Source organism: Cellulomonas fimi (assembly GCF_028527925.1).
Classification (GTDB): domain Bacteria; phylum Actinomycetota; class Actinomycetes; order Actinomycetales; family Cellulomonadaceae; genus Cellulomonas; species Cellulomonas fimi_C.
Genome location: NZ_JAPESW010000006.1, coordinates 57,672 through 114,021 on the forward strand (window position 1 = coordinate 57,672; position 56,350 = coordinate 114,021).

General features: G+C 73.6%; 55 protein-coding genes, 4 tRNA genes and 1 pseudogene (1 of these 60 running past the window's edge). 25 read left to right on the plus strand and 35 right to left on the minus strand.

Annotated elements, in window-relative coordinates:
• The 18 genes from secF to OMK64_RS04725 all read right to left on the minus strand — a co-directional run.
• Window positions 1-85 carry the 5' end (the start) of a protein translocase subunit SecF gene (secF, locus tag OMK64_RS04640; RefSeq protein WP_272726877.1) on the minus strand. Its footprint begins 1,016 nt before the window's first position, so 85 of the gene's 1,101 nt are visible here — the first part of the coding sequence; the start codon lies at window positions 83-85; its stop codon lies off the left edge, out of view.
• A complete protein-coding gene (gene secD / locus OMK64_RS04645) occupies window positions 85-2,019 on the minus strand; it encodes a protein translocase subunit SecD (protein ID WP_272726878.1) in 1,935 nt (644 codons plus the stop codon). Before secD ends, secF begins: the two co-directional genes overlap by 1 nt.
• Window positions 2,020-2,101: 82 nt before the next feature.
• Window positions 2,102-2,530: a preprotein translocase subunit YajC gene (gene yajC, locus OMK64_RS04650; protein ID WP_272726879.1), complete on the minus strand. Its 429-nt coding sequence runs from the start codon at window positions 2,528-2,530 to the stop codon at window positions 2,102-2,104.
• A gap of 99 nt (window positions 2,531-2,629) precedes the next feature.
• Window positions 2,630-3,685: a Holliday junction branch migration DNA helicase RuvB gene (ruvB, locus tag OMK64_RS04655; RefSeq protein WP_272726880.1), complete on the minus strand. Its 1,056-nt coding sequence runs from the start codon at window positions 3,683-3,685 to the stop codon at window positions 2,630-2,632.
• Window positions 3,678-4,295, minus strand: coding sequence for a Holliday junction branch migration protein RuvA (gene ruvA / locus OMK64_RS04660; RefSeq protein ID WP_272726882.1), 618 nt, complete (start codon window positions 4,293-4,295; stop codon window positions 3,678-3,680). The genes ruvB and ruvA overlap by 8 nt, the downstream gene beginning before the upstream one ends.
• A gap of 76 nt (window positions 4,296-4,371) precedes the next feature.
• On the minus strand, window positions 4,372-4,938 hold the full coding sequence (gene ruvC / locus OMK64_RS04665; RefSeq protein WP_272726884.1) for a crossover junction endodeoxyribonuclease RuvC: 567 nt from the start codon (window positions 4,936-4,938) through the stop codon (window positions 4,372-4,374).
• Window positions 4,939-4,992: 54 nt separating this feature from the next.
• Window positions 4,993-5,748 carry a YebC/PmpR family DNA-binding transcriptional regulator gene (locus OMK64_RS04670; RefSeq protein WP_162352087.1) on the minus strand — a complete coding sequence of 252 codons (756 nt, stop codon included), beginning with the start codon at window positions 5,746-5,748 and terminating at the stop codon, window positions 4,993-4,995.
• A gap of 9 nt (window positions 5,749-5,757) precedes the next feature.
• Window positions 5,758-6,363: a pyridoxal 5'-phosphate synthase glutaminase subunit PdxT gene (gene pdxT / locus OMK64_RS04675; protein ID WP_272726887.1), complete on the minus strand. Its 606-nt coding sequence runs from the start codon at window positions 6,361-6,363 to the stop codon at window positions 5,758-5,760.
• A gap of 11 nt (window positions 6,364-6,374) precedes the next feature.
• The gene (locus tag OMK64_RS04680; protein ID WP_272726889.1) at window positions 6,375-7,619 is read right to left on the minus strand and encodes a pyridoxal phosphate-dependent aminotransferase; all 1,245 of its coding nucleotides are present in this window, start codon (window positions 7,617-7,619) and stop codon (window positions 6,375-6,377) included.
• Between the two features lie 108 nt (window positions 7,620-7,727).
• The gene (locus OMK64_RS04685) at window positions 7,728-8,417 is read right to left on the minus strand and encodes an NUDIX hydrolase (protein ID WP_272726890.1); all 690 of its coding nucleotides are present in this window, start codon (window positions 8,415-8,417) and stop codon (window positions 7,728-7,730) included.
• Window positions 8,414-9,337, minus strand: a complete 924-nt coding sequence (pdxS, locus tag OMK64_RS04690; RefSeq protein ID WP_272726892.1) for a pyridoxal 5'-phosphate synthase lyase subunit PdxS — start codon at window positions 9,335-9,337, stop codon at window positions 8,414-8,416. Before pdxS ends, OMK64_RS04685 begins: the two co-directional genes overlap by 4 nt.
• 123 nt (window positions 9,338-9,460) lie before the next feature.
• Window positions 9,461-10,156 carry a hypothetical protein gene (locus OMK64_RS04695; protein WP_272726894.1) on the minus strand — a complete coding sequence of 232 codons (696 nt, stop codon included), beginning with the start codon at window positions 10,154-10,156 and terminating at the stop codon, window positions 9,461-9,463.
• Window positions 10,153-11,346 (minus strand): glycosyltransferase family 4 protein, encoded by a 1,194-nt coding sequence (locus OMK64_RS04700; RefSeq protein WP_272726986.1) that lies wholly within the window; start codon window positions 11,344-11,346, stop codon window positions 10,153-10,155. The genes OMK64_RS04695 and OMK64_RS04700 overlap by 4 nt, the downstream gene beginning before the upstream one ends.
• 32 nt (window positions 11,347-11,378) lie before the next feature.
• Window positions 11,379-12,341, minus strand: coding sequence for a phosphatidylinositol mannoside acyltransferase (locus OMK64_RS04705; protein ID WP_272726895.1), 963 nt, complete (start codon window positions 12,339-12,341; stop codon window positions 11,379-11,381).
• Window positions 12,338-12,949, minus strand: a complete 612-nt coding sequence (gene pgsA, locus OMK64_RS04710; protein WP_272726897.1) for a phosphatidylinositol phosphate synthase — start codon at window positions 12,947-12,949, stop codon at window positions 12,338-12,340. Before pgsA ends, OMK64_RS04705 begins: the two co-directional genes overlap by 4 nt.
• Before the next feature lie 7 nt (window positions 12,950-12,956).
• Window positions 12,957-13,604, minus strand: coding sequence for an HIT family protein (locus OMK64_RS04715; RefSeq protein ID WP_272726899.1), 648 nt, complete (start codon window positions 13,602-13,604; stop codon window positions 12,957-12,959).
• A 3-nt stretch (window positions 13,605-13,607) separates the two neighbouring features.
• Complete coding sequence (thrS, locus tag OMK64_RS04720) at window positions 13,608-15,620, minus strand: threonine--tRNA ligase (RefSeq protein ID WP_272726902.1); 2,013 nt, start codon at window positions 15,618-15,620, stop codon at window positions 13,608-13,610.
• Between the two features lie 264 nt (window positions 15,621-15,884).
• Window positions 15,885-15,959: transfer RNA gene (locus OMK64_RS04725), tRNA-Val, on the minus strand.
• 250 nt (window positions 15,960-16,209) lie between these two features.
• Here OMK64_RS04725 and OMK64_RS04730 point away from each other — a divergent pair.
• Complete coding sequence (locus OMK64_RS04730) at window positions 16,210-16,638, plus strand: SsgA family sporulation/cell division regulator (RefSeq protein ID WP_124344144.1); 429 nt, start codon at window positions 16,210-16,212, stop codon at window positions 16,636-16,638.
• A gap of 150 nt (window positions 16,639-16,788) precedes the next feature.
• On the opposite strand, the gene OMK64_RS04735 is transcribed toward OMK64_RS04730, so the two are convergent.
• On the minus strand, window positions 16,789-17,649 hold the full coding sequence (locus OMK64_RS04735; protein WP_272726905.1) for an aminotransferase class IV: 861 nt from the start codon (window positions 17,647-17,649) through the stop codon (window positions 16,789-16,791).
• A gap of 25 nt (window positions 17,650-17,674) precedes the next feature.
• Window positions 17,675-18,808, minus strand: coding sequence for a chorismate-binding protein (locus OMK64_RS04740; protein ID WP_272726987.1), 1,134 nt, complete (start codon window positions 18,806-18,808; stop codon window positions 17,675-17,677).
• Between the two features lie 100 nt (window positions 18,809-18,908).
• On the opposite strand from OMK64_RS04740, the gene OMK64_RS04745 reads away from it, so the two are divergent.
• From OMK64_RS04745 to OMK64_RS04760, 4 genes are all read left to right on the plus strand, one after another.
• Window positions 18,909-18,980 (plus strand) — tRNA-Gly (locus OMK64_RS04745).
• 56 nt (window positions 18,981-19,036) lie between these two features.
• Window positions 19,037-19,107, plus strand: a tRNA-Cys gene (locus OMK64_RS04750).
• 17 nt (window positions 19,108-19,124) lie between these two features.
• Window positions 19,125-19,199 (plus strand) — tRNA-Val (locus tag OMK64_RS04755).
• A gap of 267 nt (window positions 19,200-19,466) precedes the next feature.
• Window positions 19,467-19,763 (plus strand): IS3 family transposase, encoded by a 297-nt coding sequence (locus OMK64_RS04760; protein ID WP_272726908.1) that lies wholly within the window; start codon window positions 19,467-19,469, stop codon window positions 19,761-19,763.
• Here OMK64_RS04760 and OMK64_RS04765 read toward each other — a convergent pair.
• The 7 genes from OMK64_RS04765 to OMK64_RS04795 form a co-directional block, all read right to left on the minus strand.
• Window positions 19,743-19,907, minus strand: coding sequence for a hypothetical protein (locus tag OMK64_RS04765; protein WP_272726910.1), 165 nt, complete (start codon window positions 19,905-19,907; stop codon window positions 19,743-19,745). The genes OMK64_RS04760 and OMK64_RS04765 overlap by 21 nt on opposite strands.
• A 125-nt stretch (window positions 19,908-20,032) precedes the next feature.
• Window positions 20,033-21,301 (minus strand): alpha/beta hydrolase, encoded by a 1,269-nt coding sequence (locus OMK64_RS04770; protein WP_272726913.1) that lies wholly within the window; start codon window positions 21,299-21,301, stop codon window positions 20,033-20,035.
• 68 nt (window positions 21,302-21,369) lie between these two features.
• Complete coding sequence (locus OMK64_RS04775; RefSeq protein ID WP_272726915.1) at window positions 21,370-22,815, minus strand: MFS transporter; 1,446 nt, start codon at window positions 22,813-22,815, stop codon at window positions 21,370-21,372.
• Window positions 22,812-23,375, minus strand: coding sequence for a GNAT family N-acetyltransferase (locus OMK64_RS04780; RefSeq protein WP_272726917.1), 564 nt, complete (start codon window positions 23,373-23,375; stop codon window positions 22,812-22,814). Before OMK64_RS04780 ends, OMK64_RS04775 begins: the two co-directional genes overlap by 4 nt.
• Before the next feature lie 113 nt (window positions 23,376-23,488).
• Entirely contained in the window at window positions 23,489-26,026 is a 2,538-nt protein-coding gene (locus OMK64_RS04785) for an FtsX-like permease family protein (protein WP_272726919.1), read from the minus strand.
• A 5-nt stretch (window positions 26,027-26,031) separates the two neighbouring features.
• Entirely contained in the window at window positions 26,032-26,832 is an 801-nt protein-coding gene (locus tag OMK64_RS04790) for an ABC transporter ATP-binding protein (protein ID WP_272726921.1), read from the minus strand.
• A gap of 17 nt (window positions 26,833-26,849) precedes the next feature.
• The gene (locus OMK64_RS04795) at window positions 26,850-27,029 is read right to left on the minus strand and encodes a hypothetical protein (RefSeq protein WP_272726923.1); all 180 of its coding nucleotides are present in this window, start codon (window positions 27,027-27,029) and stop codon (window positions 26,850-26,852) included.
• Window positions 27,030-27,166: 137 nt separating this feature from the next.
• Between OMK64_RS04795 and OMK64_RS21015 the strand changes: the two genes are divergently transcribed.
• The 6 genes and pseudogenes from OMK64_RS21015 to OMK64_RS04825 all read left to right on the plus strand — a co-directional run bounded on the left by OMK64_RS21015 (window position 27,167) and on the right by OMK64_RS04825 (window position 35,037).
• Entirely contained in the window at window positions 27,167-29,875 is a 2,709-nt protein-coding gene (locus tag OMK64_RS21015) for an ATP-binding protein (protein WP_272726925.1), read from the plus strand.
• Between the two features lie 811 nt (window positions 29,876-30,686).
• Complete coding sequence (locus OMK64_RS04805) at window positions 30,687-31,049, plus strand: hypothetical protein (RefSeq protein WP_272726927.1); 363 nt, start codon at window positions 30,687-30,689, stop codon at window positions 31,047-31,049.
• 400 nt (window positions 31,050-31,449) lie between these two features.
• On the plus strand, window positions 31,450-31,956 hold the full coding sequence (locus tag OMK64_RS04810) for a DUF421 domain-containing protein (protein WP_272726930.1): 507 nt from the start codon (window positions 31,450-31,452) through the stop codon (window positions 31,954-31,956).
• A gap of 25 nt (window positions 31,957-31,981) precedes the next feature.
• Window positions 31,982-32,224 (plus strand): annotated as a pseudogene (locus tag OMK64_RS04815) (Gmad2 immunoglobulin-like domain-containing protein); the annotation flags it as partial.
• A 38-nt stretch (window positions 32,225-32,262) separates the two neighbouring features.
• Window positions 32,263-33,519, plus strand: a complete 1,257-nt coding sequence (locus tag OMK64_RS04820; protein ID WP_272726934.1) for an arginine deiminase — start codon at window positions 32,263-32,265, stop codon at window positions 33,517-33,519.
• A gap of 108 nt (window positions 33,520-33,627) precedes the next feature.
• Complete coding sequence (locus OMK64_RS04825) at window positions 33,628-35,037, plus strand: basic amino acid/polyamine antiporter (protein ID WP_272726936.1); 1,410 nt, start codon at window positions 33,628-33,630, stop codon at window positions 35,035-35,037.
• Window positions 35,038-35,042: 5 nt separating this feature from the next.
• Here OMK64_RS04825 and OMK64_RS04830 read toward each other — a convergent pair whose 3' ends face one another.
• The 4 genes from OMK64_RS04830 to OMK64_RS04845 all read right to left on the minus strand — a co-directional run bounded on the left by OMK64_RS04830 (window position 35,043) and on the right by OMK64_RS04845 (window position 38,098).
• Window positions 35,043-35,270 (minus strand): hypothetical protein, encoded by a 228-nt coding sequence (locus OMK64_RS04830; RefSeq protein ID WP_272726938.1) that lies wholly within the window; start codon window positions 35,268-35,270, stop codon window positions 35,043-35,045.
• A gap of 300 nt (window positions 35,271-35,570) precedes the next feature.
• Window positions 35,571-36,767 (minus strand): hypothetical protein, encoded by a 1,197-nt coding sequence (locus tag OMK64_RS04835; RefSeq protein WP_272726940.1) that lies wholly within the window; start codon window positions 36,765-36,767, stop codon window positions 35,571-35,573.
• Window positions 36,764-37,312, minus strand: a complete 549-nt coding sequence (locus OMK64_RS04840; protein WP_272726942.1) for a sigma-70 family RNA polymerase sigma factor — start codon at window positions 37,310-37,312, stop codon at window positions 36,764-36,766. The genes OMK64_RS04835 and OMK64_RS04840 overlap by 4 nt, the downstream gene beginning before the upstream one ends.
• 201 nt (window positions 37,313-37,513) lie before the next feature.
• Window positions 37,514-38,098: a M15 family metallopeptidase gene (locus tag OMK64_RS04845; protein WP_272726944.1), complete on the minus strand. Its 585-nt coding sequence runs from the start codon at window positions 38,096-38,098 to the stop codon at window positions 37,514-37,516.
• A gap of 194 nt (window positions 38,099-38,292) precedes the next feature.
• Here OMK64_RS04845 and OMK64_RS04850 point away from each other — a divergent pair, with 194 nt between their 5' ends.
• A complete protein-coding gene (locus OMK64_RS04850; RefSeq protein ID WP_272726947.1) occupies window positions 38,293-39,771 on the plus strand; it encodes a M23 family metallopeptidase in 1,479 nt (492 codons plus the stop codon).
• A gap of 268 nt (window positions 39,772-40,039) precedes the next feature.
• Here the strand turns inward: OMK64_RS04850 and OMK64_RS04855 are convergent, their stop codons facing one another.
• Window positions 40,040-41,245: an AI-2E family transporter gene (locus tag OMK64_RS04855; RefSeq protein WP_272726949.1), complete on the minus strand. Its 1,206-nt coding sequence runs from the start codon at window positions 41,243-41,245 to the stop codon at window positions 40,040-40,042.
• Between the two features lie 207 nt (window positions 41,246-41,452).
• Here OMK64_RS04855 and OMK64_RS04860 point away from each other — a divergent pair, with 207 nt between their 5' ends.
• From OMK64_RS04860 to OMK64_RS04870, 3 genes are all read left to right on the plus strand, one after another.
• On the plus strand, window positions 41,453-43,297 hold the full coding sequence (locus OMK64_RS04860; protein WP_272726951.1) for a bifunctional metallophosphatase/5'-nucleotidase: 1,845 nt from the start codon (window positions 41,453-41,455) through the stop codon (window positions 43,295-43,297).
• 148 nt (window positions 43,298-43,445) lie between these two features.
• Window positions 43,446-44,564: a hypothetical protein gene (locus tag OMK64_RS04865; RefSeq protein ID WP_272726952.1), complete on the plus strand. Its 1,119-nt coding sequence runs from the start codon at window positions 43,446-43,448 to the stop codon at window positions 44,562-44,564.
• A gap of 389 nt (window positions 44,565-44,953) precedes the next feature.
• Entirely contained in the window at window positions 44,954-45,220 is a 267-nt protein-coding gene (locus tag OMK64_RS04870) for a nuclease (protein ID WP_272726955.1), read from the plus strand.
• Between the two features lie 29 nt (window positions 45,221-45,249).
• On the opposite strand, the gene OMK64_RS04875 is transcribed toward OMK64_RS04870, so the two are convergent.
• Complete coding sequence (locus OMK64_RS04875) at window positions 45,250-45,648, minus strand: four-helix bundle copper-binding protein (RefSeq protein ID WP_272726957.1); 399 nt, start codon at window positions 45,646-45,648, stop codon at window positions 45,250-45,252.
• A gap of 177 nt (window positions 45,649-45,825) precedes the next feature.
• Between OMK64_RS04875 and OMK64_RS04880 the strand changes: the two genes are divergently transcribed.
• Complete coding sequence (locus OMK64_RS04880) at window positions 45,826-47,214, plus strand: PP2C family protein-serine/threonine phosphatase (RefSeq protein WP_272726958.1); 1,389 nt, start codon at window positions 45,826-45,828, stop codon at window positions 47,212-47,214.
• On the opposite strand, the gene OMK64_RS04885 is transcribed toward OMK64_RS04880, so the two are convergent.
• Window positions 47,204-47,425, minus strand: a complete 222-nt coding sequence (locus OMK64_RS04885; RefSeq protein ID WP_272726959.1) for a DUF2188 domain-containing protein — start codon at window positions 47,423-47,425, stop codon at window positions 47,204-47,206. The genes OMK64_RS04880 and OMK64_RS04885 overlap by 11 nt on opposite strands.
• Before the next feature lie 180 nt (window positions 47,426-47,605).
• On the opposite strand from OMK64_RS04885, the gene OMK64_RS04890 reads away from it, so the two are divergent.
• The 6 genes from OMK64_RS04890 to OMK64_RS04915 all read left to right on the plus strand — a co-directional run bounded on the left by OMK64_RS04890 (window position 47,606) and on the right by OMK64_RS04915 (window position 51,757).
• Window positions 47,606-47,953 carry a hypothetical protein gene (locus OMK64_RS04890; RefSeq protein ID WP_272726960.1) on the plus strand — a complete coding sequence of 116 codons (348 nt, stop codon included), beginning with the start codon at window positions 47,606-47,608 and terminating at the stop codon, window positions 47,951-47,953.
• A 157-nt stretch (window positions 47,954-48,110) separates the two neighbouring features.
• Window positions 48,111-48,566, plus strand: a complete 456-nt coding sequence (locus OMK64_RS04895) for a DUF6098 family protein (protein ID WP_272726961.1) — start codon at window positions 48,111-48,113, stop codon at window positions 48,564-48,566.
• The gene (locus OMK64_RS04900; protein ID WP_272726962.1) at window positions 48,556-49,539 is read left to right on the plus strand and encodes a glycosyltransferase family 2 protein; all 984 of its coding nucleotides are present in this window, start codon (window positions 48,556-48,558) and stop codon (window positions 49,537-49,539) included. The genes OMK64_RS04895 and OMK64_RS04900 overlap by 11 nt, the downstream gene beginning before the upstream one ends.
• Window positions 49,540-49,848: 309 nt before the next feature.
• Window positions 49,849-50,679 (plus strand): hypothetical protein, encoded by an 831-nt coding sequence (locus OMK64_RS04905; RefSeq protein WP_272726963.1) that lies wholly within the window; start codon window positions 49,849-49,851, stop codon window positions 50,677-50,679.
• Entirely contained in the window at window positions 50,676-51,083 is a 408-nt protein-coding gene (locus OMK64_RS04910; RefSeq protein ID WP_272726964.1) for a phage holin family protein, read from the plus strand. Before OMK64_RS04905 ends, OMK64_RS04910 begins: the two co-directional genes overlap by 4 nt.
• Window positions 51,080-51,757, plus strand: a complete 678-nt coding sequence (locus OMK64_RS04915) for a DUF3618 domain-containing protein (protein ID WP_272726965.1) — start codon at window positions 51,080-51,082, stop codon at window positions 51,755-51,757. The genes OMK64_RS04910 and OMK64_RS04915 overlap by 4 nt, the downstream gene beginning before the upstream one ends.
• 118 nt (window positions 51,758-51,875) lie before the next feature.
• Here the strand turns inward: OMK64_RS04915 and OMK64_RS04920 are convergent, their stop codons facing one another.
• Entirely contained in the window at window positions 51,876-54,668 is a 2,793-nt protein-coding gene (locus OMK64_RS04920) for a cation-translocating P-type ATPase (protein WP_272726966.1), read from the minus strand.
• Window positions 54,669-54,822: 154 nt separating this feature from the next.
• On the opposite strand from OMK64_RS04920, the gene OMK64_RS04925 reads away from it, so the two are divergent.
• From OMK64_RS04925 to OMK64_RS04935, 3 genes are all read left to right on the plus strand, one after another.
• Entirely contained in the window at window positions 54,823-55,344 is a 522-nt protein-coding gene (locus OMK64_RS04925) for a hypothetical protein (RefSeq protein ID WP_272726967.1), read from the plus strand.
• Between the two features lie 135 nt (window positions 55,345-55,479).
• Entirely contained in the window at window positions 55,480-55,926 is a 447-nt protein-coding gene (locus tag OMK64_RS04930; RefSeq protein ID WP_272726968.1) for a DUF6325 family protein, read from the plus strand.
• Window positions 55,927-55,960: 34 nt separating this feature from the next.
• Entirely contained in the window at window positions 55,961-56,293 is a 333-nt protein-coding gene (locus OMK64_RS04935; protein ID WP_272726969.1) for an SHOCT domain-containing protein, read from the plus strand.
• The last annotated feature ends 57 nt before the right edge of the window (window positions 56,294-56,350 follow it).

A 56,350-nucleotide genomic window follows, 5' to 3' on the forward strand; every position in this document is an offset into this window, starting at 1 on the left:
ACCAGAGGCGACGGCGGCCGACGATGTCGTACGACCGGCGCCCCGTGTAGAGGTCGTTGCCCCACTGGGCGAATCCCTGGGCCATCAGTGCTCGCTCCCCTCGGTGCGCCCGGTCCGGGGCTCGTCCTGCGCGGCTGCGTCAGGTGTCGGTTCGGTTGCTCCGGGAGGCGCCGTCGCGGCGTCGCCGGCGGCGGCGCGCGCGGCCGCGCGGCGCTCTGCGATCGTCGGGCCGGAGGACGTGGTGGCGCCGCCGCCCGTCCCGACCCCGACCGGCACGCGGTCGCCGTCCTTCTTGGCGGCCTTGCCCGAGGTCGTCGGCGTGACGACCCGGCCGCGACCGGCGTACCGCGCGGTGTCGACGCCGAGACGACGCGGGTCGAGACCGGACAGCGGGTGCCCGTCGCCGAAGAACCTCGTCCGCGCGATGAGCGTCATCATCGGGTGCGTGAACAGGAACACGACGATGACGTCGATGATCGTCGTGAGGCCGAGCGTGAAGGCGAAGCCCCGGACACCGCCGACGGTCAGCGCGTACAGAACGAGCGCCGCGATGAGGTTGACCGCGTCGGACGCCAGGATGGTCCGGCGGGCCCGCTCCCAGCCGCGCTCGACGGCCGCCTGCAGCGTGCGGCCCTCGCGCAGCTCGTCGCGGATGCGCTCGAAGTACACGATGAACGAGTCCGCCGTGATGCCGATCGCGACGATCAGACCCGCGACGCCGGGCAGCGACAGGCGGTAGCCCTGCGTCCACGACAGCAGCGTGATGACGCCGTAGGTGAGGACCGCGGCCACGATCAGCGACGCGACCGTCAGGAGGCCCAGCGCGCGGTACTGGAACAGCGAGTAGATCACCACGAGGATCAAGCCGATGAGGCCTGCGATGAGGCCCTTCTGCAGCTGCTCCGACCCGAGCGTCGCCGAGATCTGCTCCTCGCTCTGCACGGTGAACGAGAGCGGCAGCGAACCGAAGTTCAGCTGGTTCGCGAGCGTGGCCGCCGACTCACGCGTGAACCCGCCGGAGATCTCGGCCTTGCCGTCCGAGATGATCGTGCCGGGGCTCAGGCTCGGCCAGGAGATGACGAGGCCGTCGAGCACGACCGCGAACTGGTTCTGCGGCGAGGACAGGCCCTGCAGACGCGTAGTCACCTCGGTGAACTGGGTGGTGCCCTGGGAGTTGAACTCGAGGTTCACGACCCACTCGCCGGTCGTCGCGCCGGTCGAGGTCGTCCGCAGGCCGGAGCTCGCGCTGTCGATGTTCTTGCCCGGGATCTCGACCGGACCCAGTATGAACTTCGACGTGCCGTCGGGGTCGCACGTCACGTAGGCGACGTCCGGGGCGCCGGGAGCGCCGCCCGTGAGGTTGGCCGGGTCCGTGCAGTCGAGCGCGTCGAAGCGCTCCTGGACGGCGGGCGTCACGTAGTACGCCACGTCGCTCGGGTTGTCCGGCGCCGCCTTGGACGGCGTGTCGGACGCGGGGGTCGACGCGCTCGGCGTCGGCGTCGGCGTGGCCGCGGCCTCCGCCGCACCCTCGTCCGCCGCGGCTTCCTCGCCGTCCGTCGCCTGCGCCTCGGCGGACGCCGACGGGGTGGGCTCCGGAGCGGCAGCGTCGTCGGCCGTCGTCGGGGTGGGCGCCCCGACCGCGAGCACCGGCCGGAACTCCATCTGCGCCGACGTCCGGACGAGGTCGAGGGTCTCCTCGCTCGGCGTGCCTGGCAGCGCGACCACGATGTTGCGGCCCTGGCTCGTGATCTCCGCCTCGGCGACACCCGAGGAGTCGACGCGCTGGCGGATCACCTCGATCGCCTGCGAGATCGTCTCGTCGGTGATCGCGCCGGGGTCCTCCGACACCGGCTTGAGGATGATCTGCGTGCCACCCTCGAGGTCGAGCGCGAGGTTGGGCGTCCACGTGGCGTCGGACGTCTTGGTGCCGGCGAAGATCGTGCCGAAGATGGCGACGATCAGCAGCCCGAGCCACAGGAGCGTGCGGACCGGCCGGTGACGGCGGGTAGGAGGGGCCAACGGAGTCTTCTCTCGTGCGCGCACCGGTCACGCAGGTGACCGGTGGGGTCCAGGCCCGGGCGTCGTCACCCGGGCCGTGCGGTTACTTGGTGTCCGGCTCGTCGTCCTTCTTGCGCAGGACGGGCGGCAGCGTCGACAGGTCGTCCGGGACGTCGATGACCTCGTCGTTCGCGCGCGCGATGCGGTCGGCATCGGTCACGGCCTCGTCGTCGACCGTCTCGTCGTCGTCCTCGTCCACGAGCTCGTCCTCGACGGGCGGGTCGACCTTCTTGGCGATCGCGGCGCGGATCCAGCGCGTGCGGTTGCCGGGCGTCGACTCGACGGTGATGACGTCGCCGTCGACCTCCACCACGGTGCCGAACAGGCCGGAGCCGGTCATGATCTCGTCCCCGGGGGCGAGGTTGTTCCGGAACTCCTGCGCCGTGCGCTGCTGCTTGCGGCTGCGGCTCGTCATGAGCCAGAGCAGGCCGAAGGCGACGGCGACGAAGAGGAGGAAGCTGAGGTCCGGCACGAGTACGGCTCCGATCGAGTGGTGTGACTGCGGCAGTCTAGGCGCAGCGGCCCGCCGCTCCAACGTCCGGGCGTGCCGCCCGGTTCCCTCGACCGGCGGTCAGCCGAACAGGGTGCCCGGGCCGGGGGCCGGCTCGAGCCCGAGGTGCTCCCAGGCGCCGGGGAGCGCGACTCGTCCGCGCGGCGTCCGGCCGATCAGCCCCTCGCGCACGAGGAACGGCTCGGCGACCGTCTCGACCGTCTCCGGCTCCTCGCCGACCGCCACCGCGAGCGTCGTCAGGCCGACCGGTCCCCCGCCGAACCGCGTGCACAGCGCCGACAGCACCGCGCGGTCCAGGCGGTCGAGACCGCGCTCGTCGACCTCGTACACCTCGAGCGCGGCGCGCGCGGCGCCGAGGTCGAGCGAACCGTCACCGCGCACCTCCGCCCAGTCGCGCACGCGCCGCAGCAGACGGTTGGCGATGCGCGGTGTGCCGCGCGAGCGCGACGCGATCTCGGCGGCCGCGTCGGCGTCGAGCGGTGCCCCGAGCAGGCCGGCGGACCGCAGCAGCACGCGCTCGAGCTCGTGCGTCTCGTAGAAGTCGAGGTGCCCGGTGAACCCGAACCGGTCGCGCAGCGGCGCGGGCAGCAGTCCCGCGCGCGTCGTCGCGCCGACGACGGTGAACGGCGGCAGCGCGAGCGGGATCGCGCTGGCCCCCGCCCCCTTGCCGACGACGACGTCGACGCGGAAGTCCTCCATCGCGACGTACAGCAGCTCCTCGGCGGGGCGCGCGAGGCGGTGGATCTCGTCGAGGAACAGCACCTCGCCCTCCTCCAGGGAGGACAGGACGGCCGCGAGGTCGCCCGCGTGCTGGATCGCGGGACCGCTCGTGACGCGCAGCGACGTGCCGAGCTCGGCGGCGATGATCATCGCGAGCGTCGTCTTGCCCAGGCCGGGCGGTCCGGACAGGAGCACGTGGTCGGGGGCGCGGCCGCGGCGTCGCGCGGCCTGCAGGACGAGCGAGAGCTGGTCGCGCACGACGCGCTGGCCGACGAACTCGTCGAGCGAGCGGGGGCGCAGCGCTGCCTCGGCGGCGCGCTCGAGGTCGTCCGCGCCCGACCGGACCAGCGACTCGGCGGGCAGCCGCTCGGTCGCGAGCTCCTCGTCGTCAGCCATGCCCGCCGCCGAGCGTCCGCAGCGCGGCACGCAGGACGCCCGCGACCTCGTCGGCGGCGACCGGCCCGGGAGCGTCCGCGAGCACGCGCTCGACGGCGTCGCCCGCCGTCCGCGCGTTCCAGCCGAGCCCGACGAGCGCCTCGACCACCTGGTCGCGCCGGTCGTCGGACGCCGACGCGGCCGCAGGAGCCCCTCCGCCGGCTGGGACCGGGGCGCCGAGGCGGTCGCCGAGCTCCAGGACGATCCGCTGGGCGCCCTTGCGCCCGATGCCCGGGACGCGCATGAGCGCCGCGAGATCCTCCCCCGCGACCGCGCGGCGGAGGCCGTCGGGCGTGTGCACGGCCAGCATCGCGAGCGCGAGCCGCGGGCCGACGCCCGACACGGTCTGGAGCACCTCGAAGACCTCGCGCTCGTCGGCGTCGGCGAACCCGAAGAGCGTGAGCGAGTCCTCGCGGACGACGAGCGACGTGGACAGCGTGGCCTGCGCGCCGACCCGGAGACCCGCGAGCGTCGCGGGCGTGGCCTGCACGAGCATCCCGACGCCGCCGACCTCGACCACCGCCGCGTCCAGCCGCACCGCCAGGACCGTCCCCCGCACCGACGCGATCACCGCGGCGTCCTCTCCGTCGTCGTCACGGCGCTACTCTCGCACACCGACCGAACACCTGTACGACAGGACACGCGCGTCACGCGCGCCGCTTGGCCGCCTGCTCCGCCGCCGCCCACGCGCGCTGCGCCGCCGTCATGGACCCCGGAGCCCGCTGCGGAGCGCCGAGTGCGCCGGCCGGCCGCCACAGGTGGCAGATCGCGAGCGCGAGCGCGTCCGCCGCGTCGGCGGGCTTGGGGATCTCGTCGAGGCTGAGCAGCCGCGCGACCATCGTCTGGACCTGCGGCTTGTCGGCGCGGCCGTTGCCCGTGACCGCGGCCTTGACCTCGCTGGGCGTGTGCAGCGCGACGGGGATGCGCCGACGGGCGGCGGCGACCATGGCGATGCCCGCGACCTGAGCCGTGCCCATGACGGTGCGCACGTTGTGCTGCGCGAAGACGCGCTCCACCGCGACCGCGTCGGGCGCGTGCTCCTCGAGCCACTCCTCGATCTGCGCCTCTATCGTCAGCAGCCGCTGGTCGACCTCGTCGTCCACCGCCGAGCGCGCGACCCCGACCGCGACGAGCCGCGTGCGGCGTCCGGGCAGGCCGTCGACCACGCCGAGACCGCAGCGGGTGAGGCCGGGGTCGACTCCGAGGACGCGCACGCTCGTATGGTCGCAGCCTCCCGGGTCGATCCCCGGGAGGCCGCGCGCCTGTCGTCAGTCGTCCTCGAGCTCCGCCATGACCTCGTCGGAGGCGTCGAAGTTGGCGTAGACGTTCTGCACGTCGTCGGAGTCCTCGAGCGCGTCGATGAGGCGCAGGATCTTGCGGGCGCCCTCGGCGTCGACCTCGATCTGCGTCGACGGCCAGAACACGACGTCGGCGGAGTCGTACTCGATCCCGGCGTCCTGCAGCGACGTGCGGACGGGCACCAGGTCGGTCGCCTCGCTCAGCACCTCGAACGACTCGCCGAGGTCGTTGACCTCCTCGCCGCCCGCGTCGAGGACCGCCTCCATGACGGCGTCCTCGTCGGTGCCCTCCTTGGGGACGATGACGACGCCCTTGCGGCTGAAGATGTACGACACCGAGCCCGGGTCGGCCATCTGCCCGCCGTTGCGGGTGAACGCGACGCGCACGTCGGACGCGGCACGGTTGCGGTTGTCGGTGAGGCACTCGACCAGCACCGCGATGCCGCCGGGGCCGTAGCCCTCGTACATGATCGTCTGGTAGTCCGCGCCGCCGGCCTCCTGGCCGGACCCGCGCTTGAGGGCGCGGTCGATGTTGTCGTTCGGGACCGACGACTTCTTCGCCTTCTGGATGGCGTCGAAGAGCGTCGGGTTGCCCGCAGGGTCACCACCGCCCGTGCGGGCGGCCACCTCGATGTTCTTGACCAGCTTCGCGAAGAGCTTGCCGCGCTTCGCGTCGACGACGGCCTTCTTGTGCTTGGTGGTGGCCCACTTGGAATGACCCGACATCGGCTCTGCCTACCCCTGGCTCTCGCGGACGATCTCGACGAACAGACGGTGCACCCGGGTGTCGCCCGTGACCTCCGGGTGGAAGGAGGTGACGAGGACCGGCCCCTGGCGGACCGCGACGATCCTACCGGCGGCCGGGCCCGACTCGACGCGCCCGACGACCTCGGCGGCCGGACCGACCTCCTCGACCCAGGGCGCGCGGATGAAGACGGCGTGCAGCGGCCCGTCCTCGACACCCTCGATCGTGAGGTCCGTCTCGAACGAGTCGACCTGGCGGCCGAACGCGTTGCGCCGCACCGTGACGTCGACGCCGCCGAGGGTCTGCTGCCCCTCGATCCCGCCGAGCACCCGGTCGGCGAGCAGGATCATGCCCGCGCAGGACCCGTACGCGGGCATCCCGCCACGCAGGCGGCGCTGCACGGGCTCGAACAGGTCGAACGCGCGCAGCAGCTTGTCGATGGTCGTGGACTCGCCGCCCGGGATCACCAGCGCGTCCACCGCGTCGAGCTCACGCTCGCGCCGGACGGGCACCGCGTCGGCTCCCTCGGTCGTGAGGGCGGCGACGTGCTCACGCACGTCGCCCTGCAGGGCGAGCACTCCGACGGTCACGGTCACGACGGGCGATCCTAGTTCGCGGCGGCGAGCCGCCCGGACCCCGCCCGGCTGTCGGTCGGCCCCTCGACCACGACCGGTTGCGGGCCGCCCGACGACCCGGCGGGCGTGCCCTCGGCCACGGCGGCGACGAGGCGCGCGAGACCCTCGTGCAGGACGTCGGGCGCGGCGGCGAGGCTCACGCGGACCTGCCCGTGCGCGGACGGCCCGAACGTGGACCCGGGCGCGACGGCGACGTGCCGCTCGGCGAGCAGGCGCAGCGCGAACGCGTCGGTGTCGGCGACGCCGACGTCCACCATGAGGTAGAACGCGCCGTCGGGACGCACGTAGCGCAGCCCCGCGGCGTCCAGCACGGCGACGGCGGCGTCGCGGCGGACCCGGTACTGCGCCACGGCGTCCGTCACGACGTCCTGCGGTCCGGTCAGCGCGGCGAGCGCGGCGTGCTGACCCGGTGCCGAGGGGCACGCGATCGTCGCCTCGGCGACGTGGCCGATGATCTCGACCAGGTCGTGCCGCGGCGTCGCGAGGAAGCCCGTGCGCCAGCCGGTCATGGCGTACGTCTTCGACAGGCTGTGCTGGACCACGACGCGGCCGTCGGTGTCGAAGGCGGCGGGGCTTACGTGCGGCGTGCCGAACGTCACGGCCTCGTAGCACTCGTCGGAGAGCACCCAGAGGTCGTGGCGGCGGGCGACACCCACGAGGCCGGCGACGACGTCGGCGGGATACACCGCTCCCGTCGGGTTGTTCGGGGAGCAGACCACGATCGCGCGCGTGCGCGGCCCGACCGCCGCCTCGACGTCGGCGAGGTCGGGCACGAAGCCGCGCTCGGCCGACGTCGGGTAGGTGCGCACGACGGCGCCCACGGAGATCGCGGCCATCGCCCAGTTCGGGAACATCGGGTCGGGCAGCAGGATCTCGTCGCCCGGTCCGAGCAGCGCGGCCATCGTCATGGTGAGCCCGTGCATCGCGCCGTGCGTGACGACCACGTCGTCGGCGTGCGTCGTCCGGCCGCTCATACGCGTGACCCGCTCGGCCGCGACCTCGCGCAGCTCCCCGAGTCCCGTGCTCGCGGTGTACCCGGCGCGCCCGTCGTGCGCGGCGCGCGCGGCCGCCTCGACGGCGTGCGCGGGCGGCGCCGCGTCGGGCTCCCCGATCTCGAGGTGGAGCGCCTCCGGGTCGCGGTGCGCGAGCTCCATCAGGGTGCGGATGCCGCTGCGGGGGATGTGCAGCGTCGGGGACGTCGGGGCCAGGGTGGGCATGCTCTCGACCGTACACAGTCGACGTTACTGGTCAGTACCCCCCTGGCGGCTGACGGTGACCGCCCGACCCGCGACGGCGACCCCGGTACCGCCCGCCCTCAGCCGCGCTCAGTGCTCGTGCGCGAGGCCGAGGTGCCGCACCGTGCCGTCCCACCCCGCGGCGAGATCCCGCACGAGCTCGGCGAGGCCGACCGGGAACACCTCGATGTCGACGGCCGCGAGCTCGTCCAGGGGCCACCACCGCAGCTCGTCGAGCACGCCCGCCTCCAGCTCGGTCCACCCGGCACGGCTGAGCTCGCCGACCTCCGACGAGCGCACGCGCGCCAGGTAGAGGTCCTCGTCCTGGCGGCAGTGCTGCGCGAAGAAGTCGAAGATCGCGGACCGCGTCAGGACGGGGCCCTCGAGCGCCGCGGGGTCGAGCACGATCCCCGTCTCCTCGAACAGCTCGCGCAGGGCCGCGGTGCGGGAGTCCTCGCCGTCGTCGATGCCGCCGCCGACCGTGAACCACCAGCTGCGCTCGGGCTGGTCCACGTCGTGCCCGCGCATGAGCAGGACGCGGTCGTGCTCGTCGAGCAGGATCACGCGCGCCGCCCGGCGGAACAGCAGGCCGTCGGGTCCGGGCCGCCACTCCGGTCCGAGCCCGTGGACCGGTCCCCCGCCGTCGGCGTGCCCGCGCGCCGCCACCGGCACGGCGTTCTCGCCGGGCGCGACCACGGCCGCGTCGCCGCCGGGCAGGCCGAGGGCCGCGGACGACGTGACGCCGTCCGCGGCCCCGGGACCGTGCGGGTCGGAGGTCACCAGCCCCGCTCGGCGAGACGGTGCGGCACCGGCACGTCGTCGACGTTGATGCCGACCATGGCCTCGCCGAGGCCGCGGGAGACCTTCGCGACGACGTCCGGGTCGTCGTAGAACGTCGTCGCCTTGACGATCGCGGCGGCGCGCTCGGCGGGGTTGCCGGACTTGAAGATGCCCGAGCCGACGAAGACGCCCTCGGCACCGAGCTGCATCATCATCGCGGCGTCCGCCGGCGTGGCGATGCCACCTGCGGTGAACAGGACGACGGGCAGCTTGCCGGCGGTCGCGACCTCCTTGACGAGGTCGTACGGCGCCTGGAGCTCCTTCGCGGCCAGGTACAGCTCGTCCTCGGGGAGCGACGTCAGGCGGCGGATCTCGTCGCGCAGCGTGCGCATGTGGGTCGTCGCGTTGGACACGTCGCCCGTGCCCGCCTCGCCCTTGGAGCGGATCATGGCGGCGCCCTCGGTGATGCGGCGCAGCGCCTCGCCCAGGTTGGTCGCCCCGCAGACGAACGGGACGGTGAACGCCCACTTGTCGATGTGGTGCGCGTAGTCGGCGGGGGTCAGCACCTCGGACTCGTCGACGTAGTCGACACCGAGCGACTGGAGCACCTGCGCCTCGACGAAGTGGCCGATGCGGGCCTTCGCCATGACGGGGATGGAGACGGCCTCGATGATCCCGTCGATGAGGTCCGGGTCGCTCATGCGCGCGACACCACCCTGCGCACGGATGTCGGCCGGCACGCGCTCGAGCGCCATGACGGCGACGGCGCCCGCGTCCTCGGCGATCTTCGCCTGCTCCGCGGTGACGACGTCCATGATCACGCCGCCCTTGAGCATCTCCGCCATGCCGCGCTTGACACGCGCGGTGCCGACGGTCGGCTCCTGCGTCGTGGTGGTCGGCTGGGTGTTCTCGCTGGTCACGTCGAGCCTCACATGATGTGGTGCGGGTGGAGGGCCGGGCGTCCGCCCGTCCGGCCATCGTAGTCGCTCGCCGCGGCCTCCCCCGGCGCCGTCCACGCCCCGGGCCCGGGTGTGGTGCGGCTCTCAGACCGCGCGGGACGACCCCTCGGCACCCGGACCGGCCGCTCCGCCGACGTGCCCCTCCGACGCGCGTGCACCCGGTCGCCCGAGGGCCGCGGGCCACTCGTCGTCGAGCTCGAGCGTGCGCGGCGCGGGCGCGTGCCCGGCGAGCCGGAAGAGGCGCACGAGCGGGCCGCGCCGCGCGCGCAGCGTCTGGGCGACCGCCTCGTTGTGGAACCGCCGGGCGAGCTGCACGCGGTACCAGGCGGAGCCGAGGCTGCCCAGCAGCTCGTCGCCGTCCGGGTCGGCGCGCAGCGCGGCGACGTCGTCCGGGTCGCCGAGCGCCTCCCGCAGCGTCGCGGACAGCTCGCTCTCGACGCGGCCGCGCACGTCCGGGTCGTCCGACGACCGCGCCGGCTCCTCGGACAGCAGGTCGCGCACGCCCGGCGGCAGCGCACCGACGTCCGCGGTCGACGTCCCGGTGGACAGCGACGCCCACGCGGCCTCCGCGACGAGCACCGAGCTCACCGGGTCGAGCTGCCCCGAGGTCGCGAGCCCGGCGGCCACGGTGGCGCGCCGCAGCAGCTGGGCCTCGACGACCGCACGCGACGCCGCCACCTTGCGGTGCAGCCGGTCGAGCCGCGATGCGGCGACCCACGCCCACCAGAGCCCGAGCGCGAGCACCAGGACGACGACGACCGTGACCTCGGACCAGCTCACCGCTCACCCCACGACCGGCGCAGCTCGAGCAGCCGCGCACCCCGCACCGACGACGGGTCCTCGCCGACCGGCGCGTCCCGTCCCGCGACGACCATCTCGTACACCGCGTGCACCTGGTCGGTGACGACCGACCAGTCGTAGCGCCGCACCGACGCGCGCGCGGCCTCGACGACCCGGGCGCGCAGGTCCGCGTCCCGCAGCACCCGCACGAGCGTCCGCGCGAGGTCGTCGCTGTCGCCCGTGCGGAACAGGACGCCCGCGGCGCCGTCGTCGAGGACGCGCGAGAACGCACCGAGATCGCTCGCGACGACGGCCGTGCCGGCGCTCATCGCCTCGACCAGCACGATCCCGAAGCTCTCCCCGCCCGTCTGCGGCGCGCAGTAGACGTCGACCGACGCCAGCAGCCGTGCCTTGTCCTCGTCGGACACGCCGCCGAGGAACTCGACCGCGCCCGCGCGGTCGCCCAGGATCTCGCGCGCCTGGTCGGGCCCGGAGTCACCCCGGCCGGCGACCAGGAAGCGCGCGCCCGGCAGCTCGTCGAGGACACGGCCCACCGCACCGAGCAGCACGGGCAGACCCTTGCGGGACTCGTCGAGCCGGCCCAGGAACGCGACCGTCGGCGCCGACGGGGTGCCCGTCCAGCGCGCGTCCGCTCGCGCCTGTGCGAACGCGTCGACGTAGACCCCGTTCGGGATGACGACCGCGTCGCCGCCGAGGTGCTCGACGAGCGTGCGGCGCGCGTCCTCGGACACCGCGATGCGCGCCGAGATCTTCTCGAGCGACTGCCGCACCAGCGGGTACGCGACCTGCATCGAGCGGGACCGCACCTGCGAGGTGTGGAAGGTCGCGACGACCGGGCCGTCCGCGATCCACAGCGCGAGCATGCTGAGGCTGGGCGTCACGGGCTCGTGCAGGTGCAGCACGTCGAACTGCCCGGCGGCGAGCCACTTGCGCACGCGCGCGGCGGTCATGGGCCCGAACGTCAGGCGCGCGACGGAGCCGTTGTAGCGGACCGGGACCGCGCGGCCGGCGGCCGTCAGGTAGGGCGGGACCGGTGTCTCGTCGTCGGCGGGCGCGAGCACCGAGACCTCGTGACCGCGCGCCAGCAGCGCCTCGGCGAGGTCGCGCACGTGGAACTGCACGCCGCCGGGCACGTCGAACGAGTACGGGCAGACGATCCCGACGCGCAGCCGGCGTCCGTCGCCGCGGCCGCGCCCGAGCCTCATGACGTGCCCTTGCCCGCCGCGACCGTCGCCGCGTACCGGGCGGGGTCGAGGTCGTCGACGAAGACGCGCTGCAGCATGTGCCAGTCCTCGGGGTGCCGACGGATCCCGTCGGCCAGGGCGTCGACCCACGCCTGCGTCATGACGCGGATCTGCTCCGCCCGGGGCAGCCCCTCCGGCACCGGCACCACCGGGCTGAACTCGATCGTGACGCCCCACGGCGAGCCGGCGGCCCGGCGGCGGGCGCCGCGCAGCCGCTCGTAGCGGACGAGCACGGGGAACAGCGGCGCGCCGGTCGACACCGCGAGCGCCGCGGGTCCCGCCGCGACGCGCGCGCGGTGCCCGAACAGGTCGACCTCCACGCCCTTCGCCGTGAGGTCGCGGTCCGCGAGCAGCGGGATCACGCCGGCGCCTCCGCGTGCGGCACGGATGAGGTCGCGGAACACGTCGCCGCCTCCCGACAGCGGGATGATCCGCAGCCCGATGCTCTCGCGGAACGCGACGAACTCCTGGAACAGCTCCTCGGGCTCGAGGCGCTCCGCCACCGTCGTCACGGGGGCGAGGTGCCGGGTGGCCCAGGCACCCGCGAGGTCCCAGTTCCCGACGTGGCCCAGCGCCATGAGGATCGGGCCGTCGGCGTCGAGGTACGGCTGCGCCAGCTCGCGGTGCACCGCGCGCACCCGGTGGTCGACCTGCTCCTGCGACACGCCGACCAGCGCGAACGCCTCGGTGAAGTACCGCATGTAGGAGCGCATGCCGGCGCGGCTCAGCCGCCGCAGCGCACGCGCGTCGAGGTCGGGCCGGGCGCGACCGAGGTTCTTCTCGAGGCGCCGGACCCCGCCGCCGCGGCGCAGCCAGGTCACGTCGGCGGCGAGCCTCGCGGCGCCTCGCAGGACGGGGCCGGGCACCTTGCCGGCGTACCGCCAGGCGAGCCGGTAGAGACGGGCGACGTCGAGGTTCACTCGGTCACCCCGACGGCCTGGCGGTGGACCTTGGCCATCCGCTGCACGACGGTCACCGCCGACGCGACGGCGAGGAGCCCGAGGACGACCGTCAGCACGACGGACGGCGCACCGAGCCCGACGGCGGCGGTCGCGACGAGGGCGACGAGCAGGCGGTCCGCGCGCTCCGCGATCCCGCCGGACGCGGTCATGCCGAGCCCCTCGGCACGTGCACGGGCGTAGGGCACGACGGACCCGAGGACGAGGCACGCGAGCGCGAGGACGGCCGTGACCTCGTCGCCGCCGCGCCCGAAGAACCACAGGACGAGACCGGCGAAGATCGCGCCGTCCCCGAACCGGTCGAGCGTCGAGTCCAGGAACGCGCCCCACGGCCCGGACCGCCCGGACTGGCGCGCCATGACGCCGTCGAGCGAGTCGGTGAGCGCGAACAGCCCGATGAGGAGTGCGCCGAGGAAGAGGTGGCCGGTCGGGAACGCCCACAGCGCGGTGACGACGACGACCAGCGTCCCCGCGATCGTCACGGCGTCCGGCGACACCCCGAGGCGCAGCAGCGCCGTGGCGGGCGGCGTGAGGACGCGCTGCATCGCGCCCCGCAGTCGGTTCAGCACGTGCCGGTCATCCCTTCGCGTCCACGTCGTCGCCCGTGCCGTCGGCCTGTGCGCCCGGCCAGGCCGCCGCGAGCCGTGCCCGCGTGTCGCCGAGCAGCTCGGGCAGCGCACGGCTGCGCCCGACGATCGGCAGGAAGTTCGAGTCGCCGCCCCACCGCGGGACGACGTGCTGGTGCAGGTGCGCGGCGATCCCGGCACCCGCGACGTCGCCCTGGTTCATGCCGAGGTTGAAGCCGTGCGGGCCCGACACCGCGCGCAGCACGCGCATCGCGGTCTGCGTGAGCGCGGCGACCTCGGCGACCTCGGCGTCCGTGAGGTCCGTGTAGTCGGCGACGTGACGGTACGGGCAGACGAGCACGTGCCCCGAGTTGTACGGGTAGAGGTTCATGACGACGTAGGCGACCTCGCCGCGCGCGACGACGAGCCCGTCCTCGTCGGGCAGCGACGGGATGCGGCAGAAGGGGCACCCGGGACCGGCGTGGGCGTCCGCCGGCTTGTCCTGGCCGCCGATGTACGCCATGCGGTGCGGCGTCCAGAGGCGCTCGAAGCCGTCCGGGACCCCCGCGAGGTCACCCGGCTGCTCGGTCCCGGCGGCACCGGGGCTCGCGACGACGTCGTCGTGCGCGGCCCCGGCGCCGGGGTCGGTGGTGCTCACGGGTCAGACCTGCGCGCGCTCGCGCACGGCCGTGACGATCCGCTCGACCGCCTCGGCGACGGGCACGCCGTTGTCCTGGCGGCCGTCGCGGTACCGGAACGAGACAGCACCCGCGTCGGCGTCCTCGCCGCCGGCGATGAGCACGAACGGGATCTTCTGCGTCGAGGCGTTGCGGATCTTCTTGCCGAACCGGTCGTCGGAGCGGTCGAGCTCGGCCCGGATGCCCTGCGCGCGCAGCTGCGCGACGACGTCCTCGAGGTACGGCTCGAACGGCTCGGCGACGGGCACGGCGAGCACCTGGACCGGTGCGAGCCACGCCGGGAACGCGCCCGCGTAGTGCTCGGTGAGCACCGCGAAGAACCGCTCGATCGACCCGAACAGCGCGCGGTGGATCATGACGGGCCGCTGCCGCGAGCCGTCGGGCGCGGTGTACTCGAGCTCGAACAGCTCGGGCAGGTTGAAGTCGAGCTGGATCGTCGACATCTGCCAGGTGCGCCCGATCGCGTCCTTGGCCTGCACGGAGATCTTGGGGCCGTAGAACGCGGCGCCGCCCGGGTCCGGCACGAGGTCGAGGCCGGACGCCTCGGCGACCTGCCGCAGCGTCTCGGTGGCCTCCTCCCACACGTCGTCGGAGCCCACGAACTTGTCGGGGTTCTTCGTCGACAGCTCGAGGTAGAAGTCGTCGAGGCCGTAGTCCTTGAGCAGGTCGAGCACGAAGGTGAGCAGGCTCGCCAGCTCGTCCTTCATCTGCTCCTTGGTGCAGTAGATGTGCGCGTCGTCCTGCGTGAACCCGCGCGCGCGGGTCATGCCGTGGATGACGCCCGACTTCTCGTACCGGTAGACGGTGCCGAACTCGAACAGCCGCAGGGGCAGCTCGCGGTAGGACCGGCCGCGCGAGCGGTAGATGAGGTTGTGCATCGGGCAGTTCATCGGCTTGAGGTAGTAGTTCTGCCCCTGCCGCTTGACGTTGCCCTCGTCGTCGAGCTCCTCGTCGAGGTGCATCGGGGGGTACATGCCGTCGGCGTACCAGTCGAGGTGCCCGGAGAGCTGGAACAACCGCTCCTTGGTGATGTGGGGGGTGTTCACGAACGAGTACCCGGACTCGACGTGCCGCTTGCGCGAGTACGCCTCCATCTCCATGCGGATGAGGCCGCCCTTGGGGTGGAACACCGCGAGGCCCGACCCGATCTCGTCCGGGAAGGAGAAGAGGTCGAGCTCGTTGCCGAGCCGGCGGTGGTCACGCCGCTCCGCCTCGGCGACGCGGTCGAGGTACGCCTTGAGCTCGTCCTTGCTCGGCCACGCGGTGCCGTACACGCGCTGCAGCTGCGGGTTCTTCTCGCTCCCCCGCCAGTACGCCGCCGCGGAGCGGGTGAGCTGGAACCCGTTGCCGAGCGCCCGGGTCGACGGCACGTGCGGGCCGCGGCAGAGGTCCTGCCAGACGACCTGCTCGCTCTCCCGGCCGGCGCCGCGCACGTTCTGGTAGATGCTCAGGCCGCCGAGGCCGACCTCGACCGACGCGCCGTCGGCCGCGGCCGGGTCGCCCTTGAGGCCGATGAGCTCGAGCTTGTACGGCTCGTCCTTCAGCTCCTCACGCGCCTGCGCCTCGGTCACGTCCCACCGCCGGAAGGTCTGCCCCTCCTTGACGATGCGGCCCATGACCTTCTCGATCGCGCGCAGGTCCTCGGGGGTGAACGGGGTGTCGACGTCGAAGTCGTAGTAGAAGCCGTCGGTCACCGGCGGCCCGATGCCGAGCTTCGCCTTCGGGTTGATCTCCTGGACCGCCTGCGCGAGGACGTGGGCCGCAGAGTGCCGCAGGACGGCGAGCCCCTCGGGGTCGGCTGCGGTGACGCCCTCGACGACGGCGCCGTCGGGCACCGGGAGGTGCAGGTCGCGGAGCTCGCCGTCGACGCGGGCGACGAGGACGTCGCGGCGGTCGGCGAAGAGCTGCGTGCCCGTGGTCCCCGGCTCGGCGGTCGTGGCGGTGCCGTCGACGGTGAGGTGGATGAGCTCGGGCACGGGTGCTGCCTCCTTGGGTGGGTGCCGGCCGGGCGGCGGGCCCCTCGATGCTACCGGCGCGCGACGACGCGACCGGCCCTGATTGGCCGGCCCCGGGGCGGGGGCGACGTGGGGCGACGCCCGCCACCGGCGTCGGCCCGCGTGGGCCGAACGGGTGAACGTCGACTGGCGGCGGCGCGCGGGACGCGGACGACCCGGACCCCGGGCCAGCTGCGCGGACGACGAAGGCCCCGACCGGGCAGCTGAGCCGGTCGGGGCCTTCGATGGTGGGCGATACTGGGTTCGAACCAGTGACCTCCTCGGTGTGAACGAGGCGCTCTACCACTGAGCCAATCGCCCGTGACGGTCACCCGGGGGCGACGTCGAAGAGGATGCTACCCAACCTGCGGCCAGATTCCGAACCGGGTTCCCGCCCGGGGAGGGCGCCGCGGACGATACCGTTATCGACGCGGGACCGGAAGTCCGTCCCCTCGCCGTCGAGGGTGATACGCACAGGTCCCTCCGGGTGAACTCGGCCCCGGGACCGGTCCAATCGGGCATCTGTCCTGCCATGATGGGACCTCCAGCCCTAGCGAGACAGGAGGACCCGATGACGCAGTCGTCGTACGACGTCGTCGAGGTCGTCGCCATGCAGCTGATCGGCTCCGACGCGAGCGTGATCCCGGTCAGCGCCGAGCTCTCCTTCCGCACGTCGGACCCGTACACGGTGCGCGCGGTCTTCACCGGACCGCACACCATGTCGACGTGGCTCCTCGGCCGCGAGCTGCTGTCCCTCGGGATGCTCGCCTCGGCCGACGCGCCCGCGGGGACGGGCGACGTGCAGGTGTGGCGCGACGAAGACCCCGACTACACGCTCGTGTCGCTCAACGGCGTCGAGGGCAGCGCGCTGCTCGCGGCCCCGACCGAGCCCATCACGCGCTTCCTCGCCTCGACGGAGGCTCTGGTCCCGCTGGGGTCCGAGAGCGCGCGCATGGAGAGCGAGATCACGGCCCTGATCGCAGCGCTGCTCACGGCCTGATCGCAGCATCACCGACCGGTTCCGCCTCCACGGGCGGGGCCGGTCGTCGTGTGTCCGGGCGCGTGCGGCACCGCTGCCGCCGCACCCGGTCGCGCTCGCCGGAGTGCCTCTCCGCCCCCGGAGGCGCGAGACACGGCACGGCGGACGACCTCACGGGTCGAGGTCGCGCCCGACGTGCTCCTGGAACAGCCGCTGGGCGGCGAGCGACAGCGGGCCCGCGGCCACGTCGACCGCGTCGACACGGACGGTCGGGGCGATGTTGCGGATCGAGCCGCTGAGCAGCAGGTGCGCGTCGCCGGCCACGACCTCGTCGAGCACGTCGTAGCCGAGCTCGCCCGGCTCCGCCTCGCGGACGGGCAGCCCGTCGGCGGCGCCCCACTCCAGCAGCAGCTCGCGCGTGATGCCCGCGAGGCAGCCGCTCGACAGCGGGGGCGTGACGAGCTCGCCGCCGCGCTCCACGAACACGTTCGACCCGGTGCCCTCGCACAGCTCGCCGACGGTGTTCGCGAGGACCGCCTCGTCGGCGCCCTGCCGGTACGCCTCGGCGAGGGCGACGACGTTCTCCGCGTACGACGTCGTCTTGAGCCCCGCGACCGCCGAGCGCTCGTTGCGCACCCACGGCACGCGCACGACGCGCGAGACCTGCGCGCGGGTCGCCGGGCCCGCGAGGACGACGAGCGTCTGCCGCTGCTCCTCGGGGTCGAACCGGTGCGAGCCCAGCGGCCCGGGTCCGCCCGTGAGCGTGATGCGCAGACGGCCCGCGTCGCCGGCGACGGCGAGCACCTTCTCGACGGCCGCGCGCACCTCGTCCAGCTCCGGCTCGCCGAGGCCCAGACCGAGCGCCGAGCGCCGCAGCCGGCGCAGGTGACGGGTCAGCGCGAACGCCTGCCCCTCGTACACCGCGCACGTCTCGAAGACGCCGTCGCCGACCGTCAGACCGTGGTCGACGCCGGTGACGAGCGGGTCGGTGGGCTCGCGCAGCGCACCGTCGGACCAGATCACGACGCTCATCGCGCCAGTCTCGCACCCCGATCCGTCACGGGCCCGGAGGTGGCGCGGACGCGAGCCCGACGAGGCGCCGCGCCTTGAGCTCGGTCTCCGCCCACTCGGCCTGGGGGTCGCTGCCCCACGTGATCCCGGCGCCCGTGCCGAACCGGAGCACGCCGTCGCGCCACCAGAACGTCCGGATGCCCACCGCGAGCTCGGCACGCACCGATCCGTCGTCCCCCACCTCGACCCAGCCGACCGCGCCGCAGTACGGGCCGCGCGGCTCCGCCTCGAGCGCGGCGATGAGGTCGAGCGCCGCGAGCTTGGGCGCACCCGACACCGAGCCGGGCGGGTACGTCGCGTCGAGCAGCCGCGCCCACAGGTCGGGGGCGGCCGCGACGGCCGGGTCGAGCACGCCCTGCACGGTGGACACGAGGTGCACGAGGCCCGGGTGCTCCTCGACGCCCAGGAGCGTCGTCACCTCGACCGTGCCCGCACGGCACACCCGCTGCAGGTCGTTGCGGACCAGGTCGGTGATCATCACGTTCTCCGCACGGTCCTTCGCGGTGAGGCCGGCCGCGTCCACCGCGGTGCCCTTGATGGGCGCGGACGTCACGACGCCGTCCTCGACGCGCAGGAAGAGCTCGGGCGACGCGGTCACGACCCAGACCGGCTCGCCGCCGCCCACCGGCACGTGGACACCGCCCGCGAAGGGCGCTGGGTTGCCCGCGGCGAGCACGGCCGCGAGCGCCCGTGCGTCCGGCTCCTGTCCGTCCGCTCCCGCGGGCAGCGGGGCCGACAGCACCCGGCAGAGGTTGGCCTGGTAGACGTGGCCCTCCGCCACGGCGGACCGGACGCGCTCGACCGCCGCGCGGTACGCGTCCTCCCCCGCCGACGTCACCCAGGCGGACGCCTGTGGCCCGTGCCACACGCCCGGCGGACGGGTCGGCGCGCGACGCGTCACGTCGGCGAACCGCCACGCGCGCACGCCCCCCTCGAACTCCCCCACGACCGCCCACCAGCCCGGCGTCCGGAGACGTTCCGGCTGGTCACGCACGTCGACGCACTCGACGACACCCGACGCCTCGACGTCGCCGAACCACGCGGTCCCGGGGCTGACGGAGGGCTGCTCGTGCACCCGCACACGGTAGCGAGGCGGCCGTCGGACCCCGCGGATCCGCATGAACACGCGGCTCCGGGAGCCAGTTGGACTCTTGCCGGAAGACTCGGTTAGAGTCTGGGACGCACACGGAACGCCGGTGAGAACCGGCAGGACGTGCAGCGCGGACGTGGCTCAGTGGTAGAGCATCACCTTGCCAAGGTGAGGGTCGCGGGTTCGAATCCCGTCGTCCGCTCGGAGGCAGACACTCCTGATCGACTGGTCCTCAGTCGCTGAGGACTGCGGTCTCAGGGTGGAGTGGCCGAGAGGCGAGGCAGCGGCCTGCAAAGCCGTATACGTGGGTTCGAATCCCATCTCCACCTCGCAGCATGTCCCCCACGGGCGATTGGCGCAGCGGTAGCGCGCTTCCCTGACACGGAAGAGGTCACTGGTTCGATCCCAGTATCGCCCACCAGCATCACCGCAGGTCAGAGGCCGTTTCACGCAGTCGCGTGAGACGGCCTCTCGGCTTTCCGTACGCCATCTGTACGCCAACCAGGCTCCGACTCAGGTGGGCCAGGGGCGTTGCGGCAGTTCGCGTTCGCACCGTTGTCGCAGGTGGCAAGCCAGTCCACGACGGGCGGATCCCGGTGCCCCCATCCCTCGCGAGACTCGGGGAAGAGACAGGCGGATCGACTGTCGTGACGCGCTCGCCGTGCCGTTGACAACTGCAGCGGCCGCCGTGAGCACGGCCACGGAGGCGCCGTCGCGGTCGGTCGGCTCGACGGGCGACCGCTGTGACAACGCCCTCGCCGAAGCGTTCGACTCGCTGTTCAAGGCCGAGCTCGTGCGCAAGAAGGGTCCGTGGAAGAACGTCGACGACCTCGAGATCGCCCTCGCCGATTACGTCGACTGGTTCTACCACCGACGCCTGCACGGCGAGATCGGACTGGTCCCACCGGCCGAGCACGAAGCCAGCTACTACCGGCACACCCCCGCCGGGACTACCGTCGCGGCGTCAGCTCCGAGCCTCCACTGAAGCCGGTGCGACACAGCCGCGGATGAAGCCCGCGGTGGACGCGATGAAGTCCGCGGCGAGGTGGGGGTGGCCGATCTGCACGCCGATGAACATGGCGCCGGCCACGGCGGCGCCTCGCATGAGGGTCGAGGGTGTGATGGTCACGTCCGGCTCCTGTTCGTGCTCGCGCGGCGGGCGCCGCGCGAGCACGACGTAAGAACCGCGTTGGTGAGGACGGATCTCCAGACGATGTGACCGCCGATGTGATCCTTGGCCGCGCCCCCAGTACGTCACGGCGTGAGCGTTTGCCCCGTACGCAGCGAGGTGACGACGTCCAGGGCAGCCTGGCTCGTCGCGGCGGCACCGGTCGGGTCGGTGATCATTCCGCCGTGGTCGGCGCCCCTGACGACGCGGTGGGCGCTGTTGGTCGACAATCCGGCCAGAACGTCATGCGCGGCAGCGTCCTCGGCGTCCCGACCGAATGCGGCCGTCAGCACGATCAGCGGTCTGTCGGCGAAGTCTCCTAGGGCGGCGGCCTGGCGCGCCGAGGTGCTGCCCTGGACGTACTCCTCGAGCGTGCTGCGCACGCTGGCGGCGGTCGGCTGGTCGAGCAGGCGGGTCACGCCCAGGCGAGCCGCGGTGGATGTGAGGACGACCAGCCGGTCGCCGAGGTCGGCTGAGCCTTCCTGGTGCGCCGCGGTGTTCGGTGAATCGGGCGCGGGGGCGGGAGGTGTGGTGTCGACCAGCACCATGCCGGCGACGTCGTCGGGGTAGCGGGCGGCGAACGTCAACGCGTACAGGCCACCGAAGGAGTGCCCGGCGAGCACGTACGGTCCGGGCACCCCGCCTTCCTCGAGCAAGGTGTGCAGGTCCGTCGCGATCTGCTCGGCGTCCTGCCCGGTTGTCGCCGGTTCGCTCCATCCACGCCCTGCCCGGTCGTAGACGCACACGCGCGTCTGCTCAGCGATCACCGGGGCGACGAGCTCGAGCTGAGCGGCGACCATGCCCGCGCCGGGCTCCAGGACGACGGTCGGGTTTCCCGACCCGGCGCAGCTCAGGTGCAGGCGGTGCTCGCCCACCGAGATCAGGTGCCCGGGCACGGGGCGTGAGGCGTCCAGAGCTGCCTGCACGGTCTGGTACCCGCCGCCCACAGCGGCCAGCGCCAGGACCGCGAGGATCGGCCGGAGCAGCCACCGTCCCGCGCGGCTCGGCATGTCCCTCGGGATGTGGACGAACGCTCGCACGACCAGCACCAGCAGGACCGGTGGCCACACCCACGACAGTGGCTCGAGGGCCGCGGGCGCGACCAGCAGCAGAAGGCCGCTGAGCCCCATGAACACCGCGAGGGTGACCGCCCACCGCTGCGGCTGGTCGGTGAACCGGGTCGACACCGCAGCCAGCAGCGCCCAGCCGGCCGCCAGCCCGCACAGCACGGCGCCCGTAACTGCGGCTTCGGTCGGTGCGGTGAAGGGCGCCACGACCAGCAGTGCTGCGGCGGCCAGACCGACGGCCGACGACAGGGCCACGACCCGGCCGATGCGGCCCTGCGACGTGGACACCGTGCGTTGCGCCCGTGCGTCGCCCGCGCTGACCTCGGAGCCACCGGTGGCGGCCCTCCCCCGATCCCTCATCGGACACTGCCCGGGCCGCGGGCACCGGTGCGGCGGGTGAGCGCCACAGCGGCGGCGGTGAGCGAGACGACGGCCGCGACCGCGAACGCGGCGCCGAAGCCGTCGAGCGACAGCACGCCCACTGGCTCGGTGCCCCCACCGGCGGCGACGGCGACCGCGGTGAAGAGTGCCATCCCGAGTGCGGCGCCGACCTGTGTGGCCGAGCTGGACAGGCCGGAGGCCAGTCCCGCGCGCGCCTCGGGCAGCGCGGCGGCGACGACCATGGTGGTCGGTGTGAAGCTCAGCGCGACGCCCGTGGCCACGAGCAGCAGCGCGGGCAGCACGTCCGCGACGTACCGGGCCTCGACCGGGGTCCGGGCCAGCCAGAGCTGACCGGCCGCCAGCACCACTAGGCCCACCACCATGCTGCGCTCGGGCCCGATCGCACGCAGCACCTTGGGGAGCACGCCTAGGGAGACGACGAAGCCCGCGAGCGAGGTCGGGACCATTGCCACGCCTGCTGCCTGTGGCGCCAGCTGAAGTCCCTGCTGCAGGTACAGCGCGACGAGGACGAACGTGGAGGCCCGCGCAGCGCCACCGAGCAGCGCGAGCACCACACCGGACGACGCCGCCCGGGATGCGAGCGCCTCCAGGGGGACGAGCGGGTCGGCCGTCCGGTGCTCGATCGCGGCGAACAGGGCCAGGAGTGCGACCGCCGCAGCTGCGAAGCCGATCACGACGGGTGACAGCCCGTCCTCCGGGACCCGCAGCGCGGTGTGGACGAGGACGAGGACGGCGCCGGTGATGGTGGCCGCCCCCGCGGCGTCGAACCGGCGCCGGAGCTCGGCGCGCGCCCCGTCCAGCAGTCTGCGGGCGGCAAGGACGCCCACGACGGATACCGGGACGGTGGCGTAGAACACCCACGACCACCCCAGGGTGCCGCTGACCAGCCCACCGGCCAGGACGCCGGTCGCACCTCCCGCCGTCGATGCGGCTCCCCACACGCTCATCGCCCGGGCGCGGGAGGCGCCGGGGAACATCACCAGGAGAAGGGACATCGCTGCGGTGCTGAGCGCGGCCGCCCCGGCGCCCTGCACGATGCGCGCGCCGACGAGGACGACCTCCCCGGTCGCGGAGGCGGCCAGCACGGTGCCGGTCGTGAACACGGCCGAGCCCGTGACGAACATGCGCCGGCGCCCCAGCACGTCCGCAGCCCGACCGGCCAGGAGGAGCAGGCCGCCGAAGGCCAGGACGTAGGCGTTGACCACCCACGAGACGCCCGCCGGTGTGAGGGCGAGGTCGGCCTGGATCGAGGGCAGGGCGACGTTGACGATCGATGTGTCGAGCATGACGACGAACTGCGCCGAGACGAGCAGCCCGAGACCCGCCCGGCGCCGCTCCTTAGCGGGCGCGACCGAGGGCCCGGCGCTGCGGGAAGCGGGCGTGGTGACCGTGGCGCTCATCGGTCCTGCTCCGCGTCGGTCGGCGCGATGGCCTGGCGGTACGCCTGGGGGACCCAGGTGGCGATGACCTTGTCGCGCAGGGTCGCGCCGAGACGGACGTAGAACCACTGCGCTCGGGTGTTCTCGGGCTCCACCCCCCAGGTGAGGGTGAGCCCGTCGGGGTCGGCGAGCGAGGCCATGGTGGTCAGCAGGCGTCGACCGATCCCGGCGCTCCGCTCGCCTGGGCGGACGTACACGTCGTCGACGGCCAGGATGTCGTGGCCGCTCCACAGGTGGAGCCGGCGGACCGCCGAGGTGTACCCGAGGGCGTGGCCGTGGCGTTCGGCGATGAGGACGACGACGTCGGGCCGTGCGAGCAGGGACCGCCACCCGTCCGAGGTGACGTAGACGTGCTCGAGGCTGTCCTCGTGGGAGGCGATCTCGAGCACGAGCTCGTGGACGATGCCCGCGTCGGCCGGCGTCGCGCGCCGGATGGTGACGCGGTCCACGCCGTCGGCGAGCGAAGGCTGCGGTGCGGACTCGGAGGTTGCGTCGGGGGCCTGCAGGGGTGGCGTGCTCATGGTGGTCTCCTTGCTCGTGGTGCGTTCGGTCCACGGTCGCGCCGGTGCCCGGGTGCTCGCGCCGGTGGAATCACCGGGATCGCACGCCGGGGCACCGGCGGTCGGGGGTCGGGTCAGTGGGTGGCGATCGCTTCCAGGACGTCCATCCGAGCCGCGCGCCGGGCGGGTGCCAGGCCCGCGACCACGCCGGCGCCCAGGGCGACGAGCGCGACGGCGGCGAGCTGCCCGGCCGGCAGGGTGATGGCCAGTGGCGCCGTCCGGGCCAGGGCGGTGACGGTGACGGCGCCCATACCGGTGCCCAGCGCCAGGCCCAGGAGGCCGGCGAGGGCGGCGACGATGACGGCCTCGGACTGGATCATCGAGCGGACCTGGCGTCGGCTGGTTCCGACGGCGCGAAGGAGCCCGATCTCCCGGGTGCGCTCGGCGACCGACAGGGCGAGGCTGTTGGTGATGCCGAGCATCGCGATCAGGACCGTGAGCACCAGCAGCACGGTGACCAGGCCGAGGACCTGCTGGACCGTCGCCCCGCGAGCCGCCGCGGCGGTCGCCTGGTCCCGTACGTCGGCGGTCGGGTGGTCTGCCAGGGCCTCGCGGACCGCGGCCTGCGCCTGCTCGACCGGGATCCCGTCGGCGGCCCGGACCATGACGGCGGCGTCGACGTCCTCGGTGAAGTGCCGGGCGTAGGTCTCCAGGGACACCAGCCAGCTCGTCGAGAGTGCCTGGGCGTCGAGGGAGTCCAGGACCCCGACGATCTCCAGGTCCTGGTCACCGGTCAGGGAGAACGTCATCGTGACGACGTCACCGACCTGCAGGTCCCGCTCCTCGGCCACGGAGTCGGCCACGACGACCCCGCCCCCTGTGAGGGCGTCCAGGGAGCCGGCCAGCAGGTCCAGGTCGGCGACCATGGGCAGGGTCTCCGGGTCGATCGCGGCCAGCGCGTTGGTCTGCTCACCGTCGATCCAGTGCCCGTACTGGACGCGGGAGACGCCCTGGACCTGCGACAGGTCCGCGACGCGCTCAGCGGCCTGGGGCGAGAGACCGCCCAGCATCTCCGCTCGGGAGCTCTCCACGACCAGGTCGGCCGTGACCGTCTCGCGGTAGGAGCCGGACAGGCCGTCCTTGAGCGAGGTCGCCACGACGGTCATGAAGGCGATCAGCGCCAGGCCGAGCGCGAGCGCCATGGCGGTCGACGTGGTCCGTCGGGGCGCGCGCGCCGCGGACTGTCGCGCGAGCTGACCAGGGACCCCTGAACGGGCCAGGGGAGCTCCGACCGCCCGGGCCAGGACGGGCGTCAGGGCCGGGCCCTGCAGCGCGACACCGACGACGGTCGCCAGAGCGGCCGGAACGAGCAGGAGTGCGGGCGCCCCAGCGACGACCGCGGCCACTCCCGTCACGCCGAGGGCCAACGGAAGGGCCCGGGCCACGCGGTGCCGTCGGCTCGGTGCCGCCCCGTCGACGAGGTCGACCGAGCTGCGCAGCGCCTCGACCGGTGCGACGTGCGCGGCGCGGCGGGCGGCGCCCACCGCCGCCACGACCGTGACCAGCATCCCGACCGCGATCGAGACCGCGACCGTGGAGCCGGTGACCGTGGCACGCCCCTGCGGCAGCTCCATGCCGAAGCCGCTCGCCAGGACCCGCAGACCGTCGGCGGCCAGGATGCCCAGCCCGGTGCCCAGTACCGCACCGAGGGCGCCGATGAGCAGGGCCTCGGCCAGGACGGCCCGCGTGACTTGGCCGGCGGTGGCTCCCGCCGCCCGGACCAGCGCGATCTCGCGGCGCCGCTGGCTGGTGACGATCGCGAAGGTGTTGGCGATGAGCAGCGCGCCGACGACCAGCGCGGCGGCGGACATGGCGGTGAGGACCATGTCGAGGGATCCCAGCTGCTCCTGTGCCGCGGCGGCGCCGGCGTCGGCGGCGTCCTGCGCGGAGGTGACGGCGTAGTCGTCGCCGAGGTCGCCGCGCACCGCGGCGATGACCTCCTCGACGGTGCGGTCGCGTGTCGTGGTGACGAGCAGCTCGGACACGCCGTCGCCCAGGTCGAGCATCTTCTGAGCCTCGGCGAGGGAGACGAGCGTGACGGTGGCGCCGGGGATGCCGTCGCCGTCGCCGAAGCCGGCCAGACCCACGACCTGCAGCTCGGTGCGAGACTCGGTCAGGACGTCGACCCGGTCGCCGACCTCGACGCCGGTCTGGCCTGCGGTGGCGAGGTCGAGCACCACCTCGCCCTCGGCGACCGGCGCGCGGCCCTCCCGGATGGCGAACGCGCCGAACGGCTCGGGCGAGTAGGAGGACAGCATCGAGGCGCCGGTGGGGACGACCGCCTCACCGTCGACCTCCAGCAGGCCTTGCCCGTCGGCGACGGGCCGGACGTCAGCGACGCCCTCGAGGCCGCGGACGCGCTCGATGACGTGCGCCGGCAGCGGGTCTCGGTCGACCTCGACGCCCATGGCCTGGTCGAAGGTGGCAGCGTCGCGGACGGTGAGGTCCACGCCCGCGGCGGCGGTCGTGAACTGGTCCTCCAGGAGCCGTGCGGAGGTGTCGGTCAACATGAGGCTTCCGGACACGAAGGTCACGGCCAGGACGACGGCGAGCAGGGTGAGCGCGAAGCGGCCGCGGTGGGCCATGACGTTGCGCAGGGTGAGGTGCCACATGGTGATCAGGCCTCCGCCCGCGACGCGGGCTGCTCGAGCCCGGCCATGGTGGCCAGGACGGTGGGGACGGTGGGGTCGGTGAGGTCGTTGGCGGCGCGACCGTCGGCGAGGAACACGACGCGGTCGGCGTAGGAGGCCGCGGTCGGGTCGTGGGTGACCATGACGACGGTCTGTCCGAGCTCGCGCGCGGCCCGCTGCAGGAACGCCAGGAGCGCCTGCCCGTGCCGGGAGTCGAGGTTGCCCGTGGGCTCGTCGGCGAACACGATCTCCGGGCGGGTGACCAGGGCGCGGGCGACGGCAACGCGCTGCTGCTGCCCGCCGGACAGCTCGCTGGGTCGGTGGGTGAGCCGGTCCTGCAGCCCCAGGGTGGTGACCAGCTCCTCGAGCCAGAGCCCGTCCGGGGTGCGGCCGGCGAGCCTGAGCGGCAGGGCGATGTTCTCCGCCGCCGTCAGGGACGGCACGAGGTTGAAGCTCTGGAAGACGAACCCGAGCCGTTCGCGGCGCAGCAGGGTGCGCTGCTTCTCCGACAGGTCGGTGAGCTCCGTCCCGCCCAGGCGGATCGAACCTGCGTCCACCGCGTCCAGGCCGGCCATGGCGTGCATGAGGGTGGACTTCCCCGACCCGGAGGGGCCCATGACGGCCGTGAGCTGGCCGGCGGAGATGGTCAGGTCCACACCGTCGAGGGCGCGCACTTCGGTGGTGCCGTGCCCGTAGGTCTTGACGACGCCGCTGGCGACGGCGGCCGGTGCCGGTGTGGTGGCCGGCCGCGGGCCGGCCGCCGGTGCGGGGTGGGTGGTGGTGAGCATGGTGGTTTCTCCTCGTCTCAGTGCAGCGGTGCGGGTGTGTGGCCGGTGCGGGCGATGCCGGCGTCGACGTCGGTGCGGTCGACCTGGTCGTCGGCCAGGACGGTGATGGTGTGGGCGGTGTGGTCCACGGCGACCGGACGGATCCCGGGGACCCGACGCACGGTGCCGACGAAGATCGGCGGGGTGGACGACATCACGGGGTGGCTCCTGCTGGTGGTCGGGTGCGGTGCTCCGAGACTCCCCGCGCCGCTACCGGGTCCGCGCCGGTGAAATCACCGGGATCACCGGGGCGATCGGGGCCGTACGTCCAAGGGCGGGACTACGCTCAGGCGCCGTGATCGTGGGTCGTGAGGCGGAGCGCGCTGCCGTGGCGGCCGTGCTCGATGCGGCACGCCGCGGCGAAGGTGCCGCGCTGGTGCTGTCCGGCGAGCCCGGGGCCGGCAAGTCGGCCCTGCTGACCGACGTCCTCGCCGGTGTCGATGACCTGCGTGTCCTACGGGTGCGGGGCGTGGAGTCGGAGTCGCCGCTGGCGTTCGCGGCGCTGCACCGCCTGCTGCGCCCCCTGCTGAGCGGCACAGCGTCGTTGCCTGGGCGGCAGGCCGCGGCCCTGCGGGCTGCTCTCGGCCTCACCGACGCCGAAACCCCATCCGTCGACCGGTTCGCGGTGTACCTCGCGACGCTGACATTGCTGTCCGAGGCGGCGGCAGTGGTCCCGGTGGTGGTCGCCGTGGATGACGTCCACTGGCTCGACGACGCCTCCCGTGACGCGATCCTGTTCGTTGCCCGCCGGGTCGACGGTGAACGGCTGGCGATGCTCCTGGCCGTCCGCGACGAGGCGCCGTCCGGGACCGAGGACCTGCCCACGTTGACCGTCGGGCGCCTGGACTTGTCAGCCGCACGCGCCCTGCTCTCGGCCGAGGCCGGTGGGGACGTGCCGGAGGATGTCGCCCGGCATCTCCATGCGCGCACCGCCGGGAACGCGCTCGCGTTGTCCGAGCTGGGCCGCGTCCTGGACCACGAGGTTCTCCTGGGACGTGTGCCGCTGCCCGCAGATCTGCCCATGACCGGCGGCGTCGAGGCAGCCTTCCTCGAGCGCTACCGGCTACTGGACGACGCCACGCGCACCGTGGTTCTCGTGGCGGCAGCCGACGACGCCGGCGACCGGGTGACGATCGAGCGGGCTGCGCGCGCCCTGGGCGCAGGCGACGCTGCCGTCGAGGACGCGGCCCGCTCGGGCCTGCTGCACCTGCGGCAACAGCGGGTCGAGCTGCGCCACCCGCTGGTCCGTTCGGCGGTGTACGGCGGCGCGACACCCGGCGAACGACGACGCGTCCACGGTGCACTGGCGGACGCCCTGACGGCAGCCGGTGACGCCGACCGCCGCACGTGGCACCGCGCAGCCGCGACGGACCGCCCCGACGAGGATGTCGTCGCCGACCTCGAGGCGTCCGCCCGACGCTCGGCAGGCCTCGGCGGGCACGAAGCCGCCTCAGCCGCCTGGGAACGCGCCGCAGAGCTGAGCGCCGACCCGCTCCGACGGGCGCGACGCCTGCACGAGGCAGCCGACGCGGCCTGGACCGCCGGCCGCCCCGACCGGGCCGCGATCCTGGCCGACGCGGCCCTGCTCGCCGCCGAGGACCCGGCACTGCACGCCGACGCGACCTTGCTGCGCGCCCGGGTCGAGTGGAACACCGGCTCGGTCCACGTCGCCCATCACCGGCTGCTGGCCGAGTCCGCGGCCGTCGCCGACCACCACCCGATGCGAGCCCGCGAGATGGCCATGTTCGCTGCCTCGCTGGCTGCGACCGTCCCGATCGAGCCCGGCGTGGACCCGCGAACCTTCCTCGGCCAGCCGCAGACCGACCGGGAGCGATGCGTCGCGGAAGTGCTGCGCGCCTTCGTTCACATCACCCGCCACGAGTGGGCGCCGGCCGTGGCGGCGGTCCGCAGCGCCGAGGCCTACTCCGAGCACAGCCACTTGGGTGTCGACGGTCTCCTGGCGAACGTCGGCCTGGCCGCCATGCACGTCGCCCTCGACGACGTCGCCCTGCGCCTGCACGAGCGACTGCTGCACAGCGCCCGCGACGACGGCGCGCACATCATGGTGCTGTACGCCCTGACCCGCCGCGGCGGCATCGACGCCGTCCTGGGCCGGTGGGACCTGCTCGCCACCGGGGCGCAGGAGGCTCTGACCCTCGCCGAGGCCACCGGTCGAGCCGCGCTGACCGCGATGCCACGCGCATGGCTGGCCGTGGTCGCGGCGCTGCGCGGTGACGACGACGCGGCCGAACGCCTCGTCGAGCTGGAGGCAGCGGTCGCGACCGGTGCGACCGGCACGACAGAGGCGTCCGTGCGCGACCAGCTGCTGTGGGCACGCGCCCTCACGGCCGGGTCACCCGCCGCCGCCATCCACCACTACGAGCAGATGACGCACGGCTTCGCAGAGCGGATGAACGCTCTGGACCGCATCGAGACGGCCGCGCGGTCCGGGCGCCGCGACCTCGCCGAGCGATGGCTGTCGGACATCGCCGCGTTCGCCCGCGGCACAGGATCACCGTGGGCCGCCGCCGTCGCGGAGCACGGGCTCGCGCTGCTCACCGAGGGACCCGACGTCGGCGTGCACCTCCAGCGGGCCCTCGAGCTGCACGCGCAGGCCCGGCGGCGGGTGGACACCGCACGCACGCAGCTCGCCTACGGCGAGTGGCTTCGACGCGAACGACGGCGGGTCGACGCCCGCGCGCACTTGCGGGAGGCGCTCCACACCTTCGAGGACGTGGGAGCCCGGCGATGGGCGGAACGCGCCGCCCAAGAACTTCGAGCCTCGGGGGAACGCGTCGTCCGGCGGGAGGCCGGGAACGCGCCGGCGATGCTGACGCCAACGGAGCTGCAGGTCGCACGCCTGGTCGCGCGCGGCCTGCCCACCAAGGACGTTGCCGGCCAACTGTTCGTCAGCCCGCGCACAGTGGACTTCCACCTGCGCAACGTCTTCACCAAGCTGGGCGTGACCTCACGCGGCGAACTCGCACACGCCTCCCTGGAGTGAGTGCGAAGCGCACGCGGCCGGCCGCCACCAGGCTCGGCGGAGCAGGTTGCCCAGCGTCCCGGCCCGCCGCGCGGCTCGAGGTCGAGCGGACCCCGCTCGAACCCGCTGGAGCTCACGCAGGAGCCTCGTGCTCGGCGTGGTGCAAGTCCAGGGTGTCGAAGATGGCGTTCATCGTCGGGTCTGCTGCACGGATAGGTGACACCTGACCTGTGGGAACGAGGTTCCCGCTGGAAGGATGTGCACCGCGCCCAGGCCCTATCCGGTGGAGTCCTACTCGTGCAGCAGACCCGTTCTGCCCATGCGCGGCCCCAGGTGTGCGCGCATCACCACAGCTCACTCCGGCATGCAACGGTGAAGGATCAAGGGGCGCGGCGTAGGCCAACCGCGTACGCCAACCATTCGACGTCCGCCACGCTCCGTCACGATCCGGGAGCGTCCGCGCCTCACGCCCACCAGCGGGGATGAACGCCGCCGTGCGCACGCGGACGCCTTGCCGATCGCTGACACGGAAGAGGTCACTGGTTCGATCCCAGTATCGCCCACCAGCAACACAGCACGTCAGAGGGCCGTCACCGGGCAACCGGGGCGGCCCTCAGTCGTGCACACGCCAGTTCCGTACGCCATCTCCTCCTCAGAGGGCACGGGCGAGCGACGCGACGGCCGATCGCGAGCCGTGCCATCTCGGAGTCGCAGCAACTCGGCGCGCAACGGGTCGCGACAGGGGGCCTCAGAACGGCGGGCGCCGTCCCGCGCTCGGCTGCGACGAACGGGAATGGCGCCATGGGGGGTGACATCGTCCTTGCGCCGCTCGATGAAGCGCAGGACGACCTGGAGGTGCTCGCGCGCACTGCACGACGCGGTGTTCAGCGACCGGTGCCTGACGTTCCTCGCGTACGTCCTCGGTGAGGCCCGGTCTGACGCGGAGGTGGGGCGCATCTTCGACGAGGTCGTGGTGCAGCGGATCGCGCGCACCGTCGGGCCGGCCGTCGCCCGATCCGCCGGGACGATCGGCGATGAGGACGGTACGTCCGCAGCGGTGGCCCGCTTCCTCGGGGACCTGCTCGGGCTCGACCTCCTGCTCGCGGTCGCCGGTCGGCACCCCGACCCCGAGATGTTCGCCCACCGGCGACGGCCCGCCGTCGCGTCCGTCAGCCGAGGCGCGTCTGGCTCGTGAGCGAACCCCTCACGGCGATCGCCGTCACCGCGGCGACACGCTGACCACCGCACGAGCTCGTTCGCCTACCGCGGGTTTTACCCCGTGACGACGCGAGGACCTCCCTGAGGACGACCTCGTCCCGACAGCTCCTGCCCATCCCGCGGTCGGCGGTCTTCGGCAGGCGCACGAGCCGGAACGCCACGTTGCGGACCGCGAGCTGGCGCCTGTCCCGCGGCGCGAATGCCCGCCCGAGGCCCACTGCCGTCCCGTCGGGAGTGGACCAGGGAGGCGAGCCATCGCCGAGCCGTGGCCGACCGGCGGACCGAATCGGTCGTCACCGGCCGACGTGGTCACCGGGTGGCCGGGGAATCCACGGGCGCGCAAAGTGGAAGGCGATCCCCGACGTGAGGAGCTCGCAGTGTGGTTCGACGCATGGAGCGACGTCCTGCGTGTCGTGTCTGTCGGTGCGGCGGCGTACGTCGCGCTCGTCGTGGTGCTCCGCCTGTCGGGCAAGCGCACGCTCGCCAAGCTGAACGCCTTCGACCTGGTCGTCACCGTCGCGCTCGGCTCGACCCTCGCGACGATCCTCCTGAGCGCGGACGTCTCATGGAGCGAAGGGGTGGCGGCCTTCCTCGTGCTCGTGCTGCTGCAGCTCGTCGTGTCGTGGACCACCTCGCACGTCGGGCCCGGTCGTTCGGTGGTGACCGCTGGCCCGACCACCGTCCTGCGCGATGGCGCGCTCCTCGACGCTGCGCTGACCTCGCAGCGCCTGACGGCCGACGAGGTGCGCCAGGCCGTCCGCAGCAGCGGACTCGGCGGGCTCGACCAGGTCGCCCGCGTCGTGCTGGAGACCGACGGGACGCTGAGCGTCATCCCGACGAGCAAGCTCGGCGACGCGTCCGCGCTCGAACCCGACGACCGCTGACGTCCAGCCACGGCGTCACCCCGGACGCGGCACGGCCTTCGAGGGCACGCTGCGCTGGGCTGTGAGGTCGGCCGGCGCGGTCGTCGCGGAGGGTTTCACCACCGCGGGTGCGAACGGGACGGTCGGCGCGTTCCGCTTCACGGTCCGGCTCACGTCCGGCGACTACACGCTCGAGGTGTGGGAGGCGGCGATGGCCGAGGACGGCGCCGCGTTCGGAGGCGATCGTGCGCACCATGCCCGCCTGGACGGCCGCGAGGGCGGCCGTTAGCGTGCGGATCACCACCATTCGTCCACAAGGTAGGCGCGATGTCAGAGACCTCTCCCTATCCGTCGGCTTCCTACGGGGTGCACTCCGAGGTCGGACGACTGCGCAAGGTGCTGGTGTGCTCGCCAGGCTTGGCTCACCGGCGGTTGACTCCGTCCAACGGTGACGACCTGCTGTTCGACGACGTGCTGTGGGTGGAGAACGCCCAGCGTGACCACGCCGACTTCGTGAACAAGCTGCGCAACCGCGGGGTCGATGTGGTCGAGCTGCACGACGTGCTCGCGCAGACTCTGGCCGTGCCCGGTGCGCGGGACTGGGTCCTGGACCGCAAGCTCACGCCCAACGAGGTCGGCCTCGGTCTGGTCGACGGCACTCGTGAGTTCCTGGAGACCCTCAGTGAACGCGCGCTGGCGGAGTACCTGATCGGCGGGCTCGCGACCCAGGACCTGCCGGACGACTTCCGTTCCGGCTATGTCGCTCTGGCGCGGGAGTCGACCGGTGCGCGCGAGTACTTGATGCCACCGCTGCCGAACACCCTCTACACCCGTGACACCACGTGCTGGCTCTACGGGGGCCTGACCCTCAACCCGCTCTACTGGCCCGCCCGTCACGACGAGACGCTGCTGATGAAGGCGATCTACGAGTTCCACCCCGACTTCGTCGGGTCGACCGTCTGGTGGGGGGACCCTGAGCAGGACTGGGGTCGAGCCACCTTCGAGGGCGGCGACATCATGCCCGTGGGCAACGGTGTGGTGCTGATGGGCATGAGCGAGCGGACCTCGCGCCAAGCCATCACCCAGGTCGCCGCGGCGCTGTTCGCCAACGGGGCGGCGGAGCAGGTCGTCGTGGCGGGCATGCCGAAGCTGCGCGCCGCGATGCACCTCGACACGGTCTTCACCTTCGCCGACCGGGACATCGTCACTCTCTACCCCACGATCGTGGATCAGATCCACCCGTTCACCCTGCGCCCCGGCGACGCCGGCGAGGTGCACGTGACCGACGAGAGCCGAACCTTCGTCGAGGTCGTCGCCGGGGCGCTCGGCCTGCCCGGTCTGCACGTGCTGCAGACCGGTGGGGACGTCTACGAGTCCGAGAGTCAGCAGTGGAACAGCGGCAACAACGCCGTCGCCGTCGAACCCGGCGTCGTGTTCACGTACGACCGCAACACCATCACGAACACGCTGCTGCGCAAGGCCGGCGTGGAGGTCATCACGATCGTGGGCGCCGAGCTCGGACGAGGCCGAGGTGGTGGGCACTGCATGACCTGCCCGATCATCCGTGACCCGGTCGACTTCTGAGCCCGCGACGAGCTGGCACGACCGAGCCCCCACTCCGTTCACAGATGAGGCGGGCACCTCATGAGTGTTGAGCACCAGGCGGAGGCGCCTGCGAGCACCCCTGGGAAGATGAGCGTGCCGACCCTGACGGCGATGGTCGTCGGGTCGATGGTCGGCGCGGGCGTGTTCTCGCTGCCGGCACGGTTCGGTGTGGCGACGGGCATCCTCGGCTCGTTGATCGCCTGGGCGATCGCCGGCACCGGCATGCTCATGCTCGCCTTCGTCTTCCAGAACCTCGCCGTCCGCAAGCCGGAGCTGGACTCCGGAGTGTTCATCTACGCGAAGGCCGGATTCGGGGACTACGCCGGCTTCAACTCGGCCATCGGGTTCTGGGCCAGCACGATCGCCGGCAACACCTTCTACTGGGTGTTCATCTCCGCGACTCTCGGTGCGTTCTTCGACGCCTTCGGTGACGGCGCCACCGTGCTGGCGGCCCTGCTGGGCAGCGCCGGCGTCTGGTTCTTCCACACGCTGATCGCCCGCGGGGTGCGAGACGCGGCCGTGGTCAACCGGATCGTGACGATCTGCAAGATCATCCCGATCCTCGTCTTCATCGTCGTGCTCTTCCTCAACTTCGACGCCGGCGTCTTCGCCGACAACTGGACGGCGTACGGCTACGGTGACCTGGGCAACCTCGACGAGCAGGTCCGCAACACGATGATCATCACGACCTTCGTGTTCATCGGCATCGAGGGAGCGAGCGTCTACTCCCGCTACGCCAGGAGGCGGGAAGACGTGGGCAGGGCCACCGTCCTCGGCTTCGTCAGCGTGCTGTCCCTCTTCGCCCTGGTCACCCTGTCCAGCTACTCCGTCATGCCGCAGCCGGAGCTCGCCGCAACTCGCCAGCCGTCGATGATCGGGGTGTTCCAGTCCGTCGTCGGCGACTGGGGACAGACGTTCATCAGCGTCGGCGTGATCGTCTCGGTGCTCGGTGCCTACCTCGCCTGGACGCTGATGGCGGCCGAGGTCATGTACATCCCGGCCCGCAACGAGGACTTCCCGAAGTTCCTCGGCCGGGAGAACGACAAGGGCACCCCCATCACGGCGCTCGTCGTCACCTCGCTGGCCGTGCAGGCCCTGCTGGCCGCGACGCTGGTGCTCGAGGACGCCCTGAACTTCATGCTCGACCTGAGCACCGTCCTGGCGCTGCTGCCGTACTTCCTCGCCGCGGCCTATGCGCTCAAGCTCGGTCTCAGCGGCGAGGCCTACGACGGGGTGGCACCGCGCACCAGGCGCAAGGAGACGATCGTCGCCGGGGTCGCAACCGCGTACACGCTGTTCCTCTTCGAAGCCGCCGGGCTCAAGTTCATCGTGCTGTGCACCCTCATCCTCGCCCCGGCGACCCTGCTGTACGCCAAGGCCCGCTCCGAGTCCGGCCGACGCATCTTCACACCCACCGAGATCGCGCTGTTCGCACTCATCCTCGTCGGTGCGGCGGTGGGCGTGGTTGGCCTCTGGACCGGTCGGATCACCATGTGAGGGCTTCATCGACCGAGGGCGATCACGTGCTCGTTGGCATGCTCGCGAATCGCGACGTTCGACGCGTCGCGCACGTACCCCGCGGCGAGCGCCACGTCACGAACGCCGGTCGCGGCGGCGACCGACGCCGCGACCACGAGGCCGATCAGAGCCAGGACGGCGCTCAACCACACGCGCGGCGCCGCGACGTCGCTGGCCAGCGCTGCCGGCATGCGTCCCTTGCGGGTCGACACCCCGTCACTTCTCCGGTCGTCGCGGTCCACAGCCTGGCGTAGCACCTCCACTCCGCGTTCGCCCAGATCGACGAGCCGATGCCGCTCGCCCGCGCCGACGGCTCGGTCACCGCCGCGGCTCCTCCGTCCGTCGCTCAGCTTCCGAACGTGGCGTCGGTCAACGTCGTCTCGGCGACGAGGTCCAGGCTCTCGGCGGACGTGCCCACCGCCACCGTGTACGTCCCGCCGGTGACGCGCCACGCGCCGGCCGACGCCGACGCTGGCGCCCTCCCCAGCGCGCCGCCGTCAAGGCGAGGTCCGCTAGCGCAGCGTGACCGGGAACGGCCCGCCGACGGCGATCCGGGGTGACGGCGAGCGGTCGGGTGCGCCGGCGGCGAGGAGCACGGAGTAGACGTAGAGGTCGTACGAGCCGGGCGCCACGTCCTGGTACCTGTCGGCGTCGGGGCAGGTCGCGAACCACTGCGACACCTCGGCCCGGAAGGACTCGCCGGGCTCGACGTCGAACGTGGCACCCGAGTCGTACTCCTGACGCGTCGGGTCGTAGACACGGCTCACCACGGTGCCGTCGCGGTCGACGAGCACGGCGTGGAGGGCCTGCGGCACTCGACCCGTGAGCCGACCAGGTCCGGCGGCCGTCACCGTCACCCCTGTGTGGAGACCTCGGCGCACGTCGTCGAGGTCCGCCCCGGGGTCGAGCGCCACGGTGAGGTCGGCGTCGACCGTCCCGTCGAGCAGGTCCGCGGGCGCCGGGCGCCCGCACGTGGGCACCAGGTCCGGCCACTGACCCGCCCAGCGCTGGTCCCCCGGCCCGAGCACGACGGGTGCCAGCTCGGTCGTCTCTCCCCCGGAGCTCCCGTTCGTCGCCGTGGTGGCGTACGCGCGGTACGTGCCCGTCAGCGGCTGCCCGGTGCCGCAGTCGACCGCGTCGTAGACGCCGTCGGGGCTGACCGCGCCGCTCCCGTCCGTCGCCGTCCGGGAGATCTGCCTCGCGGGATCGGACCAGAACGCGACCCGCCCGTCGGGCGCCACGAGCATCGTCGTGACGTCGGAGCGGTCTCCCCCGTCGAACGGCCCCGCCGGCACGTCCGGCGTCACGCTCACGTCGACGTGCAGCGCGCTCCCGGCCGAGTCGTCCTCGAAGGACAGGTCCGGCTGCAGCGTCCCGACGACGACCTGGCCACGGATCTCGACGTCGGGGTCGTCGACCTCGTCGAGCGCGACGTCAGCACCGCACGGCGACGCGGTCACGGTCGCCGTGGTCGACGGCGTGCCTGCGGGATGGACCGGTCCGTGCGGCGTCGGGGCTCGGCCACCTGCGAGCGCGATGGCCACGACCACCGCGCCGACGGCTGCGGCGCCCCCGACGGCCCGGGACGCGACCGCCTGGGTCCGGCGTCGCCGTACCCGCGACCGGGTGAGGTCGACGTCGACCCCGCGAGCGGCGCCGCGTGCGTCGGCCTCGATCTCCCGCAGGACCCGACCGAAGTCCGTGCTCATCGCCCGTCTCCCCCGTTGATGAGGACCGTCTGATCGGTGGCGGGCGCGGCGAGCGGCCCGAGCAGGCCCTCCAGCCGGCCGACGGCCACGCTCAGGTACCGCTTCACGGTCCCGTCGGCGAGACCGAGGCGGTCGGCGATCTCCCCGACGGTGAGGTCGTCGTAGTACCGCAGCACGACGCACGCCCGCTGCTGCGGCGACAGCATCCGCAGCGCCGCCTGCACGTCGTGGCGTGTGCCCACCACCTCGGCCGGTCCGTCGTGCCGGTCACCGCGGACCAGCAGGTGGCGGACCCGGTCCCACTGACGACGGCGGCGGTAGGCGTCGATCCAGGTGGTGAGGATCGCGGTGCGCACGTACCCCTCGGCGGAGTCGATCTCGACGTGGCGGCCACGCACGAACGTCTTGACGAGGGCGTCCTGCACGAGGTCCTCGGCGTCCCGCAGGTCACCGGTCAGCAGGTACGCGTACGCGCACAGCGACGCCCCCCGCTCACGCGCCACGACGCCCATCACGTCGTCGCTGCGCCGGCGTGCGTCGTCCATGTCGTCCTCCCGGCCGCGGTGGTGCACCACCTTCCACCACCGAGGACGGACAGGGCGCCGGAAACGTTGTGACCGCGCGCGATCGTGCCGTCAGCGCGCCCGGGCACAGGGGTACACCCTGAGTCCACACGAGGAGGTTCGCCGATGGCGAGGCGTCGAGCGCGGGTGTGCGCTGCGCCTGGTGCACCCGTGCCCGACGGCTCAGCGTGAGTAGACCCAGTGCCACGGCTCGCGCGGCGTGTCCTCCTCGAACCCGTACGTGCCGGCGTTGGCACGCATCCACGCCTGCGCGCGGGCGTCGAGGTCGAGGTCGAGCGCGAGCCCCCAGCCGTGCGGGCTCGTCCCCGGCGCGGCAGCGAGTCCACCCTGCGAGTACAGGCCCTTGCGCGCGGCGACGTCGACCTGCGCGTCGTAGGAGCGGTAGGAGTCGGTGATGCCGATCCGCACGCCGTCGCGTGCGGCCGCGGCGGTGAGGTCACCGAACGCCTGCGCGGCGGGCGCCCAGAGGCGGTGGCCGGTCGAGCCGACCGGTGCGAGCGCGTCGGGCGGGATCCGGCCGTTGCCGTACCGCGCGAGGTCCGCGGGGACACCGGAGGCGTTGCGGGCCGTCGACGTGGCGGGTGCCTGCGTCTGCGACACCGCGGTCTCGAGCGCAGCCGCGAACGTCGCCGCCGTCGGCGAGACGGTCGTGGCGGCGGTCCGGGGCGTCACCGGTACGGGCGCGACGGCCTGCAGGCTGCCGCGGATCTCCGCCATGCGCTGGGCGATGCCCGTGATCGCGTCCATGGTCCTCCTTCCTCCGAGCCGATCGACCGGCGGCGCACGACGTTGAGGGGTCCGGCGGGCGAACGTCGCGGCGGTCCAGGACGCGTGTCGACCCACGGCGGCGCGGTCGCGCACCGCCCACCGACCGGATGAGGTTCGGGCGTCTCCGGGCGCGCCGCCGCCGCGAGGCGGACGACGCCGCCTACCGTCGCCGGGTGCCCGCTCCGACCGAGGCGCCGTCCGTCGACCGGCGCCGACCGCCCCACGCCCGCCGCGCCGTCGCCGTCCTCGTCGCGGCCGCGCTGCTGCTCCCGCTGCACGCCGCGACGGGCGCGGCGGACGACCTGGACGACCGTCGACGCTCCGCGCAGGAGCAGGCCGAGGGTGCGCGGGAGCGGACCGACGACCTGCGTGCGTCGGTCGAGGGTCTGTCGGCGGACCTTGCGCAAGCGGTCGCGGAGCTCGCCGAGACGGAGACGCAGCTGCCCGTCGCGCAGGAGCAGCTGCGCGAGGCCCAGGCGACGCTCGACGGCGCGGAGCGTCGCGCGGAGATCCTGGCGGGACGTCTCGTCGACGCCCGTGAGCAGCAGTCGGCGCTGCGCGACGGCCTCGCGCGGACCAGTGCGCGCGACCAGGAGGTGCGTGCCGCGATCGGGCAGCTCGCGCGGCAGGCGCAGCGCGGCGGCGCCGGAGCCTCGGGGCTGGCGGTCGTGCTCGACGCCGAGGACCTGGACGAGTTCAGCACGCGCATGCAGGCGCTGGAGACCGCGCAGCGCAGCCAGGACCGGCTGCTCGAGGAGCTGACGACGCTCGCGGCGGCCACGCGCAACCACGAGGCGCGGCTCGCGGCGGTCGCGGACCGGATCGGCGAGCTGCGGGCCGAGGCCGACGCGGAGGTCGTGCGAGCCGACCAGGCCCGCGCGGACGCGGCGGCGCGCGAGGCGGAGATCACGCGCCTGCTCGCCGAGCAGCAGGCCACACGCGAGCGCCTGGGCGACATGAAGGCGCAGGCGGAGGCCGAGGCCGCGGCGGCGGACCGCGAGCGCGCCGCGATCGAGGCGGAGCTCGCCGGCATCATCGCCGAGCAGCAGCGGGTCGCCGCCGAGCAGGAGCGGGTACGGGCCGAGCAGGAGCGGGTCCGTGCCGAGCAGGAGCGGATCCGTGCCGAGCAGGAGCGCGCTCGGGCCGAGGAGGCGGCGAAGGCCGGTCAGCAGCCGCAGCAGCCGCAGCCTCAGGCGCCGCCTGTCGCCCAGCCCGCCCCGCCGCCGGCGTCGGGTGGGTCGGGCCCGGTGTTCACGAACCCGACGTCGATCAACCCGATGTACGTGACGTCGAGCTACGGCATGCGGCTGCACCCGATCCTCGGCTACACGCGGCTGCACGCGGGGATCGACCTGCGGACGTACTGCAACACCCCGTTGTACGCGCCGCGTGACGCCGTGGTGCGGTGGTCGCAGTGGCGCAACGGGTTCGGCAACCAGGTGATGCTCGACCACGGGTCGGTCGACGGGCAGTCGCTCATGAGCAGCCTCAACCACCTGACGCGGTCCACGGTCTCCGCGGGGCAGCGCGTCCGACGCGGGGACCTCGTGGGCTACGCGGGCAACACGGGGCTGTCCGGCGCGTGCCACCTGCACTTCGAGGTGTACCGGAACGGGTCGACGGTGAACCCGGCACCGCTCCTCGGGCGGTAGTCGCGCCCGGCGCCCCTCCCCCGGTCGACGCATCGGGCGCGACCTCGCCGGCGCCGGCGCCGCCTCCGGCCTCACCTGCCGACGGTGAGGCGCGCCGGCGCAGACGTCGTGGAGCGCCGGGAGGTGCCACGAGGCCGCCGCTCGACGAACGTCGCGCGTGCGGGTCCGGGTGGGCGGGGCGACGGGACACCCACGCCGTCCTCGCCGCCGCTCGACGAGGTCGAGGTGCGCCCGAGGCTGACGGCGCGCCTCGCACGCCGCGCGGACGTCACGCGCGCGGCGCCGGCTCCACGACCGCGCCGCGCACCGCGAGCGGGTCCCGCTTCTTGGGCCGGGCGAACCGGGCCGGCAGGTCGGGGCCGTCCCAGACCTGCACCGCTCGCCAGATCGACGCGGCGATCGGCACCGCGAGCACGGCGCCGGTGAGGCCGGCGAGCACCGTGCCGGCGGTCAGCGCGAACAGGATGACGAGCGGGTGCAGCTGTAGCGTGCGGCCCATCACGATCGGCTGGAGGAAGTCGCCCTCGACCTGGTTCACGACGACCACGATCGCGACGACGACCAGCGCCTCGACCGGCCCGACCGCGACCAGGGCGACGAGCGCCGACAGGATGCCCGCGAGCGTCGCGCCGACCAGCGGGATGAAGGCGAGCAGGAAGACGAGGACCGACAGCGGGATCACGAGCGGGACGCCGACGATCGCGAGGCCGATGCCGATCGCGACCGCGTCGACCGCGGCGACGATCGCGGTCCCCCGCACGTAGCCACCGAGCGTGCTCACGGTCGTGACGCCGACGCGCCGCCCGCGCTCGTACCGGTGGCCGTCGAACGGGCGGAGCAGGAACTCCCAGATCGCCGGGCCGTCCTTCAGGAAGAAGAACAGGACGACGACCATGATGAAGAAGCCCGCGACGAAGTCGACGGTCTGCGACACGCCCGCGACCGCCCCGGCGCTGAACGCGTCGGACTGCAGCAGACCGGTGACCGAGTCGCGCACCGACTGGATCTGCTCCTCGGTGATGTCGAACGGCAGGCCCTGGACGTAGGCCTGCAGCTCGTCGAACCCGTCGAGGGCCTGGTCACGCAGCTCGTCCCACTGGTTCACGACCGCACGCACGACGAGCCAGAGGATGAGGGCCAGCAGCGCGACGAGCGCGACCAGCGCGATCCAGGTCGCCGCGAGCGACGGCACCCCCCGGCGCCGCAGGAACGTGACGAGCGGGGAGATCGCGGCGGCGAGCACGAGCGCGATGAGGACGGGGATGACGACGAGCGTCAGGCGCGTCACGGCGAACACGAGCACGGCGAGCAGGGCGATGATGGCGAGCACCTGCAGCGAGCGCGTCCCGGCGCGTCCCACGCCGTCCGACCAGAGGGCCGACGCGCCGCGCGCCGGACGGGACGGCGGGAGCTCCTGCCGCACGGTGTCGCGGGTGGCGGGGTGCTCCCGCGAGCGGCGGCCGAACGGAGCCATCGAGGTCCTCCAGGTGCGTCGGTGGTGCGGAGCCCCCGACGCTACGGCCCGCGGCCCGTGCCCGCGCGACGGGCGTCGACGTCACCGCCACGACGTCCGGCGGTCACCGTCGGACGGCCGCCCGACGTGTGGCTGTCACCCGGTCGGAGTACGGTGCGCCGCGTCACCGACCGGTGCGAACCACCACACCCCAGGAGGTCTCCGCCCATGCGCTCCCCCACCCCACGGCGCACCCGCCGACGCGTCGCCGTGGTCACCGCGGCCGCCGCGCTCGCCCTGGCCCTCGCCACCCCCGCGACCGCGGGCGACACCGTCGACCACGGGCGCGGCCACGACCGCACCTACTCGTTCACCGTCATGGGCACGAGCGACCTCCACGGCAACGTCCTCAACTGGGACTACTTCAAGGACGCCGAGTACGACGACAGCGCGCACAACGACGTGGGCCTGGCGAAGATCTCGACGCTCGTCGACCAGGTGCGCGCCGACCGCGGAGCCCGCAACACGCTGCTGGTCGACGCGGGCGACACGATCCAGGGCACGTCGCTCGCGTACTACTACGCGAAGGTCGAGCCGATCACGGAAGGCCGCGTGCACCCCATGGCCGCCGCGATGAACGCGATCGGGTACGACGCCGCGGCGCTCGGCAACCACGAGTTCAACTACGGCATCCCGCTGCTGCGCACGTTCCAGCGACAGCTCGACTTCCCGCTGCTGGGCGCGAACGCGACATCGGCGGGCACCGGGAAGCCCGCGTTCGCGCCGTACGTCATCGAGACCCTGCACCCGCGCGGTGGCAAGCCCGTGCGCGTCGGCATCCTCGGGCTCACCAACCCGGGCATCGCGATCTGGGACAAGGCCAACGTCGAGGGTCAGATGCGGTTCGGCGGCCTCGTCGAGACCGCGCAGCGCTACGTGCCGGAGATGCGCCGCAAGGGGGCGGACGTCGTCATCGTCTCCGCGCACTCGGGCGCGGACACGTCGTCGTCCTACGGCGACGCGCTGCCGTTCCCGGAGAACGCCGCGACGCTGGTCGCTCAGCAGGTGCCGGGCATCGACGCGATCCTCGTGGGGCACGCGCACCAGGAGATCCCGGAGCGCGTCGTCACCAACACCGCGACCGGCAAGCCGGTCGTGCTGTCCGAGCCGCTGCGCTGGGGCATGCGCCTGTCGACCTTCGACATCGACCTCACGTTCCACCGCGGGACGTGGACCGTCGACGGCGTCGAGGCGGAGGTGCTCAACGCGAACACCGTCCCGGAGGACCCCGAGATCGTCGACCTGCTCGCCGACGAGCACGCGACCGTCGTCGACTACGTCAACAGCGTGATCGGCACGTCCACGGACGCGATGTCCGCGGCGACCGCCCGCTACGAGGACACCGCGGCCCTCGACTTCATCAACCACGTCCAGGCGCAGGCCGTGCAGGCCGAGCTCACGGGAACCGACGCCGACCTCCCGGTGCTGTCGATCGCGGCGCCGTTCAACCGCGAGGCCGCGATCCCCGCCGGGGAGGTGTCGGTCCGCGACGTCGCGGGGTTGTACATCTACGACAACACGCTGGTGGGCATCCGGCTCACGGGTGCGCAGGTGAAGGCGTACCTCGAGAAGTCCGCGGACTACTTCAAGCCGGTGACCGCCGCGGGCACGTACGCGTCCGCGGACCTGACCAACGCCCCGACGGCCACGGCCCCCAACGGCACGCCGGACTACAACTACGACGTCATGCGTGGGCTGGACGCGCCGCTCACGTACGACATCGACCTCGGGCAGCCCGTGGGCAGCCGCATCACCGGGCTCGCGTACGACGGCACCCCCGTCGCGGACGGTCAGGAGTTCGTGGTCGCGATCAACAACTACCGGCAGTCCGGGGGCGGCAGCTTCCCGGGGGTCACGAGCGCACCCGTGCTCGTGAACCGGCAGGCCGAGATCCGCCAGCTGCTCATCGACTGGGTCACCGAGCAGCAGGTCATCGACCCGGCGACGTTCAGCGCCACCAACCCCGACTGGCGGCTCACCTTCGGGGAGCAGCCGCTCACCGTCACGCCGTGACCTCGAGCGGGTGCGGTCGCTCCGCTGCGACCGCACCCGCCACCGTCACGAAGGCCCCGTCGGTACAGTGCGGAGGAGCGCCTGCCGGAGGGAGGCGACCGTGCGAGCGCACGGCGTCGGGACACCACGAGTGCCAGCAGGCGACCGGGTGCGCGCACCGCACCACCCGCGTCGCCCGGGCGTCGGCGCGCCTGCGGCGCCGCTGACGCCCGACGCGCTCGTCGCGCTGCAGCGGAGCGCGGGCAACCGGGTCGCCCGCCAGGCCGTGCGCCGTCAGCCCGGCCCGCGCGCGCGTGTCCCGGTCGTGCAGCGCGCCGCCTACGGGCTCGACCTGCCGACGAGCCAAGCCACCTACGTCGACCAGGCGGCGCAGCTCTACCGGTCGAAGAAGGACCTGCCGATCGACGAGTTCGTGAAGGCGGTCATGACGACGATCGCGGGCGAGCTCAAGGCCGCGGGTGTGCCGCTGTTCGCCTGGACACTCGTGACCGACGCAGGGGCCGCCGGCTCGTTCGACTCCGAGCACTGGAAGGTGAAGATCAACACCGCGAGCTTCACGGCCGGCGAGACACCGCCGCGCGTGCTCGGCGACCTCGACCCGAAGGAGGTCACCGAGGTCGTCGGCACGCTCTACCACGAGTCGCGGCACGCCGACCAGGACGTCGTCATCCTCCGCTCGCTGCTCGCCCGGAAGCAGACCCCCGCGCAGATCCACGCGACGACGAAGATCCCGGTGACGGTCGTCGAGGCGGTCAAGGCCACGACGTACGCGAAGCCCCTGGACGCGGACCAGGTGGCGCACGCCGAGCGCATGTTCGACGTCATGTACGGCAAGCACAAGGAGCTGCTGACGCTGCTGATGCAGCGGTCCGACGCCTTCACCGGGCTCGACACGCTCGCCCAGCCCGGTTCCGTGCTCGCCGACGGCGCCCCGCACGTCGCCGTCTTCACGACGTGGCAGACCGACGTGCTCCGGCCGAAGCTCACGGCGATGGCGGCTGCGAAGCGCCCGACGGCCACCGAGAAGACGCTGCGCGAGCGGCTGCAGGCGATCGACACCGCGATCGCCCGGCTGTCCGCCGCCTGGACGAAGGTCACCCGGGCGAAACGGCCTGTGGCGTCGGACACCTCCGCCGTCCGGGCGCAGGCGGGCACGCTCCGCGACGCGGTCCTCGCCGCGTACCGGGGCCTCGAGGGCGAGGTCGACGCGTTCCGGGTCGAGGCGCAGGTCAAGGCGGCGTTCGGCAAGAAGCTCGCGAAGCGGTAGCGGACGCCCTCCCCTGCACAGGACTCCCACCACCCCGGCGACGCACCCCTGCGGGACCCCGCACGAGGCCGGCGTCCGCCATCCGAGCATGCTTGACAGCATGCGGACGGCGTTCTCACACTCGAACCATGTCCGTCGTCCGGCCCCTGTCCGAGAACCCGCGTGCCGCGGGCGCCTCCGACGTGCTGCCGACGATCCGGTGTCTGTGTCGAATGTGTCGCTGACGACCTCGTAGTCAGCCGGTCCGCGTCGTCCCCGCAGGTGTCCTGCCTGGTCCGAGGGTGCGGACCCACGCGTCGACCGACGCAGGCCGCTCCGCCGCCCGGGCCACCGCCCGTGCCACGTGAGCCGCACCCGACACCGCCCGACCGGACACCCCGGAGCCTCCCGTGCCTCAGCCCCTCACCCGCGTCGACGTCCTGCCCATCCAGGAGGTCGTCGCCACCGCCTCACCGACCGCCTGGCGCGACGGCCTCGTCCTCGCGCAGGGCGACGCGCTCGTCACGGTCGCCCTGCTCGACGGCGGCACGCGCACGCTGACGACGCGCGCGACGCCCGAGCCCGGCGAGCCGGTCGCCGTGCACCCGGTCGCCGAGCTGCTCGCCGTCGGCGGCGTGTGGTTCGCGGCGCGCCCGAGCGACGACCTGCGCTCCTGACGCCGCCCGGGCCCGCCGCGACCGGCCCGTCAGGCGCTCATCGACGCCATCGCCGTGCGGCACGCGTCGACCATGGCCCGGCACGCCGCGGCGCAGATGCGGCAGTGCTCGGACATCTCGGCGTGCATGTCGCACTCGGCCGCGCAGGCCTCACCCATCGCGACGCAGGCGGTCATCATCGAGGTCATGACGCCCATGTCGTAGCCCGCGGGCCGCATCATCATGCGCATCGTCGTGGTCGCGACGTCGCACGTGCTGGCGCACATGGACGCACATCGCCCCATGCCCTCCCCGCCGTCGGCGTCCGCGCACATCGTCGCGGCCATCGCCGCCGCGGAGCACGCCTCGATGCACGGCTGCATCGCGGTCATGTCCATGCCGGTCGTCTGCATCGGCATGGACTTCATCATGTCGGCCATCATGCTCATCGCTCGTCCGCCCTCTCGATCGTGTGCGCGCTGACCCTCGCGACGCTACGCCGGGCGGGTGCACGCGACCAGACCCGGCCTCGACGCGTTCCGGACGCCGGCGCGCCGGGCCCAGCCGGCGGCCTCGGCGGGCACGCCGCGTCGGTACCTGGCGTGGTCGTGACGTACGGTGAGGCCGTGAACGCGCACCACACGACCCGCGAGCGCGCGGCCGTGCCCGGTGCGGCGTCCCTCGAGACCGTCCCCGTCCGCCGCGCCCCGCTGCTCGCGCGCGTGACAGCCGAGCTGGCGTCCACGATGGACGCGGAGGTCGCCGCCGACCGGCTCGCCCGGCTGCTCGTGCCGGCGCTCGCGGACTGGTGCGTCATCACCCTCGTCGACGACGAGGAGCCGCGGCCCGAGCGCCGGCACCTGCGCGACATCGCGAGCCGGCACGCGGATGCGGCGCTGCGCCCGGCCGTCGCGGAGTACGCGGCCGCCCGCATCGCGGCGCTCTCCGACCACTCGTTCCTCGTCGGCGCGATGCAGCGGGGCGAGCCGGTGGAGGTCCGCGCGGGCGCGGTCGACGCGCTCAAGGGCGTGCTGCGTCCGGGCCGCGTGCACGACCTCGTCGACCTCCTCGACCCGACGTGGCTGACGGTCCTGCCGCTCGTGCGCGCCGGCCGGACGGTCGGCGCCCTCTCGCTGTTCGGCTCCTCCCGCGGCGCACCGACGGGTGACGAGCTGACGACGCTGCGCCAGGTCGCGGGGGCGGCCGCGCTCGCGCTCGACAACGCGCGTCTCTACCGCCAGCAGCGCGACGTCGCCGAGGCGCTGCAGCGCGCGCTGCTGACCGAGCCCGTGCAGCCGGACGACCTCGAGGTCGTCGTCCGCTACCGGCCCGCGGGCGAGTCGACGCAGGTCGGCGGCGACTGGTACGACGCCTTCCTCCAGCCGACCGGGACGACGATGCTGGTGATCGGCGACGTCGCCGGGCACGACATCGAGGCCGCGTCGGTCATGGGTCAGCTGCGCTCGATGCTCCGCGCGATCGCCGTCACGACCGACGAAGGACCGGCGAGCGTGCTCTCGCGGCTCGACGCGGCGATGCGGGCGCTGCGGATCACGACCCCGGCGACGCTCGTCGTCGCCCGCCTCGAGCAGACGGCGGCCGAGCGCGAGCGGGGGGTCACGCGGGTGCGCTGGTCGTGCGCCGGCCACCTGCCGCCCATGGTCGTGACCCCCGACGGGACCGTGCACGCGCTCGACGGCAGGAGCCACGGACCGCTGCTCGGGATCGTCCCGGACAGCCGGCGCGCCGAGAGCGAGATCACCCTCGAGCGTGGGTCGACCCTCGTGATGTACACGGACGGGCTCATCGAGCGGCGCGACCGCGACCTGCGGGCGGGCCTCGGCGAGCTGCGCCGGGCTCTGACGAGGGTCGGCCGCGACGAGCTCGACGCGCTGTGCGACGCGCTCGTCGCGGAGCTGCCCGCCGGGGTCGGCGAGGACGACGTCGCGCTCGTCGCCGTGCGGCTGCACGAGCAGGACGCCGACCCCGCGCCCGAGGGCGCCGTCAGCCCTTGATCGACCTCGGGTCGGAGCCGTACGAGTTCTTCTCGTGGATCGTGCCGTCGAGGTTGTGGACGTGGTGCTCGGTCGAGCGGCGGCGCGCCTCGTCGCGACCGGCCGCGACCGCCTCGTCCTTGGTCCGGTGGGTCCCGCCGACCACCTGACCGCCCACCTCGTTGACCCACGACCCGTCGCGCGGCACCGTGTGCACGCCGTTGCCTGCCATCTCGGCCTCCTCTCGTCGTCGGAGCCGTCAGTGTCACCGTGTCCCGCACGGTCGGCCACCTGAGCGGATGACCTGACGACGACGCCCCGGCGAACGCCGCTCGGCGCGGGCGGCGGCGCGCGTGGACGCCTCGCGCCCCTCGACGTGCCGACGCCGCGGCCCGGCCCTACATTCCGTGCCATGACCCAGACGACGCTCTCACCTGCACCGTCACAGCTCCGTGTCCCGTCGCGCGGCCGCCTCACGGGCGTCCGGGTCCGCGACTTCCGTCGCAGCGCATGGGCCGGTCCGACCGACCGCATCAGCCGCGCCGACGTCGTGCTGCGGCGGACGCCCGACGGCGACGTCGCGGTGCTCGCCCGCACGGGCGCCCTGCTGGGCCTCCTCCCGACGTCGTGGGTGCGTTCGGTCGACTTCGACCTGTGGACGGCGGAGCGCCGGGGCGCGACGGCGGTCGCGCAGGCGTACCTGGGCGGCACGCGTGAGGAGTCGGACCTCTTCGTGCTGCTCGGCTGGACGGGTCGCTGACCCGACGCGCACGGACGCGCTCGGCTCGCGGGCAGCGCCCAGGGTCCCGCGGGCGGCGAGCCGCGCGATCCCTCGGGACGCGCACCCGGCCGCGTCCTCCTACCCTGAGGACGGGTCCAGCACCGGTGCCGCACACCGCGGGACGGGAGCAAGGCCCATGGACCTGGGGGCCGCCGGGGGCGACACCTCGACGCACGGGATGACCGTCGCGGCACGGCTCGACGAGGTCGTCGAGATCGTCGACGCGCTGGGCACGGTCTTCGTGCGCTTCAGCGCAGGACCCGAGGCCGACGCGCACTCGGGCAGCCGCGACGGTGAGAGCGGCGCCGTCCTGCCAGGGCTCAGCGTCAACCCGCTGCGCCCCGAGCCGTGGTGGGACCGACCACCGCGCGAGTGGGTCGCGCGCCAGCTCGCGCAGTACGTGCACCTGGCCGCCGACGACCACCGGTACGCGTGGCTGCTGCGCGGGCGCGAGGTCGGGCGCGGCCCCGACAGCGAGCCGCTGCTCACGGACGTCGTGCCGGTCGCCGTCGTCTCCAACCGCGCGCTGCAGGAAGCGGTCGAGGCGTACCGGACCGCGTTCGCGCCCGGGCAGGTGCCCGATGGCCCCTGACCCGCACGACCTGGACGTCCTCGACGCCGAGTACGTGCTGCCCCTGCGCTGGGAGCACGACGACGACCTCGACGACCTCACCGCCTACCTGCTCGACCTCGCGCCGCACGTGCCGGTCACGGTCGTCGACGGGTCGCCGCAGGCGCGGTTCGCCGCGCACGCCGCGGCGTGGGGCACAGCCGTCCGCCACCTGCGGCCCGCACCGTGGCCGGGCGCCAACGGCAAGGTCGGGGGTGTCATGACGGGCGTGCGCGCCGCGCGCGCCGAGGCCGTCGTGATCGCCGACGACGACGTCCGGTGGACGCCCGACCAGCTGCGCACCGCGGTCGCGCTGCTCGCCGACGCCGACGTCGTGCGGGCGCAGAACGTGTTCCGCCCGCTGCCGTGGCACGCGCGCTGGGACACCGCCCGCAGCCTGGTCAACCGCGGCCTGGGCGAGGACTTCCCGGGCACGCTCGTCGTGCGCCGCTCGTCGCTGCTGCGGGCCGGCGGGTACGCGGGCGACGTGCTCTTCGAGAACCTGGAGCTGCTCCGCACGATCCGCGCCGCGGGCGGCGTCGAGCGCGACGCGCCCGACCTCTACGTCGAGCGACGACCGCCGTCGGCCCGCTACTTCTGGTCACAACGCGTCCGCCAGGCGTACGACAGCCTCGCGCAGCCGCCGCGCCTGGTCGCGGAGGCGTCGGTCCTGCCGGTGCTCGCGTGGTCCCTGCGGCGCCGCCGCGCGGCGCCCGCCGTCGCGATCGGCGTCGCCGTGGTGCTCGTCGCGTGGCGCGGCCGCGAGCGCGGTGGGGGCGCGGCCGTGTTCCCCGCCACGTCCGCGCTCCTCGCGCCGGTCTGGCTGCTCGAACGTGCCGTGTGCGCGTGGCTCGCGCTCGCACGGCGGGTGACAGGCGGCATGCCGTACCGGGGCCGCCGGCTCGTGCGCGCGGCGTCGAGCACGCGGGCGCTGCGGCGGCGCTGCACGCTGTGAGGGCGGCCGCGCGAGGACGTCCGCCCAGGTCGGAGGCCTGCCGCGGCGCACGAATGGCGGGGCCTGCGCGGCTGGCCTAGCGTCGAAGCGTCGGACGGAGCACACCGTCCGGCAGACCGTCGCCCGGTGCGGGACACGCACCCGGGCCGTGGCACGAGTCCCTCCGCCGGGCGCGCGAGCGTCGGCATCCCGTGCCCACCGGCGGTCGTCTGCGGCAAGAAGGTTCGCACTCCGTCGACTCCTCGACACCGGTGCGCGCCGAGCGCCCGCGTCGAGGTCGCACCCACCGATCTCGAGACGAGGCGCATCATGGCTGACCCGTACACCAGCACGAACCCGGGCGGGAGCACCGTCCCCACCGGCGGGAGCACGACGTCCGGCACCGCCCCGACCGGCGGCGGCACCGCCTACCCGAGCGGCACGACGTCCGGCACGACCGGGACGACGTCGGGCTCCACCGGCGGCACCGGCTACAGCGGCTCCTCCTCGTCGGGCGGCTCCGGGTCGAGCACGACCGACGCCGCCCGCGAGCAGGCGCAGCACCTGAAGGAGTCCGCCACGGAGGCGGGCGGCCAGCTGCTCGGTGAGGCCAAGGAGGAGGCCCGCGCGGTCGGGCAGGAGGCACGTCGCCAGCTCGGCGACCTGTGGCACCAGGCCCGCGGCGAGGTGAGCGACCAGGCGGGCGCGCAGCAGCGTCGCCTCGCCGGTGGTCTCTCGACGACCGGCCAGCAGCTCACGCAGATGGCGTCGTCGTCGCAGGAGCAGTCCTTCGCGACCGACCTGGTGCGCGCCGTGGGCGAGCGCGTCGGGGACGTCGGCCAGTGGCTCGAGGGGCGCGGTCCCGACGAGCTGCTCGACGAGGTGCGCCGCTTCGCGCGCCGCCGGCCGGGCACGTTCCTGCTCGTCGCCGCGGGTGCGGGCATCGTCCTCGGCCGCCTGACGCGCGGCCTGAAGGACGCGTCGTCGGACGACACGTCCGGCAGCACGTCGGGCGCCGCCTCCTCGGGTACCTACCCGACCCGCGTGAGCGCGCTGCCCGAGCGCACGACCGTCGCCTACGAGGCGCCGGCGGTGGTCGTCCCGGCGACGACGACCTCCACGACGACCACGACCGACCCGCTGACGGGTGAGCTCCGATGAGCGAGACCGGCTCGGCTCCCCCGCAGCCGTCGGTGGGCGAGCTCGTCGGCGAGATCTCGCGCGACCTGTCGACGCTGATGCGGCAGGAGGTGGAGCTCGCGAAGGCCGAGGCCCGCCAGGCCGTGCAGCACGCCGCCAAGAGCGGGTCGATGTTCGCCGGCGCGGGCGTCGCCGGGTACTTCGTCCTGCTGTTCCTGTCGATCGCGCTCTGGTGGGCGCTCGGCGACGCGATCGGCCACGGGTTGTCCGCGGTCGTCGTCGCCGTCATCTGGGCGATCGTCGGCGCCGTCCTGTTCGCACGCGCTCGCGCCGAGTCGCGCCGCGTCGAGGGCCTGCCCCGCACGACCGACACCGTCAGCAAGATCCCGAACGCCCTGCGAGGCCAGGAGGAGAAGAACGCATGAGCACCGACCCTGAGCAGATCCGCGAGGACATCGAGCGCACGCGTGCGGAGCTCAGCTCCGACGTCGACGCGCTGACCGACAAGGTGAGCCCGAGCCAGGTCGTCCACCGGCAGACCGAGAAGGTGCGCTCCGCCGTGGGCGGCGTGAAGGACCGCGTCATGGGCTCCGCCTCCGACGCCGCCGGCTCGGCGAGCAGCGCCGTCCACGGCGTCGCGGGCTCGGCGAGCGACGCCGTGCACGGCGTGCGCGACAAGGCGTCCGGCGTGGCGTCGTCCGTCGGCGACACGGCGAGCCACCTCCCGCAGGCGGCGAAGCAGAAGGCGCAGGGCAACCCGCTCGCCGCCGGCGTCGTCGCGTTCGGCATCGGCTGGCTGGTGTCGTCCCTGCTGCCGGCGAGCCGCAAGGAGCAGGACCTCGCCCGCACCGCGAAGGAGCAGGCGGCCCCGCTCGTCGAGGGCGCCAAGGGCGTCGCGCAGGACGCGGCTAGCAACCTCAAGGAGTCGGCGCAGGAGGCCGCGACCGCGGTCAAGGACCGTGCGACCGAGGCCGGCGAGACGCTGCGCCAGGACGGCAAGGACGCGGCGTCCGACCTGAAGCAGCAGGCGGGCGGCGCGACGCAGGAGGTCCGTGGAGCGCACGCGGAGGGCAGCCCGACCTCGGGTTCCGGGGTCTGACGGCCGCGGGCGGCGGGCTTCCCCCGGCCCCGCCGCCCGCCCGCGTGCCGACCGACCGGCGACGGACCGCGGCTCCCCACCGCCCGCGGACCGTCGCCGGTCGTGCCGTGCCCGCCCCTCAGACCGTCCCGGCGCTGCGCGCCCGCACAGGGCTGACCGCCTCCTGCGGCGTGAGCGGTGCGGGCACGGGGCGACGCCGGCGCATGAGCGCCTTGTCGATCTCGGCGACGAGCGGCAGCACGAGCGCGAGGCCGATCGCGGCGAACCACTGGGGGCCCGTGAGCGACTGCGTGGTCAGCCAGCCCTGCAGGAAGTCGAGCTCGGTCGCGAGGACGACGAGCAGCACGGGAACCGTCAGGACCTTGACGGCCGACAGCACGGGCGGCAGCAGGCCGGACTCGGGCTCGCGGCGCAGGACCAGGCCGGACAGGGTCGACCCGAGCCCCATGACGACGAACGCCATCGTCATCGACGCGCTCGGGTCGTCCTTCGACAGCTCGTCGGGGCCGGCCACGAGCGGCACGGCGGTCGCGAGGCACAGGACCACGCCGTAGAGGACCCACCGGCCGATCGCGCGCCGGTTGCCGATCCCGAGCCTCGGGTCGCGCGGCGGGCGGCTCATGATCTCCGGTCCGACGGGGTCGAGCATGATCGCGATCACGGGTCCGACGCAGACGAAGAAGTTGAGGAACAGCACCATCATCGGCGTGAGCGCGACGCCGCCGTTGAGGTCGGCGATCGTCGCCAGCAGGAACAGCAGGACCAGGCCGATGAGCTGGCTCATCTGGAACCGGATGTACGCGGTGATCTTCTGGTAGATGCTGCGGCCGAGCTCGACCGCGTGCACGAGCGTCGAGAAGTTGTCGTCGGTGAGGACGAGGCGCGCGGCCTGCTTGGTGACCTCGCTGCCCGAGCCCATCGCGACGCCGATGTCGGCCTGCTTGATCGCGGCGGCGTCGTTGACCGCGTCCCCCGTCATCGCGACGACGAGGCCCTGACGCTGCATGAGCTGCACGAGCCGCAGCTTGTCCTCGGGCGTGACGCGGCCGAACACGTGCAGGTCGGGCAGCCGGGCGAGCAGCTCGTCGTCCGTCATGCGCGCGAGCTCGGCGCCGCTGATCGCGCCGGGCGGCAGGCCGAGGTCGGTGCCGATCGCGGACGCCGTGACGGCGTGGTCGCCGGTGATCATGCGGACGTCGATGCCGGCGCGGTGCGCGATCTCGACGGACACCCTGGCCGAGGGCCGCAGCGGGTCCATGATCCCGACCATCCCGACGAACACGAGCTGCTGCACGTAGGCCATCGGGTCGGCGACGAGACCGGCCTCGTCGGCGGGCGTGAGGATGCGCACGGCGAACGCCAGGGTCCGCAGGCCGGACTGGGCGAGCCGGTCCTGCTCGGCGTCGATCGCGGGCCGCAGCTGGTCGATGTCGACGAACTGCCCGGGTGCGGCGAGCGCGTGCGTGCAGCGCTGCAGCACGACGTCGGGACCGCCCTTCACGACCTCGACGAGCACGCGCGGCTGGTCGCGCCACGGCATCCAGTGCGCGGTCGCCATGAACTTGTAGGCGGAGTCGAACGGCACCTCGGCGACGCGCGGGTAGGTGCGACGGCTCTCCTCGGCGTCGACCCCGAGCTTCGCGGCGAGCACGACGAGCGCAGCCTCGGTCGGGTCGCCGACGACCGCCCCGTCGTCGGACACGAGCGCGTCGCTCGCGAGGCACAGCCCGTACGCGAGCGGGGTCAGGTCGGGAACCTCGGCACCGGCGGGCGACAGGATGCGGCCCGTCTTCGCGTACCCGGCACCTTCGACGGTGTAGTGCTGCCCGCCGAGCCAGAGCGCGGTCACCGTCATCTCGTTGAGCGTGAGCGTCCCGGTCTTGTCCGAGTTGATCGCGCTCGTCGCGCCGAGGGTCTCGACGTCCGCGAGGTTCGCGACGATCGCCTTCGCGGCCGCGAGCTGCTTCGCGCCGTACGCGAGCATCGCCTGCACGAACGTGGGCAGGCCGGTCGGGATCGCGGAGATGGCGACCGCGGTCGCGAGGAACAGCAGGTCGCCGAGCGGGTCGCCGCGCAGCACGCCGATGACGACGATGAGCGCGACCGCGGACCACGCGATCGCGCCGAGCACCTTGGTGAGCGCGTCGAGCTCGCGCTGCAGCGGCGACTTCGTCTTCTCGACCGACGACAGCAGCGTCGCGATGTGACCGATCTGCGTCGTCATGCCGGTCGCCGTGACGAGCAGCGTGCCGGTGCCGCGCGTCACCGCGGTGTTCTGGAACGCCATGTTGGCGCGGTCGCCGAGCGGGACGTCCTCGTCGGCGAGCGGGTCGGTCGCCTTGCCGATCGGGGCGCTCTCCCCCGTGAGCGCCGCCTCCTGCGTCTCCATCGTCGCGGTGCGGACCAGCCGCCCGTCGGCGGGCACGACGTCACCGGCCTCGAGCTCCACGACGTCGCCCGGGACCAGCTCGTGCGCCGGGACCAGCGACACCGCACCGTCGCGCCGCACCTTCGACATCGGCTCCTGCATCGTCGCGAGCGCGTCGACGCTCTTGCGCGCCTGCATCTCCTGCCGCGTCCCGATCACGACGTTGAGCAGCACGAGGAACCCGACGATGGCCGCGGTCGAGAACTGCCCGATGACGAGGCTCACGACCGCGACGGCCACGAGCATGAGGTTCATCGGGTCGCGCACCTGTCCCAGCAGCACGGACCACACCGACGGCGGCGCCTGCGCGGTCAGCGTGTTCGGGCCGTACTGGCGCTGGCGCATCCCGACCTCGCCGCCCGCGAGCCCGGTGCGCGGGTCGGTGCCGAGCGCGCGCGCGACCTCCTCCGTGGTGAGCGCCCACCAGCGCGTGTCGTTGCCGGACGTGCCGGGCGTTGCCGGCGCCTGAGTCGACTGGGTCACGTCCACCCTCCCTGGGTCGAGCCGGTGCGGGCCCGGCCCGCGGTGCTCGTCTCGCCCCACGACGCTAGGACGGTCCCGGTGCCGGCCGCCTCACTCGCGGAAGGTGAGCCGCGCACCCCGGGACGCGTGTGCCGGCCGGGTGCAGACTGCCCCTGTGACGACCGACAGCACCCGACCCGAGCAGGCCGTCCGCGCGCTGTCGCACGCGCAGCAGCACCGGCGACGCGCGTCGCACCTGTACGGCCTCGTGATCACGGGCTCCGTGCTGGCCGCCGCACCCGAGAAGTTCGGGCTCGCACGCCTGGCGCTCGCGCTCGTCGGCACGCTGCTCGTGTACTGGGCTGCGGAGACGTACGCGCACTGGATCGCGCTGCGCTCGCTGCTCGGCCGCCCGCTGCACGGGCACGAGCGCACCGAGGTCGTCCAGGACGGCCTGCCGCTCGTCGCGGCGTGCCTCGTCCCGGTCGTGGTGCTGCTCGTGGAGGCCGCGATCGGCGTGGAGACGTCGCGCGGCGTGGAGGTCGCGCTCGTCATCAACGTCGCGCTGCTCGGGTTCGTCGGCTGGAACATGGCCGGCGGCGGCGGGATCACGGGGTGGCGGCGGTTCGTCGCGAGCGTCCTCACGGCCCTGCTCGGGATCGCCATGGTCGCGCTCAAGCTCACGCTCCACCACTGAGACCCGGACCCCGCCGCGCTACCACCCGCGGCGGGTGATGCGTCCACGCCGGCGCGCGACGAGAGTGACGAACCCGTGGACCCGTCGGGGTGCCGCGGGGCACGTGCGCAGCGGGTATCGGACGAGGAGGACGACGTGAGCGACGTGGAGGACACGACCGAGGAGCTCGGGCCCATCGACTACCTGGTCGTCGAGTTCCCGAGGAACAAGCTGGACGGGACCGCGTTCCCGCTGCTGGTGGACCTGGTCGACCGCGGGATCATCCGCGTGCTCGACCTCGTCTTCGTGGAGAAGGACGAGGACGGCGAGGTGCACGCGCTCGAGCTGCACGAGGCCGCGTCCGGCGAGGTCGACCTGTCGTTCTTCGAGGGCGCCGCGTCAGGCCTCATCGGGGACGACGACGTCGCCGAGGCTGCGCAGGCGCTCCAGAACGGCTCGGCCGCGGGCATCCTCGTCTTCGAGAACCGCTGGGCGGCGCCCTTCGCGGCGGCGCTGCGGCGCGGCGGGGGCCAGCTCGTCGCGAGCGGCCGCATCCCGGTGCAGGCGATCCTCGCGGCGCTCGACGACCTCGACGCCGCGTGACAGACCCAGGACGGACGACCCGGAGGAGGAGACCATGCCAGGACTGATCCGCGGGGTGGCCCGCACGGCCGTCGTCGCGGGCACGGCGAGCGCCGTGTCCGGACGCGTGCACCACCGCCAGCAGCAGCGCTGGGCCGACCAGGCGAACAGCCAGGCCTACACCCAGCAGCAGGCGTACGCACAGCCGTCGTACGCCCAGCCGGCGTACGCGCAGCCCGTGTACGTCGCCGCTCCCGAGCCCGAGACCGAGGGCCCGGACATGGACACCAAGATCGCCCACCTCAAGCAGCTCGCGGAGCTGCGCGACCAGGGCGTGCTGACCCCGGACGAGTTCGAGGCGCAGAAGGCGCAGATCCTCGCCTCCTGACGGTCAGGCGGAGCCCCCGGCGACGGTGCCGGGGGCTCCGTCGTGCGGGCCGGGAGC

What these genes read in the sequence shown, in the direction of transcription:
- ruvB (WP_272726880.1), bottom strand. Translation starts at nt 3,685, where the DNA reads ATGGCTGACGACGAGGAGCTCGCGACCGAGCGGCTGCCCGCCGAGTCG.
- OMK64_RS04670 (WP_162352087.1), bottom strand. Translation starts at nt 5,748, where the DNA reads ATGTCGGGTCATTCCAAGTGGGCCACCACCAAGCACAAGAAGGCCGTC.
- OMK64_RS04680 (WP_272726889.1), bottom strand. Translation starts at nt 7,619, where the DNA reads ATGCCCACCCTGGCCCCGACGTCCCCGACGCTGCACATCCCCCGCAGC.
- OMK64_RS04730 (WP_124344144.1), top strand. Translation starts at nt 16,210, where the DNA reads ATGACGCAGTCGTCGTACGACGTCGTCGAGGTCGTCGCCATGCAGCTG.
- OMK64_RS04735 (WP_272726905.1), bottom strand. Translation starts at nt 17,649, where the DNA reads ATGAGCGTCGTGATCTGGTCCGACGGTGCGCTGCGCGAGCCCACCGAC.
- OMK64_RS04740 (WP_272726987.1), bottom strand. Translation starts at nt 18,808, where the DNA reads ATGCGGATCCGCGGGGTCCGACGGCCGCCTCGCTACCGTGTGCGGGTG.
- OMK64_RS04775 (WP_272726915.1), bottom strand. Translation starts at nt 22,815, where the DNA reads ATGAGCGCCACGGTCACCACGCCCGCTTCCCGCAGCGCCGGGCCCTCG.
- OMK64_RS04780 (WP_272726917.1), bottom strand. Translation starts at nt 23,375, where the DNA reads ATGAGCACGCCACCCCTGCAGGCCCCCGACGCAACCTCCGAGTCCGCA.
- OMK64_RS04785 (WP_272726919.1), bottom strand. Translation starts at nt 26,026, where the DNA reads ATGTGGCACCTCACCCTGCGCAACGTCATGGCCCACCGCGGCCGCTTC.
- OMK64_RS04790 (WP_272726921.1), bottom strand. Translation starts at nt 26,832, where the DNA reads ATGCTCACCACCACCCACCCCGCACCGGCGGCCGGCCCGCGGCCGGCC.
- OMK64_RS04805 (WP_272726927.1), top strand. Translation starts at nt 30,687, where the DNA reads ATGAAGCGCAGGACGACCTGGAGGTGCTCGCGCGCACTGCACGACGCG.
- OMK64_RS04820 (WP_272726934.1), top strand. Translation starts at nt 32,263, where the DNA reads ATGTCAGAGACCTCTCCCTATCCGTCGGCTTCCTACGGGGTGCACTCC.
- OMK64_RS04825 (WP_272726936.1), top strand. Translation starts at nt 33,628, where the DNA reads ATGAGCGTGCCGACCCTGACGGCGATGGTCGTCGGGTCGATGGTCGGC.
- OMK64_RS04835 (WP_272726940.1), bottom strand. Translation starts at nt 36,767, where the DNA reads ATGAGCACGGACTTCGGTCGGGTCCTGCGGGAGATCGAGGCCGACGCA.
- OMK64_RS04840 (WP_272726942.1), bottom strand. Translation starts at nt 37,312, where the DNA reads ATGGACGACGCACGCCGGCGCAGCGACGACGTGATGGGCGTCGTGGCG.
- OMK64_RS04845 (WP_272726944.1), bottom strand. Translation starts at nt 38,098, where the DNA reads ATGGACGCGATCACGGGCATCGCCCAGCGCATGGCGGAGATCCGCGGC.
- OMK64_RS04855 (WP_272726949.1), bottom strand. Translation starts at nt 41,245, where the DNA reads ATGGCTCCGTTCGGCCGCCGCTCGCGGGAGCACCCCGCCACCCGCGAC.
- OMK64_RS04860 (WP_272726951.1), top strand. Translation starts at nt 41,453, where the DNA reads ATGCGCTCCCCCACCCCACGGCGCACCCGCCGACGCGTCGCCGTGGTC.
- OMK64_RS04875 (WP_272726957.1), bottom strand. Translation starts at nt 45,648, where the DNA reads ATGAGCATGATGGCCGACATGATGAAGTCCATGCCGATGCAGACGACC.
- OMK64_RS04885 (WP_272726959.1), bottom strand. Translation starts at nt 47,425, where the DNA reads ATGGCAGGCAACGGCGTGCACACGGTGCCGCGCGACGGGTCGTGGGTC.
- OMK64_RS04890 (WP_272726960.1), top strand. Translation starts at nt 47,606, where the DNA reads ATGACCCAGACGACGCTCTCACCTGCACCGTCACAGCTCCGTGTCCCG.
- OMK64_RS04895 (WP_272726961.1), top strand. Translation starts at nt 48,111, where the DNA reads ATGGACCTGGGGGCCGCCGGGGGCGACACCTCGACGCACGGGATGACC.
- OMK64_RS04900 (WP_272726962.1), top strand. Translation starts at nt 48,556, where the DNA reads ATGGCCCCTGACCCGCACGACCTGGACGTCCTCGACGCCGAGTACGTG.
- OMK64_RS04905 (WP_272726963.1), top strand. Translation starts at nt 49,849, where the DNA reads ATGGCTGACCCGTACACCAGCACGAACCCGGGCGGGAGCACCGTCCCC.
- OMK64_RS04910 (WP_272726964.1), top strand. Translation starts at nt 50,676, where the DNA reads ATGAGCGAGACCGGCTCGGCTCCCCCGCAGCCGTCGGTGGGCGAGCTC.
- OMK64_RS04915 (WP_272726965.1), top strand. Translation starts at nt 51,080, where the DNA reads ATGAGCACCGACCCTGAGCAGATCCGCGAGGACATCGAGCGCACGCGT.
- OMK64_RS04935 (WP_272726969.1), top strand. Translation starts at nt 55,961, where the DNA reads ATGCCAGGACTGATCCGCGGGGTGGCCCGCACGGCCGTCGTCGCGGGC.